The organism is Brevundimonas sp. LjRoot202 (assembly GCF_964253355.1).
In the GTDB taxonomy this organism is placed as follows: Bacteria; Pseudomonadota; Alphaproteobacteria; order Caulobacterales; family Caulobacteraceae; genus Brevundimonas.
In genome coordinates this window covers 320,679-374,975 of sequence record NZ_CAXUQW020000001.1, presented here as the reverse complement: position 1 = coordinate 374,975, position 54,297 = coordinate 320,679, and the positions used below count along the sequence as shown (strand labels likewise).

Below are 54,297 nucleotides of genomic sequence, written 5' to 3'. Positions count from 1 at the left end.
GTCATGCTCTACACGGGCGGCGTGTCGTTCTTCGCCCTGCTGGCGGTGTTCCCCGCGATCGCGATCCTGATCGGCTTCTACAAGGCGGTGCTGTCGATCGGCCAGGTCAGCGAGCAGGCGGCGGCCCTGGCCGACGTCATGCCGCACGCGGCGCGCGCCATCTTCATGACCGAGATCGACCGGCTGGCCCACGCATCGGCGCGGACCGTGTCCGCCCAGAGCGCCTTCGCCCTGATCATCGGCGGATACGCGGCGCATCGGGGATTCAAGGCCCTACTGGCCGGACTTAACCTGATCCATGACGAGACGGAGCCGCACGGCTTCCTCAAGTTCAACCTGCTGGCCTTCTTCGTGGCGCTGTTCGCCTTCGCCCTGTTCACCGTCGTGTCGGGCGCCGTCGTGACCTCGCGGCTGCTGGAGCATGCCGGACCCGGCGCCGCACCCGGCGGCGTCGGCCAGGAGGTGGCGCTGGTCGGCCTCTGGCCGGCCCTCGGGCTGGGGGTGGGGCTGACCATGCTCTACCGCTACGCCATGTCGCACCGGGACCGGGTCGAGTGGTTTCCCGCCATCGTCGGCGGCGTGGTGGCGACGGTGATGTCGACCATCTCGTCCTGGCTGTGCGCCATCTATGTCGAGCAGATCGCCCCGTTGGGCGCGACCTACGGCTCGGTCGGCGCGATCGTCGTGCTGCTGATCTGGCTGTCGTGGAACGTCAACGCCATCTTCTACGGCGGGGCCTTCGCGACCGAGATGGAGATCGTCCAGCGGTCGAGGGGCGCGCCCGAGCTGGAGCCGGCCGATCCGCTGCCGGAGTCCGTGGTCAGTCTGTCGGAGCGACGGGCGTCTCGACGTCGATAGCCAGGACGCCGTCGGTCTCGATGATCGAGATCACCCGGCCGCCGATCCCCGCCATCAGATGCGGCACGTCGATCCGGGCCATCGGATCGGTGGCGAGCAAGGTCAGGCGCGCGCCGGGGGCGGCGTCGCGCATGGCCTTCTGCAGTTTGAGGCTGGGGGTCGGGCAGCGGTGGCCGCGGGCGTCGACGATCATGCGCCGATCCGGTCCAGCAGCAACTCGAGCGCGACGCGGACGCTGTCCGCCCTGACGGCCTCGCGGCCGATGTCGCCGAAACGGCGCTCGACGTGGATCAGGCCGGCGGGACCCGCCGCCGCGAAATGCACCAGTCCGACCGGCTTGTCGGCCGAACCCCCGCCCGGGCCGGCGATTCCGGTCACGGCCACGGAAAGCCGCGCCGGCGAGCGGGCGAGGACGCCTTGCGCCATGGCGCGGGCGACCGGTTCGGAGACCGCGCCATGGCGTTCGATCAGCTCCATCGGCACGCCCAGCAGATCGACCTTAGCGGCGTTGGAGTAGGTGACGAAGCCGCGCTCGACGACCGCCGAGGAGCCCGCGATGGCGGTCAGGGCCCCGGATACCAGGCCGCCGGTGCAACTCTCGGCCGTGGCGATCGTCAGGCCGCGCGATGCGGCGGTCTCCACGACGGCGCGGGCGAGGGTCTCGATATCGTCGGCAAACATCAAACGGGGCCTTCCGAAGCGGCGGCGAGTCGGTCCAGGGTGCGCGAAGCGCCCGGGGCGGCGCCAGCATACGGGGCGGGCATGAGCGACACCACCGGCGACTCTGGCGTCTCCGCCGCACCCGTTCGGCCGGTCGACCGGTTGACCCCGCTGCTGTTCGCGGTGGCCATCTTCACCTCGGCCTCGCTGGTCTTCGTGGTCCAGCCGATGGTGACAAAGCTGGTCCTGCCGATGCTGGGCGGATCGCCGGCGGTGTGGAACACGGCGATGGTGTTCTTCCAGGCCGCGCTGCTGGCCGGGTATCTCTATGCTCACCTGCTGCAGCGGATCGCCTCGATCAAGCTGCAGGTGGCGGTCCACCTGGGACTGCTGCTGCTCGCCGCCCTGTTCCTGCCGCTGCACATCAACGGCTGGCTGGGCGACCCCGATCCGGCGGCGCCCATCGCCTGGCTGCTGGCGACGCTGACCCTGTCTGTCGGCGCCCCGTTCGCGGTGCTGTCGGCGACGGCCCCGCTGCTGCAGGCGTGGTTCGCGCGGGTGCGGGTCGGTTATCCCGACGGCAAGAACCCCTACGTCCTCTACGCCGCCTCCAACCTGGGCAGTTTCCTGGCGCTGCTGTCCTACCCGTTCCTGATCGAGCCGCTGACAAACCTGGCCGGACAGAGGCTGGGCTGGAGCGGCGGATACGCGGCCTTCCTGCTGATGGTGGCGGCGCTGGCGTTCACGGTCTGGCGCCGGCGTCTCGACCGCACCGTCGAACCGGCCCCGCTGGCCGCGACGCCGCCGATCCCGTGGCGCGAGAAAGGCGTCCTCATCCTGCTCGCCGCGGCCCCGTCCAGCCTGATGCTGGGCGTGACGGCCCACCTGTCGACGGACGTGGCGTCGGCGCCCTTCCTGTGGGTCATGCCGCTGGCCCTGTACCTGCTGACGTTCGTCATCGCCTTCCAGACGAGGCCGTGGATTCCCCTGCCGGTGACCCTGGTGCTCCAAGGGGCGCTGGGAGCGCTCTGTGTCGTGGTGGTGGCTTTCCGCACGCTGGACTTCCGGATCGCCTTCGCGGTCCACATCCTGACCTTCTTCCTCACCGCCCTAATGTGCCACCAGACCCTGGCGGCGCGGCGGCCGCCGCCGGACCGGCTGACGGAATTCTACCTGCTGCTGTCGGTCGGCGGCGTGGTCGGGGGAGCGTTCACGGCCCTGCTGGCGCCGGTGATCTTCAACGTGGTCTGGGAATACCCGCTGGTGCTGGTGCTCGTCGGCCTGGCCCGGCCGTGGGGCCACGGCCGGCTGCGCGGCGAGGAGGTCGGGACGCTGGTCGCGGCGGCCGCCGTCACCGGCCTGGCCGCAGGCCTGTCGTGGTGGCTGACGACCGATCTCGAGGCCTGGGGCGCCCTGTGGCGCATGGCGCCCGGCGTGAACCTGACCAGCCTGTGCATGATGCTGCTGGGGCCGGCCGCGATCTGCGCCTTCCTGCTGCGCGACCGGGCTCCGGCGTTCACGGCGGTGCTGCTGATGACCGCCCTGGCCTCCCAGTACGTCTCGCGCGGGTATGACTACAGCTATTCGGAACGCAGCTTCTTCGGCGTCATGCGGGTGGCGAAGATCGTCGATCCGCGGCTGGGCGGCGACGTCCACGTGCTGATGCATGGCACCACCCTGCACGGGGCCCAGGCGCGCGACCCCCGCTTCGACTGCACCCCGTCGCTCTACTATAATCCGCAAACCCCGATCGGGCAGGCGGCGGATATCGTCGAGGCGCGGGGGCCGGCCAATATCGGCGTCGTCGGACAGGGCTCGGGCGGCATGGCGGCCTACAAACGGGCCCAGGACACCATGACCTTCTTCGAGATCGACCCGATGGTCGACCGGATGTCGCGCGATCCCCGCTGGTTCACCTACATCTCGGACTGCGCGGCGGGGGACATCCGAACCGTGCTGGGCGACGCGCGCCTGACCCTGAACCGCGAGCCGGCCGGGTCGTACGACCTGCTGATCATCGACGCCTTCTCGTCGGACGCGGTGCCGACCCACCTGCTGACGATGGAGGCGATCGAGGGCTATCTGCGGCTGCTGAAGCCGGACGGGGTGCTGCTGCTGCACCTGTCGAACCGGAACCTGGAGATCACCCTGCCTGCCGTCGCAGCGGCGCGGGCCCTGGGCAAGCCGAGCCTGCACAACCTCTACCTCGAGGACGGCACGCAGCCCGACATGGCCGTCGCCTCGACCGAGGCCCTGATCATCTCGCCGACCGAGGCGGGCCTGGCCGGCTTCCGCTCGCATCCGGACTGGGCCGTGTCGCCGGAGACGTCGGTGCGGCCCTGGACGGACGACTACGTCAACCTGTTCGGCTCGCTGTGGCGCGCCTTCCGGCCACCGCCCGAGCGGCCGAACTAGAGCGGCAGGTCTATCGTCGCCACGGCCTGGGCGGCGAGGCCTTCGCCGCGGCCGGTGAAGCCCATGGCCTCGGTCGTGGTCGCCTTGACGCTGACGGCGTCGAGCGGGAGCGACAGCAGGGCGGCCAGTCGCTCGCGCATGGCCTGACGGTGCGGCTTCACCTTCGGCCGCTCGCAGATCAGGGTCACGTCGACATTGACCAGCCGGCCGCCGCGGGCGTGCAGCCGCTCGACGGCGTGGATCAGGAAACGGTCGGAGGACGCGCCCTTCCACTGCGGGTCGGTGGGCGGGAAGTGGTCGCCGATGTCCCCGTCACCCATGGCCCCGAGAAGGGCGTCGGTCAGGGCGTGCAGGCCGGCGTCGGCGTCGGAATGGCCGATCAGGGTCTGGTCGTGGGCGATCTCGACGCCGCACAGCCAGACCGAAGCGCCGGGGCCCCAGCGGTGGGCGTCGAAGCCCTGGCCGACACGGGTCTGGCGGGGAAGAAGGGCCTCGGCCATGGCGAAATCCTCCGGATAGGTGAGCTTCATCAGGCGGGGATCGCCCTCGACGAGGCGGACGCGGCCGCCGGCGCGCTGGACCACCGTCGCCTCATCGGTGGCCGACTCGTTCGCGGGCCAGCCGGCGTAGGCGTCCGTAATGGTTCCGAACCGGAAGGCCTGCGGCGTCTGGGCGCGCCACAGGCCGTCGCGCTCGACCGCGCGGTCCATGAGGCCGTCCGACGCCCGGCGCAGGCTGTCGGCGACGGGCAGGGCGGGCAGGGCGCCGTCGGCCTCCGCCAGCGCCTCGAGCGTCCGGCGGATCACGGCGGCGTCCAGCATCGGCCGCGCGGCGTCGTGGACCAGCACCGGCCGCTCGCCCGGACCCCCGAGGACGGAAAGACCGTTGCGCACCGAATCCGCGCGGGCCGCCCCGCCGGTGGCGAGCCGCCATCCCGTCAGGCCGGCCAGGGCGTCCCCGGCCTCGGCCCCAGACCCGGGCGACACCACCACGACCAGATCCTCGGCCCCCGCGGCCAGCAGCGCCTCGACCGACCAGCGGATCACGGGCTTGCCGCCCAGAAGCCGCCACTGCTTGCCGCCGCCGGCGCGGGAGCCGGAACCGGCGGCGACCACAATGGCGGCGAAGGCGGGGAGGGGCGATGTCATTCCGGCCTTCTAATCGCCGCCGTCGTGCTTGACGAGGGCGCGTCAAGCAGCGGTAAGGGGCCGATGGCCACAGGCGTGCAGATTGGCGACGTGTGGACGCCCGGTCGGGTGTTCATGGCGCCCATGACCGGGATCACCGACCTGCCGTTCCGGCGGCTGGCCTCGCGGCTGGGCGCGGCCTATGTCGCCACCGAGATGGTCGCCGCCGCCGAACTGGCCCGGGCGCGGCCCGACGTGGTGCGGCGCGCGGCCGTCGGAGAGGGCCTTCCGCTGACGGTGATCCAGCTGGTCGGGCGCGATCCCGCCGCCATGGCCGAGGGCGCGCGCATGGCCGAGCGGGCCGGAGCCGACATCATCGACCTCAACTTCGGCTGTCCGGCCAAGGAAGTCACGGGCGCGGCGTGCGGCTCGGCCCTGATGCGGACGCCGGACCTGGCCTGCCGGCTGATGGAGGCGGCGGTGACCGCCACCTCCCGCCCGGTCACGGTCAAGATGCGGCTGGGCTGGGACGACGCCAGCCGCAACGCGCCGGAACTGGCCCGGCGGGCCGAGGCCATCGGCGTCCGGGCGATCACGGTGCATGGCCGGACGCGTCAGCAGTTCTACACCGGCGCCGCCGACTGGAGCGCGGTCGGCGAGGTCAAGGCGGCGGTGGGCGTGCCGGTGATCGTCAACGGCGACATCGTCACCGCCGAAGACGCGCGGGCGGCGTTGGCGCAGTCGGGCGCCGACGCCCTGATGCTGGGCCGCGGCGTCTATGGGCGGCCTTGGCTGGCGGCGCATCTGGAGCGGGCGCTGGCCGACGGCACGGTGCTGGAAGAGCCGGGCGCGGCGGAACGGCTGGCCATCGTGATCGAGCATTTGCGGGCCTCGGTCGCCTTCTACGGCCTGCCCCTGGGCCTGAAGATGTTCCGCAAACATCTCGGCTGGTACATCGAACAGGCGCCCTGGCCCACCGATCCGCTGGAACGGCGCGCCGCCAAGGCCCGGTTGTGCCGGCTGGATGCGCCGGAGGAGGTCGAGACGGCGCTGGCCGAGCTGTGGCGGCCGGTGACGCTTTCCGGCAACTCCGCTGTTGATATTGAGCCACAGTTCGCCGAAGCTGGAGCGGCATGACGGACGCGCCCCCTACGGCAACCGGACCCGACGCCGCCCCGCTCCGCGGGCCGGCGCGCTGGTTCGCCGGCTGGTCGGAAGAGCGTCGGCGCACCACCTTCCTGATCGCCTACACCGTGGCCTTCCTGATCACGATCGCGGCGATCTGGCTGGTGGCCGTGGCGCCCGGCGCCAGCGGCGAGGGCGCGCGGGGCATGGCGAGCCAGGCCGTGCTGATCGTCCTGGGCATCAATCTGCTGCTGATCGGCGGACTGGCGATCGTCATCGGGCGACGGGTGTTCTCGCTGTTCCAGCGCCGGACCCACGCCGGGGCCCGGCTGCATCTGCGCTTCGTCACCGTGTTCTCGCTGGTGGCGCTCGTGCCGGCGGTGCTGATCGCCCTCGTGTTCGGGGTGCTGGTCAACCGGGGCGTCGACCAGTGGTTCAGCGGCAATGTTCAATCCGCGGTGCAGAACAGCGCGAAGATCGGTCGCGCCTACGTCCGGGACGTCAGCCTCCAGGTCGAGTCCGACCTCGAGGTCATCGCGGATGAGCTGGCGGCCCCGGAGGCCCGCTCCCGTTTCGCCTACCGGATCCAATTCTCGGAGGTCCTGGCCCAGATGGCCGACCTGTTCGGCTATCCCGCGCTCTATATCGTTGACGGACAGGGGCAGGTATTGGCCCAGGGCGAACTGGCGGGCGCTCCCCCGTATCTCGCTCCCTCGCAGCAGGACATCCAGATGGCCGCGCAGGGAGAGACCGCGCCCATCAACGTAACGGAAAACCCCGACACCATCCGCACGCTCTATCCGCTATCGGGTTATGGCGACGCCTATCTCTATCTGGTGCGCCCGATGCAGCCGGGCCTGATCGCCCAGATGCGCAACGGCGAGGCGGCGATCGTCGCCTACCGCGAGGCGCAGGAGAGCCGGGAACGCATCCAGGTCGCTTTCGCCCTGAGCTATATCGAGACCGCCCTGCTGGTGCTGGTCGGCGCGGTGTGGCTGGGCATGTCGGCGGCGACGGCCATTTCGGCGCCGATCGGCCGGCTGGTCGAGGCGGCGGACCGGGTCGCCGGCGGCGACCTGACAGCGCGGGTCGAGGGCGAGGACGGTCCGGGCGAGATCAAGAACCTGACCGCCGCCTTCAACCGCATGACCGGGGATCTCGAGGCGCAGCAGGCGGCGCTGAGGGCGGCGAGCGAAGAGGCCACGGGCCGGACTCTGTTCATCGAGACCGTGCTGTCGGGCGTCTCCGCCGGAGTCATCGGCGTGGACAAGCGGCGCCGCGTCTCGGCCATCAACGACAGCGCCGTGGAATTGTTGGGCCTCTCCGACGCCCGGATCATCGGCCGGCCGCTGGGCGAGGCGGCGCCGGAGCTGAGCGAACTGGCCGGCCGGGCCGAAGCGCATATCGAGGAAGAGATCGACGTCAGCCGCGATGGCGAGACGCGGCGCCTGCGGGTGCGGATCGAGGGCGGCGTCGGCGGCGAGATGGTGCTGACCTTCGACGACATCACCCGACTGGTGACGGCCCAGCGCAACGCCGCCTGGCGCGACGTGGCCCGTCGCATCGCCCACGAGATCAAGAACCCGCTGACCCCGATCCAGCTGTCGGCCGAGCGGCTGCGGCGGCGCTACCGCAAACAGGTCGGCGACGACGTCGAGGTGTTCGACCGCTGCACCGAGACCATTATCCGCCAGGTTGGCGACATCGGCCGGATGGTGGACGAGTTCTCGTCCTTTGCGCGCATGCCGGCGCCCCGCTTCACCGCCGAGAATCCGGCCGAACTTCTGCGCGAGGCGGTCTTCGCCCAGCGCGTGGCCGCGCCCGATATCGGCGTCGAACTGATCGAACCCCTGCCCAAGGTGGTGCTGCACGCCGACGGACGAATGGTCGGACAGGCCCTGGCCAACATTCTGAAGAACGCCGGCGAGGCGGTGGCGGCGCGGCGGGCGGCCGCCCCGAAGCCGGCGGACGGCAAGCGCCCCGGCGTATCCGCGCGCCTGGAAGTGGCCGACGACATGGCCACCTTCATCATCGAGGACGACGGCGTCGGCCTGCCGGCCCGCGACCGCGACCGGCTGACCGAACCCTATGTGACCACGCGCGAGAAGGGCACCGGCCTGGGCCTGGCCATCGTCAAGCGCATCTGCGAGGAACACGGCGGCGAGCTTAAGCTGGCCGACGCCGAGCAGCTGTCCGGCGCGCGCGTGTGCCTGATCTTCCCCCTGAAATCTCCACTGCAAGCGACCGGCGCGACCGGAGGCAAGGACGCGAAGGCGTCCCGGTCCCGGACTGTTCCGGCCGGCGAATAGCGAGGCGACATGCGATCCACGGGAGCCGATATTCTGGTCGTCGACGACGAGGCGGACATCCGCGAACTGGTCTCCGGCCTGCTCGAGGACGAGGGCCACGCGGTGCGCGTCGCCTCCAACTCGGACGAGGCCCTCGCCGCGATCCGGGCGCGCAAGCCATCTCTGGCCCTTCTGGACATCTGGATGCAGGGCGGGGGCCTGGACGGGCTGGAGCTGCTGGACGTCATCAAGGAGCTGGATCCCGACCTGCCGGTCGTGATGATCTCGGGGCACGGCAACATCGAGACGGCGGTCACGGCCCTGCAGCGTGGGGCCTATGACTTCATCGAGAAGCCGTTCAAGTCCGACCGCCTGGTCGTGGTTGTTCAGCGCGCGCTGGAAGCCTCATCCCTGAAGCGCGAGAACCGGCGGCTGCGGGCCCAGGTCGCGGCCCCGACCGGTTTCATCGGCCGGTCGGCTGCGGCGCAGGCGCTGCGCGGCACCATCGCCAAGGTCGCCCCGGCCAACAGCCGGGTGCTGATCTCCGGCCCGCCGGGCTGCGGCAAGGAACTGGTGGCGCGCCAGATCCACGAGGCCAGCGCGCGGGCCCGCGGCGAGTTCGTGGCCATCGCGGCGGCCGGCATGACGCCGGAGCGTCTCGACCTGGAGCTGTTCGGCGAGGAAGGTCACGACGGCCGTCCGAGCAAGATCGGTGTCTTCGAGCGGGCCCATAACGGCACCCTCTACCTCGACGACGTCGGCGACATGCCGCGTGAGAGCCAGAGCCGCATCCTGCGCGTGCTGGTCGAGCAGCGCTTCCGCCGGGTCGGCGGCGAGCAGGACGTCCAGGTCGACGTCCGGGTGATCACCTCCACCTCGCGCGACCTGAAGCAGGAGATCGCCGAGGGCCGGTTCCGCGAGGACCTGTTCCACCGGCTGAACGTGGTGCCGATCCGCGTGCCCGCCCTGTCCGAACGGCGCGAGGACATCCAGGAACTGGTCGACTATTTCATCGAAACCCTCGCCGTATCGCAGGGGCTGCCGCGGCGGCGGCTGGGCGACGACGCCATCGCCGTGCTGCAGGTCCACCCGTGGCCCGGCAATGTCCGCCAGCTGAGGAACAACGTCGAACGGCTGCTGATCCTGGCGACCGGCGACGTCAACGAACCCATCGGCGCCGAGGCCCTGCCGCAGGAGGCGACCAGCGCAGGGTCGAGCGGCTCGCTGGGGGCCGAGCGGATCATCGCCCTGCCGCTGCGCGAGGCGCGCGAGGTGTTCGAGCGCGAATATCTGGCCGCGCAGATCATGCGCTTCGGCGGCAATATCTCGCGCACCGCCGCCTTCATCGGCATGGAGCGCTCGGCCCTGCACCGCAAGCTGAAGTCGCTGGGCGTGTCGCCCGCGCGCGGGGCTGTCGAGGACGAGGAAGAAGGAGCCCTCGAGGCATGAGCCGCGTCGCCTATGTCAACGGAACCTACCGCCAGCACGCCGATGCGACGGTGCATGTCGAGGACCGCGGTTTCCAGTTCGCCGACGGCGTCTATGAGGTGTGGTCGGTGTTCGAGGGGCGGCTGGCCGACTTCGACGGCCATATGACCCGCCTGCACCGCAGCCTGGACGAACTGCGCATTCCGATCCCGATGACCCGCGAGGCGCTGGGCCGGGTGCTTAAGGAGACGGTGCGCCGCAACCGGGTGCGCGAGGGGCTGGTCTACATCCAGGTGACCCGCGGCACGGCCCGGCGCGACCATCCGTTCCCGCCCGAAGGCACGCCGCCGAGCGTGATCGTCACCGCGCGTTCCCTGCCGCTGTCGAAAGGCAATGCGGCGGCCGACAAGGGCGTCGCCGTCATCACCCAGCCGGACATCCGCTGGGGCCGTTGCGACATCAAGACGGTCGGCCTGCTGCCCAACGTGCTGGCCAAGCAGGCGGCGAAGGAACGCGGCGCGGCCGAAGCGTGGATGGTCGACGAGATGGGGCTGGTCACCGAGGGCTCCTCGACCAACGCCTGGATCGTCGACGAGGACGGCAAGCTGCGCACGCGGGACACCCAGTCAAACATCCTGCACGGCATCACCCGCGCGGCGGTGATGCGGATGGCCGCCGACGAGGGGCTGGCGGTCGAGGAGCGGGCCTTCTCGGTCGACGAGGCCAAGCGGGCGCGGGAGGCCTTCTACACCTCGGCCAGCGGCTTCGTGATGCCGGCGGTGTCGATCGACGGGACCCGGATCGGCGACGGCAAGCCCGGCCCGGTGGCGACGCGGCTGCGCGCCCTGTACCTCGATCAGGCGCGCCGCGACGCCATCTAGGCGTTGCGAGCGCCGCAGGGGCGGTTAAGGTGCGGGGCCGGACGCGCGATCCGGCCCCGACCGCTCCCCCGGCCGGCGCAACAAGCAAGAACAGGCTGAACCTGCCATGTCGCAAGACAAGTCCAAGAACCTTCAGGACACCTTCCTCAACAGCGTCCGCAAGACCAAGACGCCGCTGACCATCTTCCTCGTCAACGGGGTCAAGCTGCAGGGCATCGTGACCTGGTTCGACAACTTCTGTGTGCTGCTGCGCCGCGACGGCCAGTCCCAGCTGGTCTACAAGCACGCCATCTCGACCATCATGCCGTCGGCGCCGGTGCAGCTGTACGAGCCGGAAGCGGACGAGGACTGATCCCTCAGGGATAGCCCCGCGGCTGTCGCATACCTATCTGTCGTCACCGCCCGACTCCCAGAAAGCTGCACGCCCACTTGGCCACCCCACTGATCGACCACGCCGTCCCGCTGATCCGGGCCATCGTCATCCACCCCGACGGTCGCAGCGAGAGCTCGCGGCTGGCCGAGGAGCGTCTCGAGGAGGCCGCCGGCCTCGCCCGGGCGCTCGACCTCGACGTCCGCGCCGAGGAGATCGTACGCGTGCGCAAGCCGACGCCGGCCACCTTGTTCGGCTCGGGCAAGGTCGAGGAGCTGGCCGCGCTGGTCCGCGCCGCCGACGCCGAGGCCGTGGTCGTCGACGACGACCTGTCGCCGGTGCAGCAGCGCAATCTGGAGAAGGCCTGGGACTGCAAGGTCATCGACCGCACCGGCCTGATCCTCGAGATCTTCGGCCGGCGGGCGCGAACCAAGGAAGGCCGGCTTCAGGTCGAGCTGGCGCGGCTGGACTACGAGCGGTCGCGGCTGGTGCGGACCTGGACCCACCTGGAGCGCCAGCGTGGCGGCACCGGTTCAACCGGCGGCCCCGGCGAGACCCAGATCGAGCTCGACCGGCGCCTGATCGCCGACCGGATCGTCAAGCTGAAGACCGAACTGGAGGAGGTCCGCCGCACCCGCGGCCTGCACCGCAAGGCCCGGGCCCGCGTGCCGTTCCCGGCGGTGGCGCTGGTCGGCTACACCAACGCCGGCAAGTCGACCCTGTTCAACCGGCTGACCGGCTCGGACGTGGTCGCCAAGGACCTGCTGTTCGCCACCCTCGACACCACCCAGCGCACCATCCGCCTGCCGCAGGGCCGGCCGGCGATCGTGGCCGACACCGTCGGCTTCATCTCCGACCTGCCGCACGAACTGGTCGAGAGCTTCCGCGCCACCCTGGAGGAGGTCGGCGAGGCCGACCTGATCCTGCACGTACGGGACATTGCGTCGCCGGACAGCGAGGCGCAGCGCAAGGACGTCGAGGCGGTGCTCAAACAGATCGAGACGCCGGAGGGCAAGACCCGCCGGGTGCTGGAGGTCTGGAACAAGATCGACCTGCTGGACGCGGAAGCGCGCGAGGCGGTGCTCGGCCAGGCCGAGCGGCTGCGGGCGCAGGGCAACGCCGTGGCGGTGTCGGCCTGGACCGGGGAGGGGATCGAGGCGTTGCGCGAGACCATCGCGGGGCTGATCGACGACGATCCGGAGACGGAGCTGGTGCTGGACCCGTCGCAGGGCGAGGCGCTGGCGTGGCTGTACGAGAACGGCCGCGTCACGGGGCGCGAGACGGACGGGGAGGGGCGCACGCATGTGGTGGTGCGGCTGCACCCGGCGGCGCTGGGGCGGTTCGAGCGGCAGTTCGGTTAGAGCAGCCACTCAGCCGAAGCCGCGGAGACCTTCAACGCGGGTCTTCTGTCGATCTCTCGCCATGTCCCGTCGGAAGTGTCGAATTCAATCAGCACATATTCGCGTCCGCAGGTCGGCCAACTCGTACACGGCGCTTTGTTGGGTGCAGAATCCCAAGGCGAGTCGGCCCACGCGCGAAGGGCCTCAATAGCTCCAGTGCGGGTTTGAAATCGGCCAATAACCTCGGCGTGGAAATCATCTTCGATCACGAACAAGCATGACGACGCAGTTTCGCTCATCCCCGCTCCGCCGCCTTCGCCGCGTCCCACAGCCCGTCCATCTCCGCGAGGTCCGACTGCTCCGGCGTCCGCCCGTCCTTTGCCAGTTCCGCCTCGATAAACCCGAACCGCCGCACGAATTTCGCATTCGCTCCGCGCAGCGCGTCCTCCGGCTCCACCCCCAGTTTGCGCGCCAGGTTGGCGAGCACGAACAGCAGGTCGCCCATCTCGTCGCGGGCCTTGTCGAGATCGCCGGCGGCGATTTCGGCGCGGAGTTCGGCGACCTCCTCGTCGAGCTTGTCGAAGACCTCGTCGGTCGAGGGCCAGTCGAAGCCGACGCGGGCGGCGCGTTTGGTCAGCTTGGCGGCGCGGGCGAGGGCAGGGAGGCCGACGGGGACGTCGTCGAGAACGCCGTGCTGGGCCCGGGCCACACGCTCGGCGGCCTTGATATCCTCCCAGCGGACCTTCTGGGCGGCGCCGTCGGGCTTGGCCGCCTCGTCGCCGAAGACGTGCGGGTGGCGGCGCTCCAGCTTGTCGGCGATGGCGGCGGCGACGTCGTCAAAGGCGAACAGACCCTGTTCCTCGGCCATGCGGGCATGGAAGACGACCTGGAACAGCAGGTCGCCGAGTTCGGAGCGCAGGTCGTCCATGTCGCCGCGTTCGATCGCGTCGGCGACCTCATAGGCTTCCTCCAGCGTATAGGGGGCGATGGTGGCGAAGGTCTGCTCGACGTCCCACGGACAGCCGCCGACCGGGTCGCGCAGCTTCGCCATGATGGCGTTGAGGCGGTCGATGGGCGTGGTCATGCGGCCTCGCCGTCCCGGGCCTGCAGCGCCAGCCGGATTTCATCGTGCCGGGCAGGAGTGAGGGGATAGCCCTTCAGCACCAGGGCCGCCGCGGCCAGCAGCAGGCCGGGGACGAGGATGAACAGGATCTGCAGCGTCAGCAGCGATGTCTCGCTGTTGCCGTCGGGTCCCGGCAGGGCGCGGAAGCCGACCCATTGCAGGATCAGATAGGGGATCAGAGCCACGACGTGACCGATCTTGGTGGTGGCCGAGAGGATGGAGAACATCAGGCCCGTACGGTCGATTCCCGTGTCCAGCCGCACCTCGTCGCCGGCGTCGGCCATCATCGCACGCAGCAGGAACAGGCCGGCGGCGTAGGGCAGGCCGGCGATGAACATGGCCACGGCGGTCAGGGCGAAATTGCCGCCGGGCACGAGGGTGGCGCCGATGTAGAAGGCCGCGAACACCAGACTGGCCGTCGCCAGCGCCTTGTCCTTGCCGATCTTGGTGGCGAGCCAGGCCCAGAACGGGGCCCCGACCAGTCCGGCCACGAAATAGAACAGCATGAACAGCGACGCCTCGGTGTGGTCGTAGCCCTTGATCTGGCCGAAGAAGAAGAACAGCAGCGAGCCGGTGATGCCCGGCGCGACGCCCAGCAGCAGGTCGGCGAACAGCAACTTGCGCACTGTCTTTTTGCCGAACAGGGACAGGTAGGCGCGCGGCCCGCCATGCGGGGCGGCGCCGGCGTTGACCGGCTCGGGCACGACGAACATCGCCAGGCCGATGGTGACGGGCAGGGCGATGAAGATGGCCCAGCCCATGATGCGCACCCCGTCGGCGTAATCGCCGATGCCGCTCTTCACCACGATGGTCGGCAGGACCAGGATCAGGATCACGCCGATGATGTTGAACACCTGCCACCAGCCGTAGACGCGGCTGCGCTGGTCGTATTGCGGCGCCAGCACCGAGGCCCAGCCGAGCTGGCCCAGCGTGCCGATCGAGAAGCCGAGGTAGAGGACCAGCAGCCAGCCGAACAGATAGGCCGCGCCCGCCCCCGGCTGGACCAGCACGAACATCATCAGCGCCGACAGCATCAGGATGGGCGTCGACAGCGCCATCCACGGGCGATAGCGGCCGAAGCGGGTCTTGGTCCGATCCATGCCCCAGCCGATGAAGGGGTCGAAGACGATATCGATCAACCTGACGGCCATGAACACCGCCGCCACGACGCCGAGCTCCAGCCCGACGAAGGTGGCGTAGAACTCGGGCAGGGTCACAGGCAGGGCGACGCCGAAGGCCGCCAGCGGCAGGCATGGCCCCGAAAAGGCGGCGAGAATGGCGTTGGAGCGGCGCGGGGCGCCGGGAGCCAGGGCGGGCGAGGCGGCGTCGGTCATGGACGGGTCCGGAGCGCGGCGGATGAGTCGCCCGCAGCGTCACCATGCCGACTTTGAGCGTTCCGCGCGAGCGGTCCCGAACCCGCGGAGCCCCAGACGCGAAGGGCCTTGCCGTGGACACAGGGCTGGGGTCACCATCAGGCCATGTCGAAGCGCGTGATCCTGTCCATGCTGGGCGCCCTGCCGATCCTGTTCGCAGCCTTGGCGGCGACGGGCGGGGCGCATGCACAGGCCCGATCCGAGGCTTCCGGGGCCGAGGTCTGCGACGCGGACCAGATCGAATGGGGCGCGCCGGCGCTGGCCAACGCCATCTCCCACTATTCGCTGGAATGGGCCCCGTTCAGCGCCACCGAATGGGGGTGGGAGACCTATCTGCCGCTGATCCAGCAGGAGCTGGGGACCGGTTGCCCGCCCAATTCTCCCCGCTTCGCCCGCGCCCTGGCCGTGTTCCAGGCGGCCCACGGCCTGCCCGCGACCGGCTGGTTCGACCAGGCGACCTTCCAGGTGTTCCGCGGCGTCTGGCAGGAGCGCCGGCCCTTCATCATGGCCCGGGTGCGCAATGAACCGTGCCCCGAGCCGCCGCCGTTGTACCAGCTGGGCTATCTGGTCGAGTCGGAGGAACACGCCGACCGGCTGACCCGGCTGCTGCGCCGGGACGTGCTGGACGCCTACCGGCGCCTGGTCGCGGCGGCCCGCGCCGAGGTCCCGGAGGTGGCGGCGAACCCGGAGCTGCTGCAGATATTCTCGGGCTTTCGCGATCCGGAGGCGGACGCCGCGCGCTGCGCCGCCCAGGGCAATTGCGACGGCCTGCGCCGCGCCGTCTGTTCGCCGCACCGGACCGGGACCGCCGTGGACCTGTATGTTGGCCAGATGGCCGACCTTGGCGTCGACAACACCTCTCCGGCCAGCCGGCTGCACATGACCCGAAGCGCGACCTATCGCTGGCTGGTGCGCAACGCCGGGCGGTTCGGCTTCGTGCCCTATGTCTATGAGCCGTGGCACTGGGAATGGGTCAGCCCGACAGGCGGCTATGCGGCGACGGCGGCGGGCCCGTGATCCGGCCGCTGACGACGGGGGAGACCAAACTCGCCCGTGAAGCGTTCGGCGAGCACCTGCGCTACGACACCGTGCGGATTCTGGGCGCGCCCTGGCCGCTCGTCCGCGCTTTCGTCCCGGGCCGCTGGTTCGGGCGGGACTGGATCGTCTGGCCCCACCGGACCCTGCCGCCCGACATCGCCGCCGCGCCGCTGCGGCTCCAGGCCGTGCTGATCCACGAATTGACCCACATCTGGCAAGCCCAGCAGGGCGTCAACCTGCTGACCGGCAAGCTCAGGGCGGGCGACCGGCCGGCTTCATACGAATACCCGACGGGCATGGACTGCAGCTGGGGCGGGCTGAACATCGAGCAACAGGCCATGGTGGTCGAACACCGGTTCCGGTTGGTCCGCGGCGGCGCGGTCCCGGCTCCGGCCGACTTCTACGACCGCGTCTGTCCGTTTGGCCCGAGGATCAAGCGCTGACTCCCGGGCTTGCCACAGGGTGAAACGATCCCCACTTCAGCTACAGTCATTGTTGCTAATAGATGAGAACCATGTCCCGAACCCCTGATCGTCAACCCGCTGTCTTCTTTGGCCACGGCTCGCCGATGAACGCCCTCGGCGGCCGGTATGCGGACGCCTGGGGCCAGCTGGGCCAGGAGATCGGCAAGCCCAGGGGCGTGGTGATGATCTCAGCCCACTGGGAAACCGGCGGGCTCGCCGTCACCGCGCAGGCCAATCCCGAAACTATCCACGATTTCGGCGGCTTCCCGGACGAACTGCATGCGATGCAGTATCCCGCGCCGGGCTCGCCCGAGCTGGCGGCGCGCGTGTCCGACCTGACCGGGGCCGTACAGACGACGCAATGGGGGCTGGACCACGGGACCTGGTCGGTGCTGGCCCACGTCTGGCCCGAGGCCGACGTGCCGGTGGTGCAGTTGTCGCTGGACCGCCAGCTGGACGCCCGGGGACATTTCGATCTCGCGCGACGGCTGGCGCCGCTGCGGGACGAAGGCGTGGTGATCGCCGGCTCGGGCGATTTCGTGCACAACCTGCGGACCTGGAAGCGGTCGGGTGGCGAACCCTATGGCTGGGCGACCCGGTTCAACGAGGCGGTCAAGGCGGCGCTGGTGCGCGGCGACGACGCGGCCCTGGTCGACTGGGTCGGGCTGGCCGAGGACGCGCAGATGAGCGTGCCGACCGACGAGCATTTCCTGCCGCTGCTGTACGTCGCCGCCCAACGGATGGAGGGCGACGACGTCAGCTTCTTCAACGACGTCATCGAGGGCGGATCGATCTCGATGACGGGCGTGCGGATCGGCTAGGCGCGACGGCGGCCGATCATGTTGTCCAGCGCCCAGGCGCCCGGACCGGCGAAGACCAGGTACAGGAAGACGAAGCAGTACAGCACCGCCAGCTCGCCGCCGTTGTTGATGGGGTAGGGGCTCTGGCCCGCATGGACCATCCAGTAGGCCACGGCCGTGAAGCCGGCCAGGACGAAGGCCGCCGGCCGGGTGAACAGGCCGAGGATGATCAGAATGCCGCCGACCAGTTCGATCGGGCCGGACCAGCCGGCCAGGGTCGACAGGTCGAGGCCGCCACCTTGCCCGCCGGGCGGAAAGCCGAGGAGCTTCTGGGCCCCATGTTGCAGCAGCAACAGACCCGCAACGATGCGCAAAATGCTCAGGGCGCGCGGCGCCCAGGCCGAGAGAGCCGAAGAGTTCAACATGCAGTCCTCCGTCCAGCCGCACCGACCGGTCACCGCGACTCGGCCACAGTGCAACCCCGGGGAGGAGAGTAGACCGTCGTTCCGTGTCCGCAAGCGGACGCTTCAGGCCGCCTTGTCGAGCTCGGCCATCTGCTGGATGGCGACATAGTCGGTCTTGCCGGTGCCGAGCACGGGCACCTCGCCGACGCGCATGATCTTCTTGGGAACCGCCAGTTCCGGCGCGCCGTGGCTGCGGGCCCATTCGGCGAGCCGGGACACGTCGGCGTCCTTGCGGTCGGTGACCAGCACCAGCTTCTCGCCCTTGCGGCTGTCCGGGATCGAGACCACCGCGTGGCGGGCCTCGGGCCAGACGGCGCTGGCCAGACCCTCCACGGCGGTCAGGGAGACCATCTCGCCGCCGATCTTGGCGAACCGCTTGGCCCGCCCGAGGATGCAGACATAGCCCTCGTCGTCGATCGAGACGATGTCGCCGGTGTCGTGCCAGCCGCCCGGCAGGGGCTCGATCTTGAGCGGATCGTCGGGCGACAGGTAGCCCTTCATCACATTGGGGCCGCGCAGGTACAGCCGGCCGCCCTCGTCGATGCCCTCGACAGGGTCCAGCCGCCAGTCGATGCCGGGCAGGATCTGGCCGACGGTGCCGGGTCGGTTGCGGTCGGGATGATTGACGGCGACGACCGGCGCCGCCTCGGTGGCCCCGTAGCCTTCGAGCAGCTTGAGGCCGTGGAAGCGGGTGTTGAACAGGTGGTGCGTCTCGTCGCGAACCCTCTCGGCTCCCGCCACCACGAACTTCAGGGTCGAGAAATCGTTCGCTCCGGCGACGCGGGCGTACTGGTTCAGGAAGGTGTCGGTGGCGAACAGGATCGACGCCTTCACCTGCGGCAGCAGTTCGACGATCTGTTTGGCGTGCAGCGGCGACGGATACTGGAACGCCTTCAATCCCTGCAGCAGCGGCAGCAGCACCCCGCCGGTCAGGCCGAAGCAGTGGAAGGTCGGCAGCGGGTTGAACATGACCCAGTCCGGGTCCAGCGCGATGTGCTGCGCCACCTGCCGGCAGTTCGCCACCAGGTTCCACTGGCTCAGGACCACGCCCTTGGGCGCACCGAAACTGCCCGAGGTGAACAACACCACGCCCGGCGACGAGGGCTCGGTCTTCACCCGGAACCGCTTCGGCATCAGGCCGGCCATCAGGCCGTACAGCTTGTCGGGCAGGCCGATCGAGGCGCGCACGTCGTCCAGCCAGACCACTTCGGCGACCGTCTCGATATGACCGATCAGCTCCTCGAGCTTCGCCTGCTGGATGAAGCGTTTCGCGGTCAGCACCTTGCCGACGCCGGCGGCCTTGATGGCGGCCTTCACATTGCGTTCGCCCGAGGTGAAGTTGAGCATCACCGGCACGCGGCCGTGGGCGTGCAGGCCGTAGAAGGTGACCACCACCCCCATGCTGGACGGCAGCAGGATGGCGACCCGTTCAGACGGTTCGGTCATGGCGGCGATCTTGCGGCCCAGCACAAAGGCGGCGCGGATCAGGCCGGTGTAGGTGAGGGGCTTGCGATCCTGGTCCTCCAGGATCTCCTTGTCGCCGTAGGTGTCGCGGGCCGCGATCAGGGCGTCGAAGATCGTCTCTTCGACGGCCTTGGGGTCCAGGGGTACGCGCAAAGACAGCCTCCGTGGCGCGTTGGCCGCGCCTTGTCCGGCGGCAAACTAGTGCGCGGCGGGGGCGTTGAAAAGATACGTTACCTTGCGTGAGCTTCGTCCCCGCCTTGCCTTCGCCTTGCGGAAGGACGACATAGCGGTTTCGCCACGCCCGGAGCCCGCGACGCCTTGGTCACGCTGATTGACACCCTGACAAAGACGCCGGCTGAACTGCGTCACCCCGAAAAGCAGAACCGGCCCGAGACGGCGGTGCTGAAGAAGCCCGACTGGCTGCGCGTCAAGGCGCCGGGGTCGGGCCAGTACAACGCCACCCGCGCCATCGTGAAGGAGAAGGGTCTCCACACCGTCTGCGAGGAGGCCGCCTGCCCGAACATCGGCGAGTGCTGGAGCCAGAAGCACGCCACCCTGATGATCATGGGCGACACCTGCACGCGGGCCTGCGCCTTCTGCAACGTCAAGACCGGCCTGCCGCAGCCGCTGGACCCGGAAGAGCCGGTGAAGGTCGGGCTGGCGGTGGCGCAGCTGGGTCTGAACCACGTCGTCATCACCAGCGTGGACCGGGACGACGTGTCCGACGGCGGCGCCGCCCATTTCGCCGAGGTGGTGCGCCAGATCCGCCTGCAGGCGCCGAACACCACCATCGAGATCCTGACGCCCGACTTCCTGCGCAAGGACGGGGCGGCCGAGGTGATGATCGACGCCACGCCGGACGTGTTCAACCACAACCTCGAGACCGTGCCGCGGCTGTATCTGAAGATCCGGCCCGGGGCCCGCTACTTCCACAGCCTGCGCCTGCTGCAGATGGTCAAGGAACGCGATCCCAACCAGTTCACCAAGTCCGGCATCATGGTCGGCCTGGGCGAAACCCGCGAAGAGGTCATGCAGGTGATGGACGACATGCGCTCGGCCGGCGTCGACTTCATCACCATCGGCCAGTATCTGCAGCCGACCCGCAAGCACGCGGCGATCGAGCGGTTCGTGACGCCGGAAGAGTTCAAGGCCTATGAGGCGATCGCCCGCGCCAAGGGCTTCCTGATGGTGTCGTCCAGCCCGCTGACCCGCTCGTCGCACCATGCGGGTGAGGACTTCGCCCGTCTGAAGGCGGCCCGCGAGGGGCAGAACCGGCGGTGATCGTGGCCGTGACGGCTCCGCCGCGGTCCAGGTTCACCTTGAGCGGTTTGGTGTTCCCGCTCTCGCTGCCACTGGCCCTGCTGAACGGACTGGCGCTGTTTTTCATGGCGAGTTGGAGTTCTGTTCCCGCACACCACGCCGTGCCGGACGGGCAGGCCTTGCCAACACCGGAAGCTGCGGCGGCGGCCGGGTTGCCGTATTGGGGACTTCTCATCCTCATCGCGATGGCGCTCATGGCGTCTATCGCGGCGGCGTTGGGAGGGCAGCCGCGTCTGGCAAGGCGGTTGGCGGGCGTCCAGTTTATCCCGGTCGCCCTGCTGGCCGGCGCCACAATCGTTTCACCATTTCTCTGAGCCCCCTTTGGCCGTCCACCGCGTGACCAAAATCCTGCCCTACAAGCCGGAGCAGCTGGCGGCGCTGGTCGCCGACGTGCGCGCCTATCCGGAGTTCGTGCCCTGGGTGTCATCGATGCGGGCCTGGGGCGAGCGCGAGGAAGCGCCCGGCGTGACCCTCGTCGACGCCGAGGCCGGGGTCGGCTTCTCGTTCCTCAAGGAGCGGTTCTCGACCTGGGTGCGGCATGACCGCAATGCGCCCAAGGTCGAGGTCGGGCTGCTGCGCGGGCCGTTCCACCATCTGAAGAACCGCTGGGAATTCTTCCCGCATCCGGAAGGCACCCGGGTCGAGTTCTTCATCGACTTCGCCTTCAAGTCGCGGGTTCTGGACATGATGCTGCAAGCCAATTTCGACCGGGCGGTCGGGGCTCTGATGCGCTGTTTCGAGGCCCGGGCGGCGCATCTGTACGGTCCCACGGCGTGAGTTTCGACTTCGACGCCGTGGTGGTCGGCGCCGGGGCGGTGGGGCTGGCCTGCGGCCGGGCGCTGGCGAAGCGGGGCCTGTCGGTGCTGGTGCTCGAGAAGGAGCCTCACATCGGTCAGGGCGTGTCCTCGCGGAACAGCGAGGTGATCCACGGCGGGCTCTACTATCCGACCGGCTCGCTGAAGGCGCGGCTCTGCGTCGAGGGCCGGCGGCGGCTCTACGCCTTCCTCGACAGCCACAAGATCGACTACCGCAAATGCGGCAAGCTGGTTGTGGCCACGGACGAGGCCGAGGTCCCGCGCATCGAGGCCATCTTCCGGCAGGCGACGGCCAACGGGGTCGAGGGGCTGGAGCACCTGACCGGCGAACAGGCGCGGGCGCTGGAGCCCGGACTGAACGCCCACGCCGCCATCCTGTCGCCGGAGAGCGGCGTGTTCGACAGCCACGGCTACATGCTGGCCCTGCAGGGGGACATCGAGGAGGCCGGCGGTTCGGTCGTGGTCTCGACGCCGTTCGAGCGGGCGGAGCCGCTGGCCGGCGGCGGGTTCACTGTCACCGCAGGCGGGGAGGGCGGGGCGACCCTGACGACGAGATTGCTGGTCACCGCGCCGGGGCTCGCCGCGCAGGGCGTCGCCGCACGGATCGACGGCTATGCGGCCGAGCGCATCCCAGCCTCCCATCTGGGGAAGGGCGTCTATTTCCGGCTGAGCGGCAAGGCGCCGTTCGAGCGGCTGATCTACCCGCCGCCGATCCCCGGCGCCCTGGGCACCCACTATCGCAAGGACCTCGGCGGACAGGCGGTGTTCGGGCCGGACCTCGCCTATGTCGAGACCGAGGACTATTCGGTCGACCCGGGCAAGGCGGTGGAGTTCGAAGGCTATATCCGCCGCTTCTGGCCGGGCCTGCCGGAGGGGGCGCTGACGCCCGACTACGCCGGCATCCGCCCCAAGCTGCATGGGCCGGGCGAGCCGCAGCCGGATTTCCAGCTTCGCGGCCGCGACGATCATGGGATCGACGGCCTCGTCGCCCTGTTCGGCATCGAAAGCCCGGGCCTGACCAGTTCGCTCGCCATCGGCGAAGCTGTCGCCGAAATCCTGCACCATGACTGAGATCCTCCGGGACGCGACCTCGGCCGACATTCCGGCCCTGCATCGCCTGATCGAGAGCGCCTATCGCGGCGAGGCCTCGCGGGCCGGCTGGACAACCGAGGCCGACCTTCTGGACGGCCAACGCACCGACCCCGAAGATCTGGCCACCCTCCTGGCCGATCCGGCGCAAACCATGCTGACGGCGTGGCGCGGCGACGAATTGGTCGGCTGCGTCCTGATCGCGGACCGGGGCGAGGGAACGGGCTATTTCGGCATGCTGTCGGTCAGCCCGACCCTGCAGGGCGGTGGTCTGGGCCGGCGCCTGGTCGAGGCCGCCCACGCCGCCATGGCCGAGCGGTTCGGCGCGCGCCGGGTGCGCATTTCGGTGTTTCCGCAGCGGGACGAGTTGATCGGCTGGTACCGACGGCTCGGCTACGGCCTGACCGACGAGACGCTGCCCTTCCCCTACGACGAGCCGCGGTTCGGGATACCGCTGAGGGACGACCTCCATTTCGTGGTCATGGAGCGGGCGCTGGCTTGACCATTCCGGCATCCGGCTGCACTGGCCGGAGATGGAGATCGTCACCGCCCGATTGACGCTGCGTTCGGCCCGCCCGGACGATCTGGAGGCGATGCACGCCGTCCTGTCGGATCCGCGCGCCACCCGCTGGTGGTCCACGCCGCCGCACGACAGCCTTGAGCAGACCGCCGCCTGGCTGGACAGCATGATCGCCAACGGCCCCGACCACCCGGACTTCGTCATCGAGCGCGACGGCGTGGTGATCGGCAAGGCCGGTTTCTGGAAACTGCCCGAGGTCGGCTACATCCTGCATCCGGACCATTGGGGGCAGGGGCTGGCCAGCGAGGCGGTGGCGGCGGCCATCGACCACGTCTTTGCGGGCGGAGACATCGATCCGCTGACCGCCGACGTCGATCCCGACAACGCCGCGTCGATTCGCCTGCTGGAGCGGCTCGGCTTCGTGAGGACCGGCTTCGCCGAGCGAACCTGGAACATCGGCGGGGAGTGGAAGAACAGCTTCTACTACGGACTTTCCCGGGCCGACTGGAGCGCGCGTCTCCAGACTTGAACTCCCCGGCGGGTTCAGGCATAAGCCCGCGCTCACGTGGCGGCTCTTCCGGGGGCCGCCGCAGTTGTTTTCGCGCTTTCCCAGCGCCCGACCCTAGAAGATTGAGACGGACATGGCCGTTCCGAAGCGCAAAGTATCGCCCTCGCGTCGCAACATGCGCCGCGCCCACGACTCGCTGGGCTCCAACCCGCACGTCGAGGACAAGGACACGGGCGAGCTGCGCCGCTCGCACCACATCGACCTGAAGACCGGCACCTACCGCGGCCGCCAGGTCCTGACGCCCAAGGAAGACTAGGTCTTTCGACCGGTCCGGGCCGACGGCCCGAGGAAGCTTTTCACGGCGCGCGAGTAGCCTCGCGCGCCGTTTTCGTGCGTTCTGTCCGGGCAACCCATGCTGGAGAGGTCCCATGAGCCGCCTCGTCGCTTCCGTCGCCGCCCTGTCGCTCGCCGCCTGCGGGGCGCCGCCCGCTGAACCTGAAGCGCCGGCCCGGCCGACCGAGCCCGCTTCGGCCCCCGCTACGCCCGATGCGTCGGGAACGCCGGTCTCCGCCGCGAACAAGCTGACGGCCCAGGGCTACGGCCCCCTGCGCATCGGCATGACCCTGGCCGAGATCGAGGCGGCGATGGGTCCCGACGCCAATCCGGACGCCGTGGGCGGGCCCGAGCCTGAGCGCTGCGACATGTTCCGCCCGGCGCGCGCGCCCGAAGGCCTGCTGGTCATGGTCGTGGACGGCGCCCTGGCCAGCGTCTGGGTGAGCCGGAACGCCGCCGTCGAGACCGACCGGGCGCTGAACGTCGGCGACACGGCGGCCGAGGTGAAGCGGGTCTACGCCGCCGCCGCCGAGGTCATGCCCCACAAATACGCGGAGGCCCCCTCCGAGTACGTCACCGTCTGGTCGACGGCCGATCACCAGAGCCCCGCCGCGCGAGGCCTGAAATACGAGATCGGACCGGACGGCCGGGTCCAGTCGATCGCCGGCGGCGGGCCCAGCATCCAGTACGTCGAAGGCTGCGCCTGAGGGCGAAGACCCGTCGCCGGATGAGAACCTTCCGCCATCTGCTGGCGAACAACCTGGTCGCCAATATCACCAATTTCACGGTGTGGTTCGCCGTGACCTTCTGGGTCTTCCTGGAGACCCGGTCGGTGTTCGCCACCGGGATGATCGCCGGCTTCTACCTCGTGCTGACGGCGGGGCTGGGATTCTGGCTCGGCAGCCTGGTCGACCATCACCGCAAGAAGCGGGTCATGCTCGGCTCGAGCATGGCCTCCTTCGCGCTCTACGGTCTGTCGCTCGCGGCCCACGAGCTGGTCCCGGAGGGGGCGCTCTCCGACGTATCAGGCGCGCCATTGTGGCTGTTCATCGGCTTGGTGATGTCCGGAGTCATCGCCGGCAATGTGCGCAGCATCGCCCTGCCGACGCTGGTGACGCTGCTGATTCCCGAAGACCGGCGCGACAGGGCCAACGGGCTGGTGGGCATGGTGACCGGGATCGGCTTCCTGGCCACCTCGGCGGTCAGCGGCTTTCTCGTGGCCTGGGGCGGGATGCGCTACACCCTGATCTTCGCCCTGATCCTCACCTTGGCGGCCTTCCTGCACCTCCGGTTCGTGCGAGTGGATGAGCCGCGAGCGGAGGTCGTTCCCGGCAAGCCGGCCGAGCCCCGGCGCGTCGATATCGCCGGGACCGTCCGCGTGGTCGGGGCCGTGCCCGGCCTGTTCGCCCTGATCCTGTTCGCCAGCTTCAACAACTTCCTCGGCGGCGTCTTCATGGCCCTGCTGGACGCCTACGGCCTGTCGCTGATGCCGGTGCAGGCGTGGGGCCTGCTGTGGGCCTTCGTCTCGTGCGCCTTCATCCTGAGCGGCATCGTCATCGCCCGGACCGGTCTCGGGCCGAAGCCGCTGCGCACGCTGATGATCGTCAACCTGATTGTCTGGTCGGTGGCCGCCGTCTTCACCGTTCAGTCGTCGATCCCGCTGCTGGCGGCGGGCTGTTTCATCTGGTTGTTCCTCGGCCCCTATGCGGAGGCGGCGGAGCACACCACGCTTCAGAAGGTCGTTCCCTACGAGCGGCAGGGGAGGGTGTTCGGCTTCGCCCAGTCGGTGGAGATGGCCGCCTCGCCGCTGACGGCATTTCTGATCGGCCCCCTGACCCAGTTCTTCTTCATCCCGTTGATGACGACCGGGGCCGGCGCAGACGCGATCGGTGACTGGTTCGGCCGCGGCCCGGAGCGCGGCATCGCCCTGGTCTTCACCCTGGCGGGTGTTCTCGGGGTGGCGATGACGATTCTCGCCTTCAACTCGAAATATTACCGCCAGCTGTCGGCCGCCTACGCCCGCGGGCTCGCGGCGACCCCGGCGCCGGGCTCGGGGTAGCGAGCGGACCCGGCCCGGTGACGCCTTTCCTTGCTAGGGTCTGGCGCCGCGGGCTAAACCCCGGCTTCCGATCCCTTCCCCTGACAGAGCTGTCCCATGACCGACATCGCCGACATCGTCGCCCGCCAGATCCTCGACAGCCGCGGCAATCCGACGGTCGAGGTCGACGTGATCCTGGACGACGGCAGCTTCGGCCGCGCCGCCGTGCCCTCGGGCGCCTCGACCGGCGCGCACGAGGCGGTCGAACTTCGTGACGGCGACAAGGACCTGTGGGGCGGCAAGGGCGTCGGCAAGGCCGTGGACGCGGTCAATGGCGAGATCTTCGACGCCCTCAGCGGCATGGACGCCGAGGACCAGCGCCGCATCGACGAGGCCCTGATCTCGCTGGACGGCACGCCCAACAAGGCCCGCCTCGGCGCCAACGCCATCCTCGGCGTCAGCCTGGCCTGCGCCAAGGCCAGCGCGATCTCGTCGGGCCTGCCGCTGCACCGCTACCTCGGCGGCGTCTCGGCCCGCATCCTGCCGACGCCGATGATGAACATCATCAACGGCGGCGCCCACGCCGACAATCCGATCGACATCCAGGAGTTCATGATCCTGCCGACCGGCGCCGAAAGCTTCTCCGAAGCCCTGCGCATGGGGTCGGAAATCTTCCACGCCCTGCGCAAGCAGCTGAAGGACGCCGGCCACAACACCAATGTCGGCGACGAGGGCGGCTTCGCCCCCAACCTGGCCTCGGCCGAGGAGGCGCTGAGCTTCATCACCAAGGCGGGGCAGGCGGCGGGTTATCTGGCCGGCGAGGACTTCCACCTCGGCCTCGACGTCGCCGCCACCGAGTTCTTCAAGGACGGCAAATACGTCATGGCGGGGGAGGGCAAGACGTTCGAGGCCGACGCCATGGTCGGCTACCTCGCCGACCTGTGCGAGCGCTTCCCGATCGTGTCGATCGAGGACGGCTGCGCCGAGGACGATTTCGACGGCTGGAAGCTGCTGACCGACCGGCTGGGCGACCGCATCCAGATCGTCGGCGACGACCTGTTCGTCACCAACCCGGCCCGCCTGGCCGCCGGCATCGGCGAGGGCCTGGCCAACTCCATCCTCGTGAAGGTCAACCAGATCGGCACCTTGTCCGAGACTCTGGACGCCGTGGATATGGCGCATCGGGCCGGCTACACCGCCGTGATGAGCCACCGTTCAGGCGAAACCGAGGACTCGACGATCGCCGACCTGGCGGTGGCCACCAACTGCGGGCAGATCAAGACCGGCTCGCTGGCCCGTTCGGACCGGACGGCGAAATACAACCAGCTGCTCCGCATCGAGGAGATGCTGGGCGATCAGGGCGCCTACTACGGCGACGGCATGCTGCTGAAATAGGCGCATGCACGAATGGCGGGGTCGGCCGGCTCCGCGGTTCGGTAGCCGGACTTAATTGCGGTTCAAGACCGGCGCCGGACTGCCGCGTTCGCGGCAATTGCGGTCATCTGAGAAACTACAGTCAAGCTACGGTTCGTTAGGCATTTTCGGTCAGGATTCATTGATTACGATTCCACGCTCGGAAGGAGCGTCCGTCGGTGCCCGAACGGCTGAAGCCCTATTTTCCCTCGGCGATGTTGCTGTTGCTGATCGCCTACCTGGGCGTTCAGGCCCTGACCGGCGAGCGGGGGCTGCTGAGCGGCGGCGCGCGCGACGCCATGCTGACGCAACGCGAGGCCCAACTGGCCGGCATTCTCGAGCAGCGTCGCGATCTCGAGATTCGGGCCCGCTACCTGCAAGCCGACAGCCTGTCACGCGATCTGCTGGAGGAGCGCGCCCGGGCCGTGCTCGGTTTCGCCGACCCGCGCGACTACGTCATCCGGGTCTCGTCGCCCGCTTCGGATGCGACCGAAACGCCCACGGCGTGAACTTTCGTTACAGCTTGGCCGGCCCGCTTTGCCTTTCGGGAACGAAGGCTGCTAAAGCCCCTTTCCGTAACGACAAGAGGCCCTGCATCCTGCCATTTGGCGAGGGCCCAGCCGGGAGATGACGGATGGCGAAAGCCCCCGCCGCCAAAGCTGATTCCAGCAAGGCGACAAAGTTGCCCAATACGCCCCAGGCCTCGAAGGAGGACCTGCTGCGCTTCTATCGCGAGATGGTGCTGATCCGCCGTTTCGAGGAGCGCGCAGGCCAGCTGTACGGCATGGGCCTGATCGGCGGCTTCTGCCACCTGTACATCGGCCAGGAAGCCGTGGCCGTGGGCGTTCAGGAGAGCGTCAAACAAGGCCACGACAAGATCATCACCGGCTACCGAGACCACGGCCACATGCTGGCCGCCGGCATGGACCCGAAAGAGGTCATGGCCGAGCTGACCGGCCGCATCGGCGGCTCGTCCAAGGGCAAGGGCGGGTCGATGCACATGTTCGACACCGCCACCGGCTTCTACGGCGGCCACGGCATCGTCGGGGCGCAGGTCGCGCTCGGCACCGGCCTGGCCTTCGCCGGCAAATATCGCGGCGATGACTCGGTCGCGTTCGTCTATTTCGGCGATGGTGCGGCCAACCAGGGCCAGGTCTACGAGAGCTTCAACATGGCCCAGCTGTGGAAGCTGCCGGCCATCTACATCATCGAGAACAACCAGTACGCCATGGGCACGAGCATCGAGCGCTCGTCGTCCACGACCGACCTGAGCCAGCGCGGCGCCAGCTTCGGCATCCCCGGCGAACAGGTCGACGGCATGGACGTGCTGGCCGTGCGCGACGCCGTGGCGCGCGCCGTGAAGCGGGCGAGGGAAGGGGGCGGCCCCTTCATCCTCGAGGTGAAGACCTACCGCTATCGTGGCCACTCCATGAGCGATCCGGCCAAGTACCGCACCAAGGAGGAGGTCGACGAGGTCAAGAAGACGCGCGACCCGATCGACCATATCAAGACCCTGCTGGCCGCCGCCAAGGCGACCGAGGACGAGCTCAAGGCCATCGACAACGAGGTGAAGACCATCGTCGCTGAGGCCGTCCAGTTCGCCCAGGAAAGCCCGGAGCCGGACCCGTCCGAGCTCTACACCGACGTCTACGTGGAGGCCTGACCGTGACCGACATTCTCATGCCGGCGCTGTCGCCCACGATGGAAGAGGGCACGCTGACCAAATGGCACATCAAGGCGGGTGACACCGTCTCCGCCGGCCAGGTCATCGCCGAGATCGAAACCGACAAGGCCACGATGGAAGTCGAGGCCGTCGACGAGGGCGAGGTGCTGGAAATTCTCGTGGCCGAGGGCTCCGAGAACGTGAAGGTCAATACGCCGATCGCCCGTCTGGCGGGCGAGGACGGCGCCGCCGCTCCGGCCCCGAAGGCTGAGGCGCCGGCGGCCGAGGCTCCCAAGGCCGAAGCAGCGCCGGCCCAGTCCGACGCCTCAGGCGAGCCCGAGAAGAAGGACGCCACCGCCGCCGGGCCGAAGGTCGAGCTCCGCGACCCCGAGATCCCCGCCGACGCCAAACTGGTCAAGACGACCATTCGCGACGCCCTGCGCGACGCCATGGCCGAGGAAATGCGCCGCGACGACAAGGTCTTCCTGATCGGCGAGGAAGTCGCCCAGTACCAGGGTGCCTACAAGGTCAGCCGCGAACTGCTGCAGGAGTTCGGCGACCAGCGCGTCGTCGACACCCCGATCACCGAGCACGGCTTCGCCGGCCTCGGCGTCGGCGCGGCCATGGCCGGGCTGAAGCCGATCGTCGAGTTCATGACCTTCAACTTCGCCATGCAGGCCATCGACCACATCATCAACTCGGCGGCCAAGACCCTGTACATGTCCGGCGGCCAGATCCGCGCCGGCATCGTCTTCCGCGGCCCCAACGGCGCCGCTTCGCGGGTTGGAGCCCAGCACAGCCAGGACTATTCCGCCTGGTACGCCCAGGTGCCCGGCCTGAAAGTCATCGCGCCGTACGACGCCGCCGACGCCAAGGGGCTGATGAAGTCGGCCATCCGCGATCCCAACCCCGTCGTTTTCCTCGAGCACGAGATGATGTACGGGCTGGAGTTCGACGTTCCGGAGGTCGAGGACTATCTGGTCCCGATCGGCAAGGCCAAGGTCCGCCGCGAGGGCGCTGACGTCACCATCACCGCCCACAGCCGCATGGTCGGCTTCGCCCTGCAGGCCGCCGAACAGCTGGCCGGGGAGGGGATCTCCTGCGAAGTGGTCGACCTGCGTACCCTGCGCCCGCTCGACCACGAGACCATCGTCGAGAGCGTCAAGAAGACCAGCCGTCTGGTCTCGGCCGAGGAAGGCTGGGGGCCTATGGGCGTCGGCGCCGAGGTCGTGGCGCGGGTCATCGAGCACGCCTTCGACTACCTCGACGCGCCGCCGTTGCGGGTCCACCAGGAAGACGTGCCGCTGCCCTACGCGGCCAACCTCGAGGCCCTGTCGCTGCCCGGCGTCGACAAGATCGTCGCCGCCGTCAAGAAGGTGATGGCATGAGCGAGCGCGAGGAATTCCAGCTGAAGACGCCGGACAGCGTCGCGGCCGATCCCGACGCCGTCGAGATCACCCGCATGTGGTGGTCGAAGGGCGAACCGGTCATGTCGATCAAGCCGGCCTTCAACGATCCCAAACAATACGGCCAGCTGCTGGCGATCGCGGCGAAACACATGGCCCACGGCTATGCGGTGCGGCACGGCCACGACGAGCGACAGGCCTACCACCTCATCCTTCAGGGCCTCAGCGAGGTCATCAAGGCCGACAATGTCCAGACCGTCGCCGAGGCGACGGCCGGCGCGGGAGGGCATGCCTGATGACCGATATCCTGATGCCCGCCCTGTCGCCCACCATGGAGGAGGGCGTGCTGACCAAATGGCACGTCAAGGTCGGCGACGTGGTCAAGGCCGGCGACGTCATCGCCGAGATCGAGACCGACAAGGCGACCATGGAGGTCGAAGCCGTCGACGAGGGCGAAGTGCTGGAGATTCTCGTGGCCGAAGGCTCCGAGGGCGTGAAGGTCAATACGCCGATCGCCCGGCTGAAGGACGAGGGCGGCGCGGCCGCCCCGGCTCCGAAGGCCGAGGCCGAGGTCGCCAGGGCTGAACCCGCGAAAGCCGAATCCGCGCCTGCTCCGGCCGAGCCCGCGAAAGCCGCGCCGGCTCCGAAGACCGAGGGCGAACGGATCTTCGCCTCGCCGCTGGCCCGGCGCATCGCCGCCCAGAACGGCGTCGACCTGAAATCCATCAAGGGCACCGGCCCGCACGGCCGCATCGTCCGGCGCGATGTCGAGGCCGCCGGGAAGGGCGGCGCCAGGCCCGCCGCGACCGGCGCCGCCACCGCCGGCATCGAACCCCGCAAGGTCCAGTCGCTGGCCCAGATGGGCATCCCGGACGGAAGCTACGACCTGATCCCGCTGGACGGGATGAAGAAGGCCATCGCCCGGCGCATGGTCGACTCCATCCAGAACGTGCCGCATTTCCCGCTCTACATCGACTGCGAGATCGACGCCCTGCTCGCCGCCCGCGCACGGGTCAACGCCCTGCTCGAGAAGTCCGGGGTCAAGGTCTCGGTCAACGACTTCGTCATCAAGGCCGCCGCCATGGCCCTGAAGGCCGTGCCGGAAGCCAACGCCAGCTATTCGCCCGAGGGCATCGCCATGCACCACAACGCCGACGTGGCGATGGCGGTGGCGATCGAGGGCGGCCTGATCACCCCGATCATCTTCAAGGCCGAGACCAAGTCGCTGTCGCAGATCGCCACCGAGTCCAAGGACCTGGCCAAGCGCGCCCGCGACCGCAAGCTGAAGCCCGAGGAATTCCAGGGCGGCACCTTCTCGGTGTCCAACCTGGGCATGTTCGGCATCAAGGCCTTCGCCTCGATCATCAACGAACCCCAGGGCGCGATCATGAGCGTGGGGGCAGGGGAGCAGCGGCCGGTCGTGAAGGACGGGCAACTGGCCGTGGCCACCGTCATGACCGTGACCCTGACCTGCGATCACCGCGTCGTGGACGGGGCGACGGGCGCGCGCTTCCTGCAGGCGTTCAAGCCCCTGATCGAAGATCCCGTGACGATGCTGGCGTAGGGAAGACACCGTGGCTGAATTCGACCTCATCGTCATCGGCTCGGGCCCCGGCGGCTATGTCGCCGCCATCCGGGCTTCGCAGCTGGGCCTGAAGACGGCCATCGTCGAGCGCGAGGCGCTGGGCGGCATCTGCCTGAACTGGGGCTGCATCCCGACCAAGGCGCTGCTCAAGTCGGGCGAGAAGTACGAGAGCCTGTCGCATCTGAAGGACTACGGCCTCTCGGCCGAGAAGGTCGGTTTCGACTTCGACGCCATCATCCAGCGCTCGCGCGGGGTGGCCGCCCAGATGAACAAGGGCGTCGCCTTCCTGATGAAGAAGCACAAGGTTGAGGTGATCGAGGGAACGGCGAAGCTGGAGAAGGGCAAGGACGCGCCGAAGGTCGTCATCGCCCTGAAGGCCGGCGGCTCCCGCACGGTCGAGGCCAAAAACGTCATGCTGGCCGTGGGCGCCCGCGCCAAGGCTATTCCGCAGATCGGCCTGGAAGCCGACGGCGACCGCATCTGGGCCTATCGCGAGGCCATGGCGCCGAAGAAAATGCCCGCCTCGATCGTGGTCATCGGTTCGGGCGCGATCGGTGTTGAATTCGGCAGCTTCTACAGAGCCTTGGGCGTTGAAGTTACTGTTGTGGAAGCGGTCGACCGGATCATGCCGGTCGAGGACGAAGAAGTCTCCAAGGCCGCGCAGAAGGCCTTCGAGAAGCGCGGCATGAAGTTCCGCACCGGCTGCAAGGTCACCAAGGTGTCGAAGGGCGGCAAGGGCGTGCAGGTCGCCATCGAGGCGGGCGGCAAGGCCGAGACGCTGGAGGCCGAGGTCTGCATCTCGGCGGTCGGCATCACCGCCAACACCGACGGCATCGGCCTTGAGGCGCTGGGCGTGGCCATGGACCGCGGCCACATCACCATCGACGGCCACTGCCAGACCAACGTGAAGGGCCTGTACGCCATCGGCGACTGCGCCGGCGCGCCCTGGCTGGCGCACAAGGCCTCGCACGAGGGCATCCACGCCGCAGAGCACATCGCCGCCTTCAAGACGCCCAACGTGAACTCGCCGATCGCCGGCTGCACCTACGCCCAGCCGCAGGTCGCCTCGGTCGGGATCACGGAGCAGGGGGCCCGCGAGGCGAAACGCGAAGTCAGGATCGGCCGTTTCCCGTTCCGGGTGAACGGCAAGGCCGTGGCCGCCGGCGAGGTCGAGGGCTTCGTGAAGACCATCTTCGATGCGAAGACGGGCGCCCTGATCGGGGCCCATATGATCGGCGCGGAAGTCACCGAAATGATCCAGGGCTACGTCACCGCCATCACCATGGAGGCGACGGAAGAGGACATTCACGGCATCGTCTATCCGCACCCGACCATGTCCGAGGCCATGCACGAGGCCGCGCTGGACGCCTATCAGCGGGTGCTGCACCTGTGACCGTCACGGTCCAGTATGCCATCCGACGGGATGAGCTGTGGACCTGGTACTGGACTGCCTGGAAACGCAGGCTCTGGATCTACCATGTCGCGATCGTCGCCATGGCTATCCTGACATTCGCCCAACTGGGCGTCGGCGGATCACTGGCGCCAGCGATCGTCGCGGGAAGCGCGGTCGGACTGATGCTCGTCGGCGTGATGATCGTGTATCCTCAAATAAGATACCGACCTGAGGCGCGGACCCTGACATTCGATGAGACGGGCCTGTCGTATCAACGCGGCAAGAAGGCAGGGCGCATGCCGTGGAGCAGGATACGCTCATTGACCGGAAACGGTGACGCCATCGTCGTCATGGACCGGGGTCAAAACGCGTTCATCATTCCCGGGCGGGCCTTCAGAGACGCGGGCGAGCGCGGAGAGGCGCTGGTGAAAATCGCAGCGCTTCATCAGGGCGCGACCTAACGCTTCTTGCCGAGTTCGGCGGCGATGTCCTTGACCATGCGGCCGGCCTTGCGATGTGCGGCGGTGATCTGGTCGCGGGTCACGCCCCAGCGCTTCATCCAGTATTCCACGGCCTGACGCTCCGACAGATCGAGCCGGTCCTTGTCAATGAAGCCGCGCTTGTCCTTCAGGCCCGCCATGGTCGCTCCTTGTGTGAGGGGGTGGGTAGCGCGATAGGGGGCGAATTGCGAGGCCCGGACTGCCGATCCGTTTTGCGCCTAAGATATATTATGCGAAATGATATCTGCTACACGACATGCAATACGCCTCTTAGCCATTTGAATTACCGTCTCTCACGGTCCTGCAGCCGGGCCGCCAGGCTGGACGTGTCCCAGCGCGCGCCGCCCATGGCCTGCACTTCGGAATAGAACTGGTCGACCAGCGCAGTCAGCGCCAGGTGGGCGCCGTTGGCGCGGGCCTCGTCGAGGACCAGGCCGAGATCCTTGCGCATCCAGTCGACGGCGAAGCCGAAGTCGAACTGGCCGGCCGCCGCGGTTTTCCAGCGGTTGTCCATCTGCCAGGACTGCGCCGCGCCCTTGGACACGGCGTCATAGACCGCGTCGGTGTCCAAGCCGGCGGTCTGGGCGAAATGCACCGCCTCGGCCAGACCCTGGACCACCCCGGCGATGGCGATCTGGTTGACCATCTTGGTCAGCTGGCCGGAGCCCGACGGGCCCATGTGCCTGACGGCCTTCGCGTAATGCATGAGGACCGGCTCGATCCGCGCCAGCGCCGCTGCGTCGCCGCCGGCCATGACGCTGAGCTGGCCGTTCTCGGCCCCGGCCTGACCGCCGGACACGGGCGCGTCGATGAACAGGACGCCCCGCCCCGCCGCCAGCGCGGCCATTTCGCGGGCGACCCTGGCCGAGGCCGTGGTGTGATCGACGATGATCGCGCCGGCCGTCAGCGCCGGCAGCGCCGCCGTTACGACCTCGCGGACGTCGTCGTCGTTCCCGACACAGAGGATGAACAGCTGCGCGCCCGCCGCCGCCTCGGGGACGGTCGCGGCGAAGCGGCCGTTTGTGGCCCCGGCCCATGCCCGCGCCTTCCCGGGCGAGCGGTTGAAGCCGGCGACGTCATGGCCCGCCTGCACGAGGTGGCCCGCCATCGGCGCGCCCATCACGCCCAGGCCCGCGAAGCCGATCTTCATGTCCTGATCCTTACGTCTGCGGTTCGGTCGCGGTCCCGTAGCGGCCGCGGTAGTAGGTCAGGGCGTCGCCCGGCCGGGTCTCGAAGCCCTGCACTTCGCCGACGATGGTCAGGTGATCGCCCATGACGATGCGTTCGCGCGCCGTGCAGTCGAGCCGCGTCAGGGCGTTCTTCAGGCGCGGCGGCTCCGGGCTGGAGCTGTCGAACTCGTCCGACGACAGCCGGCAAACGCCCCAGGCGAAGCGGTCCGACATCTCGCGGTCCTCGACCGGCAGCATATGAACCGCGAACCGGTCGGCCCTGGCGAAGGCGTCATGCCGCCAGGAAGCGCGGTCGAGACACCACAGGATCAGCGGCGGCCGGAGCGAGACCGAGGTGAAGGAGTTGACCGTGATCCCGAACGGACCCTCGTCGGTGTGGGCGGTCACCACGCAGACGCCGGTCGCAAAGCCGCCGAGGGCCCGCCGGAAGGCGGTGACGTCGAAATCGGTATCGATCGGCTGGCTCACGTCCGAGGACTAGGCGACGGCTCCCGCGTGAGCAAGCCGGGAACAGCCGCATACGGCTTCTTAACGCGCCACGCCGATGCTGTGACTAACGAACAGCCTTAAGGCCCCTGCTCCATGTCCATGAGCGATCGCCCGATCCTCATCAAGAAGGTCAAGAAGGTCACCGCCGGCGGCCACCATGGCGGCGCCTGGAAGGTGGCCTATGCGGACTTCGTGACGGCGATGATGGCCTTCTTCCTGCTGATGTGGCTGATCAACACGACCGATCCGGAACAGAAGCAGGGCATCGCCGAATATTTCGCTCCGGCCAGCGTGTCCCAGACCACGTCGGGTTCCGGCGGTCTGCTCGGCGGAACCGCGCTGGGCGAGGACGGCTCGAAGGGCGCGGGCTCGCAATCGGTCATCAGCCAGCTGGCCCCCGAGGCCCCGCCCGACGCGCCGCCGGACGCCGGCCAGAGCCCCAGCCTCGCCGCCGCCAGCGAGGCGGCCCTGCGCGACGAGATCGCCCGGCGCGAGGCCGCCGAGTTCTCCTCCGCCGCCGAATCCCTGCGCCAGGCCATGCAGTCGATGCCGGAACTGGCCGAGCTGTCGAAACAGCTGATCATCGACCAGACACCCGAAGGCCTGCGCATCCAGCTGGTCGACCAGGAAGGCCGGTCGATGTTCGAGAACAACTCGGCCCGGCCCAATCCGCGCGCGCAGCTGCTGCTGCGGGCGATCTCGAAGGTCATCACCCAACTGCCGAACCGCATCTCGGTGACGGGCCACACCTCGGCCGCCCCCGGTTCGAACCGGGCCACCAGCCCCAACGACTGGCCGCTGTCGGCCGCGCGGGCCAACGCCTCGCGCCAGATCCTGCAGGCCGCCGGCGTCGACGGCGACCGGGTCTACCAGGTCTCGGGCAAGGCGGGGTCGGATCCGCTCTATCCCGACGATCCCACCCTGGCGGGCAACCGCCGGATCGCCATCGTGCTGTTGCGCGAGGCTCCGGTGCTGCCGACGGACACCAGCCTGTGACCGCCCGCCCGCCGCTCAGGCGCCGGGCGAAGGGACTTGTCGCGACGCGCGACACGGGGCCAAATCGGCCGATGTCGCAACGGGCGCCAAACTGTCGTCGGAATTGGGTGGGGAGCTATATCCCGTGACCCAGTTCGTACCCCAGCGCCAGCTTCGCTTCTACATGACCTCGGTGGCCCCCTGCCCCTATCTGCCGGGCCAGACCGAACGGAAGGTGTTCGCCAACCTGCCCTTCAGCGAAGGCGCCCACGTCAACGACGAACTGACCCAGGCGGGGTTCCGGCGCAGCCAGAACATCGCCTACCGCCCTGCCTGCGAGGGTTGCGACGCCTGCGTTTCGGTGCGGCTGCCGGTGCCCGAGTTCAGCTTCTCGCGGTCCGAGCGCAAGGTGCTGAGGCGCAACGACGACCTGACCCGCGATCTGGTCGAGGCCGAGGCCACCATGGAGCAGTTCGACCTGCTGCGCCGCTACCTGCACGGACGTCACCCGGGTGGCGGCATGAGCACCATGGGCTGGCTCGACTATGTGGCCATGGTCGAGGACACGGCGGTGAGGACGCACCTGATCGAATATCGGCTGCCCTCCCCGGACGGCGGGCCGGGCGATCTGGTCGGTGTCTGCCTGACCGACCTGCTCTCCGACGGGCTGTCGATGGTCTACAGCTTCTTCGATCCGGCGCTGGAGGCGCGCAGTCTGGGACGGTTCGCGATCCTCGACCACGTCCGGCAGGCGGCGATGGTGGAGCTGCCGTTCGTCTACCTGGGCTACTGGGTCCGGGGTTCGAAGAAGATGGACTACAAGGCCGGGTTCCGGCCGCTGGAGCAGCTGACCCGGCTGGGCTGGGAGCGCCTGCCCTAACCGGCCGTCGGCACCGAGGTTTCGTACGCGGACGCCGCCTCCCCGCCCGACCACACGCCCGGATCATGGCCGCCGCCGAACTTCACCAGGGCGTCGATGCGTTTCTGGATCGGCGGGTGGGTGGCGAACAGCCCCTCGAGGCCGCGACCGTCAGGCTGGTTGTCGAGGAACAGTTGCTGCACCTCGTCCGGCCCGCGCACGCTGGAGCGCCCCTCGATCTTGCGCAGCGCCGAGATCATGGCGTCGGGATTCTTGGTCAGCTCGACCGCGCCGGCGTCGGCGACGAACTCGCGGGTCCGCGACAGCATCATGCGGATGATGATGGCCAGGGCGAAGCCGATCGCCGCGAACGCGAGGCCGATCAGGATCAGCGGCAGGGCGTTCTTGTTGTCGCGCCGCCCGCCGCGCCCGGAGTAGATGAGGCCCCGGAACACCAGTTCGGCGATGACGCTGATGATGCCCGCGAAGATCGAGGCGATCACCATGGTCCGCACGTCCTTGTTGATGACGTGGGTCAGTTCGTGGGCCAGCACCGCCTCAAGCTCGTCGCGGGTCAGGGTGTTGACCAGGCCGCGGGTGACGGTGACGCTGTAGCGGCCCTCATGCAGTCCGGTGGCGAAGGCGTTGAGACTGTCGCTCTCGATCATGCGCAGCGCCGGCGTGCGCAGGCCGCGCGAGATGGCCAGGTTCTCCAGCAGGTTATAGAGCCCCGGCTCAGTGCGCCGCTCGACCTTGCGGGCGCCGGTCATGACGTCGATCAGGGCCTGATTGCCGAAATAGGCGATGGCGAACCAGACGGCGGCGATGACCAGGGCCGTCGGCACGGTCCAGCCCAGCCACGACGCGGCCAGGGCCATGTCGTCGCCGAGCCCGCGGCCGGTCCCCGGCAGGAAGCCGAACCCCATCAGGATCAGCTGCACCCCGTAGAGGATGCCGATCATCAGCACCGGGAAGGCCGCCAGCAGCAGGATCGACCGCGTGTTGTTCGCCCAGATGTGGGTCTGGAGCCCGACGGCGCCCATGGATCAGGCCTGGAAATTCACCGTCGGCGGCGCCGCGCTCATCGCGGCCCGGTCGGCCTCGCCCAGATCGAAGAACGGCTTGTCGGCGGCGAAGCCGACCATGCCGGCGAACAGCACGGTCGGGAACTGGCGGCGCACGGCGTTGAACTCGCTGACGGCGTTGTTGAAGAAGCGGCGCGCGGCGGCGAGCTTGTTCTCGATGTCCGACAGTTCGGATTGAAGCTGCTGGAAATTGGTGTTGGCCTTGAGGTCCGGATAGGCCTCGGCGACGGCGAACAACCGGCCCAGGGTGGCGGTCAGCATGTTCTCGGCCTGGACCTTGTCGTTGACCGAGGTGGCGCCGGCGGCGGCGGCGCGGGCGGCGGTGACGGCGTCCAGGGTGCCGCGCTCGTGCGTGGCGTAGCCCTTCACCGTTTCGACGAGGTTGGGGATAAGATCCTGCCGCTGCTTCAGTTGCACGTCGATGTCGGCGAACGACTGATCCGCCCGCTGGTCCAGGGCGACCAGCTTGTTGTAGCCGCCGACGACGACGAACAGCACGACGGCGACGATGACGGCGATGACGATCAGGGTCGTGAGCATATCGATCTCCAGTCCCGGCCGAGCTCTGGCCACGCCTGAATATGAGGCCGATAACGGGCGGCCGATAGTGAAATCGGCGTCACCATAAATCCGGGGCCCGCAGCAGCGGAGCCGGCCCCTCCGGACCTAGTATTCGTGGCTCTCCGCCGGCCGCTCCTCCAGATGGCCGTCCTTCAACGCGAAGACGCGGTCCATGTGGCCCGCCAGCTCCATGTTGTGCGTGGCGATCAGGGCGGCGACGCCGGTCTTCTTGACCAGGTCGTGCAGGGCCTCGAACACCGTCTGGCTGGTGGCGGGGTCGAGGTTGCCGGTCGGCTCGTCCGCCAGCAGCAGGCGCGGGCGGTTGGCGAGGGCGCGGGCGACGGCGACGCGCTGCTGCTCGCCGCCGGACATCTGGGCCGGCTGGTGGGTCAGGCGCTCGCCGAGGCCGAGGGCGGTCAGCACCTCCTCGGCGCGGCCGCGGGCCTCGGCCTGGCTGACGCCGGCGATGCGCAGCGGCAGGGCGACGTTGTCGCGGGCGTCGAACTCGGCCAGCAGGTGGTGGAACTGGTAGACGAAGCCGATGCTGGCGAGGCGGATATGGGTGCGGGCGCGCTCGGGCAGGTCGCCGACGTCCCGGCCGTCGACGCGGATCTCGCCAGAGGTCGGCCGTTCGAGCAGGCCGGCGGCGTGCAGCAGGGACGATTTGCCGGAGCCGGACGGGCCGATCAGGCCGACGACCTCGCCGGGCATGACATCGAGGTCGACGCCCTTGAGTACGGTCAGGGGACCGGCGGCGGACTCATAGGTGCGGGTCACGCCGCGGACGGAGAGGACGGGAGTCCCCTGCCCTTCGCCGGAGGCTTTGCGGGGGGCCTTACTCATAGCGAAGGGCCTCCACGGGATCCATTTTGGCGGCGCGCCACGACGGCAGCAGGCTGGCCACGCAGGACATGAACACCGACCACAGGGTGACCCAGAGGACGTCGAGCGGATCGACCTCGGCCGGGATCGCGTCGAGCATGTAGACGTCGGCGTCGAACAGCCGGACCTGGAACAGGCCTTCGAGGAAATGCTGGATGGCCCCGATGTTGAGGCAGAACAGCAGGCCCAGGACGAGGCCGGTGACCGTGCCCGCCACGCCGATGGCGGCGCCGGCGATGAAGAAGATGCGCAGCATCGACGACTGGCTGGCCCCGACGGTGCGCAGGATGGCGATGTCGCGGGTCTTGTTCTTCACCAGCATGACGATGCCGGAGATGATGTTGAGCGCGGCGATGGCCACGACGAGGCCGAGGATGATGCTCATCGCCACCCGCTCGACCTTGAGCGCGCCCCAGAAGGCGGCCAGCCGGTCGCGCCAGTCGCTGACGATGGCGCCGGGGCCCGCCGCCTCGCGCACGGGGAGCAGCAGATCGCCGACGCGGTCGGGCTCGGCGACCTTCAGCTCGATGACGTCCCAGAGACCTTCCTTGGCGAAGAACAGCTGGGCCTGCTCAAGGGGCATGAAGATGAAGATGCGGTCGAAGTCCGCGGTGCCCGAGCTGAAGGTGCCGCCGACGCGGTAGGTCTTCTCCAGCCCGCCCAGATTGCCGAAGGCGCTGTCGGCGCCGGTCGGCGAATAGAGGGTGATCGGGTCGCCGACGCTCAGGCCGAGGCCATCGGCCAGAGCCTTGCCGATCAGGACGTTGTCGCCGCCCCATGCGCCCTGACCGAAGGTCCGCTTCGCCTCGTCGGACAGGCTGTCGTTGACATAGGCCATGGAGCCGAGGTCGCCGGGGCGGATGCCCCGGACCATGGCGCCCGTGGTCTGGCCAGCGGCGCGGACGATGCTCTGGTTCTCGGTCAAGGGAGTGACGCTGACCACGCCGGGGACGCCGGCGATGCGCGTGACAGCGGCGTCGCGGGCGGGGTCGTTGAGGACCTGGCCCTGGACGTACATGTGGCCGTTGAAGGACAGCATCCGGTCGAGCAGTTCGTTCCTGAACCCGGCCATGATGCTCATGACCACGATCAGGGCCATCACCGCCAGGGCGATGGCGACGTAGGAGATGATGGCGATCAGGGCGATGCCGCCCTCGCGCCGCCTGGCCCGCAGATAGCGCAGGGCCAGGCCGAACTCCCAGGCCGAGAACGGACCGGCCGGCTTGACCGGCTTCATCGCCGCCGCGTCGTCCGTCATGCCGTCAGCCTCGCCATCGCCTCGTCCAGGGGCACGGAGATCTTCTCGCCCGTGGCGCGGCGCTTGAGTTCGACGAGGCCGTCGGCGAGGCCCTTGGGCCCGATGGTCAGCTGCCACGGCACGCCGATCAGATCGGCAGTCGCGAACTTGCCGCCGGGGCGCTCGTCGGTGTCGTCGTAGAGCACGTCCTTGCCGGCGGCCTGGAGCCGGGCGACGGCGTCCTCGCAGGCGGCGGAGACGGCTTCGTCGCCGGCGCGCAGGTTGATGACAACGACGTCGAACGGGGCGACGGCGTCGGGCCAGATGATGCCCCCGGCGTCGTGGCTGGCCTCGATGATGGCGCCCAGCAGGCGGGAGACGCCGACGCCGTAGCTGCCCATGTGAACCGGCGCGTCCTTGCCGTCTGGGCCGGCGACGTGGGCCTTCATCGGCACGGAGTATTTGGTGCCGAAGTAGAAGATGTGGCCGACCTCGATGCCGCGGGCGGAGAGACGGTCGGCCTCGGGCGTCTCGCTCTCGAAGCGCGCGGCGTCGTGCATTTCCTCGGTCGCCGCATACAACGACGTTCGACGATCAACGATTGATTGAAGGTCGTTCCAGTCGACGTCGGCGCCGGGGGCGGGCATCTCGACCAGCTTGCGGTCGCAGAAGACGGCGCTCTCGCCGGTGTCGGCGAGGACGATGAACTCGTGGCTGAGGTCGCCGCCGATCGGCCCGGTGTCGGCGCGCATCGGAACGGCCTTCAGGCCCATGCGGGCGAAGGTGTTGAGGTAGGCCACGAACATGCGGTTGTAGGCCTTGCGGGCCGAGGCCTCGTCGATGTCGAAGCTGTAGGCGTCCTTCATCAGGAACTCGCGGCCGCGCATCACGCCGAAGCGGGGGCGGCGCTCGTCGCGGAACTTCCACTGTATGTGGAAGAGGTTGAGCGGCAGCGCCTTGTAGCTCTTCACGAAGCCCCGGAAGATGTCGGTGATCATCTCCTCGTTGGTGGGCCCGTAGAGCAGTTCGCGCTCGTGTCGGTCGGTGATGCGCAGCATCTCGGGGCCGTAGGCGTCGTAGCGGCCCGACTCGCGCCACAGGTCGGCGAGCTGCAGGGTCGGCATAAGCAGCTCGACGGCCCCTGCCCGCTCCTGCTCCTCGCGCACGATCTGCTCGATCTTGTTCAGCACCCGCAGGCCCAGCGGCAGCCAGGCGTAGATGCCGGCGGCCTCCTGCTTGATCAGGCCGGCGCGCAGCATCAGCTGGTGCGAGACGATCTGGGCGTCCGAGGGCGCCTCTTTCAGAGTGGGGAGGAAGTAGCGCGACAGGCGCATGGGCGGAATCCGGCGAACAGAGGTGGAGCACCGCTTTAGCCGGGACGACGGGGCGAAAGCTAGGCGGTCGTGGCCAAACGCGCGGATTGGCTCACGGATGCGGCAGGCCGATGCCGTAGCGGGCGGCGAGATACGGGATGATGGCGTGGTCCTGCAGGAAGCGGCGGCCGGTGGTCTCGCTGGTTTTCGCCTCCGGCCAGTCGAAGTCGCCGTCGAGCACGAGGATGGGGCAGGACTGGTGCTCCTCGCCGACCAGGTCGATCACCGGCGGGCGAGGCCGCGGGAAGGCGAGGCGCGTGATCTCCAGCTGGTTCTTGAGCGCCGGGTAGAAGGCCAGCACGCCCTCGACGAAGGCGCCGGCCGGGCAGAACCACGGGCCGCCGACATCGTCGGTCCAGTCCGGATCGATCAGGAACAGGCGGTCGGTCATGGCGTCAGCCTCCGGGCGGAGAGAGGTCGGGCAGCGGCATCCAGCCGATATAGACGAGCGCCATGACCACCAACCAGACGATCAGGGCGACCCAGCTGGTGGTGAGGAATTTGCGCTTCAGCTGCGGCTGGACCGGCGCGCCCCACTGACCGCCGTCGGTCGGGCGCTCCTGATCGGCCTGGTTCATGCCCAGCGGCAAGATGGCGAAGAGGACGACCCACCAGCAGACGATGTAGATCGCCAGCATGGTGATGGGGCCGATCGGCATATCCATCAGTGGGCTCCGTCTTTCGGGGTTTCCATCAGTTCGACCAGCACGCCGCCCATGTCCTTCGGGTGCACGAAGAGGATCGGCGTGCCGTGGGCGCCGATGCGCGGCTCGCCCGTGCCGAGGATTGTGGCGCCCTTCGCCCTGAGCGCGTCGCGGGCGGCGAGGATGTCCTCGACCTCGAAACAGACGTGGTGCTGGCCACCCTTCGGGTTCTTGGCCAGAAAGCCGTGGATCGGCGAATCGTCGCCGAGCGGCTCGATCAGTTCGATCTGGGCGTTGGGCAGGTCGACGAAGCAGACGCGCACGCCCTGCGCCGGCAGGTCAAAGGGGGCGTGGGCCCGGGTGGCGCCGAGCAGGTCGCGGTACATCGCGACGCTGGCGTCGATGGACGGGGTGGCTACGCCGACGTGGTTGAGTCTTCCGATCATGAGATGGACTTAGCCGGTCTGCGGGCGCGGGAGAAGGCGAGCCATGGTCGCGGCGCACCGCCATTTCGACGCGGTCCGCCATTGCCTTGCCTCCTTCCATGAGGGAGGCTTTCGTCGTGGCGTCCGCGACCGGTGTGCGGCATGAGCGACTCCTGAGGTCTTGCTGAAAAAATGGCGCCTGGCAGCTTCCGCTTCGAAGGCTTCTCCCTTGATGTCCGCGACCGCCAACTCAGGCGCGACGGCGCGACGGTGGAGTTGAACGGCCGTTATCTCGATGCGCTGGCCCTGCTGGTGCGCGAGCAAGGCCGGCTGGTCTCGAAGGACCGCTTCCTTGAGGAGGTCTGGCGCGGCGTTCCCGTCACCGACGAGGCCCTCACCCAATGCATCAAGACGCTGCGGCGCCAGCTCGGGGACGACGCCGGCCGGCCGCGTTTTATCGAGACGGTTCCCAAGCACGGCTACCGCTTTATCGCTCCGGTCGAGTTGAATGACGTCGAGCCGAGGGCCCATGCTTCGCCGCCGGCGACCGCTGCGCAAGCCGCCCGGACCTATTCCTGGCCGCAGTTCGGCCTGCAGGGCGGGGCGGGAATGGTCGGAGGCGGCGTCGCGGGCGTTTTCATCGGCCTGTTCTATGGGTTCGGCGCCGCCCCGGAGCCCTTGCAGGCCGGCATGGGCGCGGCGTCGGTGCTGCTCGTCCTGGTCTGCCTCAGCGTCGTCCTCGGGCTGATCGCGGGCGGCGGGGTCGGCTTCGGCATCGCGGCGGCGGGGTTCGCGCCCGGCCGGCCGTGGCTGTGGAGCATCGCCGGCGGCGCCTTTGGAGGTCTGCTCACCGGCGCCTTCGGCAAGCTGATCGGCCTCGACGCCTTCAACCTGCTGTTCGGCCAGTCTCCGGGCGCCATCACCGGGGCGGCCGAGGGCGCGTTGCTCGGGGGCGCGCTGGGGCTGGGGGCGTGGCTGGCCCGTTGTTTCCCCGGCCCGCCGCGGCTGACGCCCAGCTTCGCGGCCGGCGGTTTGGCCGGGGCCGCCGCCGGGATGATCGTTCCACTGCTCGGCGGACGGCTGATGGGCGGCAGCCTCGATCTGCTGGCCCGCCGCTTTCCGGAATCCCGCCTGAGCCTGGACCAGATCGGCGCCGTGTTCGGCGAAACCGGCCTCGGGCCTGTCAGCCAGATCGTCACGGGCGGGATCGAAGGCCTGCTGTTCGGCGGCTGCGTGGTGGGCGCGATGATGCTGGCGCGGCGAGCGATCACCGGATCCGCCCCAAGATAAAGGGCTGGCGGCCCACCGGCCGCCAGCCCTTCAACAGTCGTCGTCCCTGCCCCCCGTTCGGGAGGAGGAAGGGTTCAGGCGCCGCCGGTCATCGAGGCGACTTCGGTGGCGAAGTCCGGGCCCTCGACCTTCTCGACGCCTTCGCCCAGCGCCAGGCGGACGAAGCCGGCCAGGTGCAGGCCGGGCGCGCCCAGTTCCTTGCCCGTGTCGGCGACCAGCTGTTCGATGGTCACGTCCGGGTTCATCACGAACGGCTGCTTGGTCAGCACCACGTCCTTCTGGAATTTGGCGATCTGACCCGAGACGATCTTCTCGATCATGTTCTCGGGGCGGCCTTCTTCCTTGGCCTTCTCGGTCAGGACTTCGCGTTCCTTCTCGATGGCGGCCGGGTCCAGATCGTCCGTGTTCAGCGACAGCGGGGCGGTCGCGGCGACGTGCATGGCGATCTTGCGGCCCAGTTCACGCAGGGCGGCCTTGTCGCCGCCGCCGTGCAGGGCGACCAGCACGCCGATGCGGCCGAGGCCCGGCGACACCGCGTTGTGGACGTAGGACGCGACGACGCCCTCGTCGACCGACAGGCGGGCGGCGCGGCGCAGCTGCATGTTCTCGCCGATGGTGGCGATCATCTGGGTCACTTCGTCCTGGACCGTCTTGCCGTTCTCCAGCTCGGCGCCGTGCAGGCCCTCGATGGTGGCGTGTTCCAGGCCCAGCTGGGCGAACGACTTGGCGGCGTTCTGGAACAGGTCGTTGCGGGCGACGAAGTCGGTCTCGGCGTTGAACTCGATGGCGGCGCCGACTTCACCGGCTCCGACTTCCTTCGAGGCGACGGCCACCAGGCCCTCGGCGGCGACGCGGTCGGCCTTCTTGGCGGCCTTGGACAGGCCCTTGGCGCGCAGCCAGTCGATGGCGGCGTTGATGTCGCCGTCGGTTTCCTGAAGGGCCTTCTTGCAGTCCATCATGCCGACGCCGGACTTGGCGCGCAGTTCCATCACGAGGGCGGCGGTGATCTCGGCCATGGGGTGTTCTCCTTGGAGTATGCGTATGCGGAACGGCCGGACCCTGTTCCGGGTCCGGCCGCATATTCAGGTCGCCGTCGAGGAAGGCGGAGGTCGGTTAGACCTGGGCCGGCTCGGTTTCGACGGCGTCGTTGGCTTCCGAAGTCGCTTCCTTGGCGGCTTCGTCGGCGACCGGGGGCTCTTCCGCGGCGGGGGCCTCGGCGGCGGCGATCATTTCCTCGGCGACGGCTTCCGTGCCGGCCGGGGCGGCGTCTTCAGCCTTGGCCTTGGGAGCCTTGGCTTCGCGCAGCATCGGCTCGTCCGGATTGACGGCGGCGCCCAGGTCCACGCCCGACGAAGCGGCGCCGGCAGCGAGGCCGTCGAGGACGGCGTCGGCGATCAGATCGCAATAGGTCTGGATGGCGCGGGCGGCGTCGTCGTTGCCCGGGATCGGATAGGTGATGCCGTCCGGATCCGAGTTGGTGTCGAGGATGGCGATGATCGGAATGTTCAGCTTGCGGGCTTCAAGGATGGCGATGGCCTCCTTGTTGGTGTCGATCACGAACATGATGTCGGGGATGCCGCCCATGTCCTTGATGCCGCCCAGCGACAGCTCGAGCTTGTCCTTCTCGCGCTGCAGGTTGAGCAGCTCTTTCTTGACCCGGCCTTCGCCGCCGCCTTCCAGCAGGCCTTCCAGCTCGCGCAGGCGGGCGATCGAGCCCGACACGGTGCGCCAGTTGGTCAGGGTGCCGCCGAGCCAGCGGTTGTTCATGTAGTACTGGGCGCAGCGCTGGGCGGCCTCGGCGACCGGATCGGCGGCCTGGCGCTTGGTGCCGACGAACAGCACGCGACCGCCCTTGGCGGCGACTTCGCGCACCGCGACCAGGGCCTGGTGCAGCAGCGGGATCGTCTGCGACAGGTCGATGATGTGGATGTTCGAGCGCGAGCCGAAGATGTAGCGGTCCATCTTCGGGTTCCAGCGGTGCGTCTGGTGGCCGAAGTGGGCGCCGGCCTCGAGCAGCGAACGCATGGAGAATTCAGGCAGAGCCATGAGGGGTAGTTCCTTTATCCGATAGACGTTGCGCGGGCGATTAAAGGACCATCTGGTCCCTCGGAACGGAGCGGACAGGGATGTCTCCCCTGAACGCGCCTCGTCCGCGTGCGAAGTGCGGGCGGCTTCTAGGCGGGATAGGGGGAAAAGGCAAGCGGCGCGGCTCCGACCTCGCCATGTTCGCGTAACGGCGCTATTGTGAAGCCCGGGAGGGACTTCACCATGAGCATCCGGAACCGGGCCTTCGTGGCCGGCGTGGTCGCGGCCGCGGCCGTAGCGGGCGTGGCCACGTCGCAGCAGCAACCGCCGTCTCCGGTCGCCGCCACCCAGACATCCCTGCCCCGGACCCGGGCGGACAACGCCGCCCTGGCCCAGGCGCGGCAGGACCCGGTCTCGGCCCGGCTGCGGGGAGCCCTGAACCAGAACAAGGGCCTGACCGGCCTGCTGCAGCAGGTCGACGCCTCGCCCGTGCCGGTGCTGGCGCCGGCCGAAATGGGCCTGCTCGACACGGCCGAGTTCACCACCCGCGACCGGGTCTACATGCTGACCATCCAGCGCGGCGAGCAGATCATCGAGATCTACGGCAGCGTGAAGGCCTATCAGTCGCCGCTGGCCGCCCCGGCGGCCCAAGCCGCGGCCACGACGGCGCCGCGAGGCCCGCGCATGGCCGCCGCCCGGGTTCCCGACGCCGCCGGCCGCGCGCTGGCGCAGGCGCGGGCGCGGGGCCTGACCAACATCCGCACCGAACGGACCGAGTATGGCGTCGACGTGACCTTCAACCGGTTCGGGGCCGCCTATAACGTCAGCTTCCTGTGCGAGGGCGCGCCGAACTGCACCGAGGCCGACGCCGTCGCCTTCGCCGCCGGGCTTCAGCTGATCGGCGGAGGCGCGTCGTGAGGCGGCTGGCCGTCGCCGGCCTGCTCCTGACGCTGACGGCCTGCGCGCCGGGCGGGTGCCAGCAGACGGGCGCGCCGGAGACCGCCGATCCCGGGCCGGTGGAGGAGCCCCTGCCCGGCGATCCCGATCCGGCGCCGGAGCCCGAGCCCCCGGTTCCCGAGCCGGTCTCGTGGCCGCATGAGCCGGGCGGCGCCCTGTATCCAGGCTCAGGCTCGGGAGCGACCGACGCCACCCTGTGGGCGGCCGGGATGCGCTTTCCGATCGAGGCCGGCCCGGCCTACGCCAACTCGCAGGTCTACGGCTACGGCGGCTACCTGGCGCCCGGACCCGGGGGCCAGTGCGACGCGCGCAACTACGCCTATCCGTGGCGCGACAATTTCTGCGAGACCCGCTCGTGGACCAACGGCATGTGCCCGGCCGGCAAGGGCCACCAGGGCCAGGACATCCGCCCGGCCACCTGCGAGAAGAAGGTCCACTGGGCGGTGGCGGCGGAGAGCGGGCGGGTCACCTCGATCGGCAGCTACACGGTCACCCTGCTGGGCGATTCCGGACGCATCTACCGCTATCTGCATCTCGACATGGCCGGGGTGCGCGCCCTGTTCCCCGACGCCGCCTCGCGCAACGTCACGCGGGGCCAGCATCTGGGCAAGGTCTCCTCGGACTTCGGCGGCAACGCCACCACCATCCACCTGCATTTCGAGATCAAGGCGCCCGTGGCCTCGGGCGGCGGGGCGACGGTGATGTTCGTGCCGACCTATTCCAGCCTGGTCGACAGCTATGCGCGGCTGCTCAGCGTGACGACCTGAGAGGGCGCGTCCCGCGCGGCTCGCTAACCGAGCGGGACGGCCAGCGTCGCCTTGTGACGCTTCTTGACGAAGCTGGTCTCGAACCGGCGCACGATCGGTTGCTCGAGGAGCGCCAGGGTGAAGGCGTTGAAGACGTCCATGTTGGCGGCCACGACCAGCAGGACGATGTCGAAGGTCCCGGCCACATCGAGACACAGCTGGACCTGGGGATGGGCGACCAGACGCTGGCGCAGCAGATTGCCTTCGTGAGCGACGTGTCGCTCCAGCTGGACATGGATCACCGCCGTCAGCGGATGACCCGCCGCCGCGTCGGACAGGACCGCGGTCTCGGCGACGATCGCCCCTTCCGCCCGAAGGCGCCGGACGCGGCGTGCGACCGCTGAGGACGAGCGGCCGACCTGCCCGGCCAGCCGATCCGCCGTCTGCAGGTTGTCCTGCTGCAGACAGACGAGGAGCGCCCGGTCCAGATGATCCATTTGCGCATTCCCCGCGACCGGCCCGCCATTTTGCCAAAATCTGGCAAGCCGGGGTGCATGAATGCCCGAATTGCCCGTCGCTTCCAAGCCATATTGGGTGATCAAACAAGGGGTTTCCATTATGCGTTTCGCCGTTCTGCTGGCCTCCCTCGCGCTCTCGGCGGCCGGTCTGCCCGCCCACGCCCAAAGCCAGGCTCCCGGCTCGCCCGCCGCCGCCCGCACCGTCGACGCCGCGGCGGTCGTGGCCGAGGTCCGTCGGGTGATCGGCGAACGCTATGTTCTGCCCGAGCGCCGCCCCGCCCTGGACGCGGTGCTGGCCGAGGGCCTGGCCTCGGGTCGCTACGCCGTCACCGACGGCGCGGTCCTGGCCGATCGACTCAACGCCGATCTCGAGAGGGTCGGACAGGACCGTCACCTGAGTTTCAGCTTCGATCCGCGTGAGGCCGCGGTGATCGCGGCCGGATCGGTCGAGGAGCCGGGTGAAAACCCCGCCTTCGAACGGCTGATCCGCCGGGCCAACCACGGCGTCACCGACCTGCGCCTGCTGCCGGGCAATGTGCGGCTGATGACCTATGACGGCTTTCACTGGATCGGGGCCGAGAGCGCCGCGGCGCTCGACACCGCCATGCGTTTCCTGGCGGGCGGCGACGCGGTGATCATCGACCTGCGCGGCAACGGCGGCGGCGACCCCAAGGCGGTGCAGTATGTCATCAGCCGCTTCCTGCCCGCCGGGACGCCGCTGACCACTTTCTACATGAACGGGTCGGCCGAGCCCGACGACTTCTCGACCCTGGAGACCCCGCCCGAGCAGCGGATGATCGGCAAGCCGCTCTACATCCTGACCAGCGGCGACACCGGGTCGGCCGCCGAAGAGTTCACCGGCCACGTCGCCGGATATCACCTCGGCGAGATCGTCGGCGCGAACACAGCCGGGGCGGCGTTCCGCAACGACATCGTCACCGTCGGCGACCAGTTCGTGCTGAGCGTCTCGGTCGGCCGCCCCGTGCTGGCCTCCACCGGCAAGGACTGGGAGGCGGTCGGCCACGCGCCGACGGTCGAGACCGAGATCCCCGCCGCCCTCGATGTCGCCCACGCCGCCGCGCTGCGGAGGCTGGCTCCCGACGCGCCCGCCGAAGAACGACCCGTGCTGGAGGCCGTGGCCGAAGCGATGGAAGCCCGCGCGCTTCAACCCGCCCCCGAACTCGACCTGGCGGCCTACGCCGGCGTCTATGGGGAGCGCACCCTCACCACGGATGGCGTGCGGCTGTCCTCCCGGCGGGGCGACGGGCCGTCGTTCCCGTTGATCGCCCTGGGGGGCAACCGCTTCGCCGTCGAATCCGCCCCGGCCATGCTGATGGTGTTCGAGGCGACCGGCGGGGCCGTCCAGGCCATGACGGTCGAGTACGTCGGCGGCCCCGTCCAGCCGCGGATCGAGCGATCGGCCCCCGCCCGCTGACCCTCAGGTCCCGCGCGGCTTGGCGCGAGTCGTGGGCTCGGCCTTCGTCGGGTCCTCGGGCCACGGATGGCGCGGGTAGCGGCCGCGCATGTCGGCGCGGACGGCGGACCAGCTCCCGGCCCAGAAACCCGGTAAATCCTTCGTCACCTGCACCGGACGACGGGCGGGCGACAGCAGGCTGAGGGTCAGGGGGACGCGGCCGCCGCCGACGGTCGGGTGGGCGGTGACGCCGAACAGCTCCTGCACGCGGATGTCGACGCGGGGCCCGCCCTCGGCGGCGTAGTCGATGGCGGCGGAGCCGAGCGGCGTGTGGAGGCGGGCGGGCGCGAGATCGTCAAGCGCGCGCTGCCGGTCCCACGGGATCAGGGCGCGCAGTCCCTGTTCCAGCGCGCTGTCGGAGATGGCTTCCAGCGACTGGACCCCGTCGAGCAGCGGCCACAGCCAGGTCTCGCGTTCCGCGGCGAGCCCTTCGTCGGACACATCGGGCCAGTCGTCGTCGAGCGTGCGCAAGAAGGCGAGCCGGGCGCGCAGGGCCGAGGCGCGGTCGCCCCAGCTCAGGGCCTTGAGACCGCCGCGCTCGACCTCGGCCTTGAGGGCGGCGACGATCTGGCTCCGGTCCGGCGTTCCGACGATCTTCTCGTCGACGACGATGGCGCCGATGCGGCGGATGCGCTTCAGGACCATGCGGCCGGAGGGTTCGCGAACCAGCCGGTCCTCGGTCTCGAGCCTGTGCTCCAACGCGGACGGGTCGAGCGGCGCCGCCAGGCGGATACGGTCGCGGGCGTCGCCGCCGCCCAATTCCGCCACCGCCAGCCACGGCTCGCCGGCCAGCGTCTCCGTCGGATCGAGGAAGGCGCCGCGTCCGGACGCCAGCAGGACTTCGCCCGGCTTGCCGCGGGCCTTCGCCACCCGCTCGGGAAAGGCTTCGGCCAGCAGGGCGCCGGGATCAACGTCGCCGCCCTGCCCGCCCCCGGCGCTGCGCGCCCAGCGTTCGGCCAGCTTCAGCGCGTCGCGGGTCCGCTGCGACCGGTCGCGCTCCAGCCCGCGCAGGCGCTCGCGCAGGTCGGGGTCGTTTCCGCCGAGCCCTGGCTCGGAGAGGACGGCGGCGATGCGCCCGCCCAGGGCCGCGTCATCCGCGTCGCTCGCCGCCGCGACCATGTGGGCCAGACGGGGCGGCAGGGCGATGCGCGTCAGGCGCCGGCCGTGGTCGGTGAGGCCACCCGCCTCGTCGAGCGCGTCCAGCCGCTGCAACACCTTGCGGGCCTCGGCGAAGGCGCCGGCCGGCGGCTGGTCCAGCAGGGCGAGCCCTCCGGTCGACCGCGCGCCCCAGCGGGCGAGGTCGAGGGCGAAGGCGGTCAGGTCGGCCTCGAGGATTTCGGGGCGCTGGTGCGGGACGAGGCCGCGGGTCTGTTCCTCGTCCCACAGCCGGTAGCAGACCCCCGGCTCTGTTCGGCCCGCCCGGCCGCGCCGCTGTTCGGCGGAGGAGCGGCTGACCCGGACGGTGGCCAGCCGGGTCAGGCCGCTCGCGGGCTCGAAGCGGGGCACGCGGGACAGGCCGCCGTCGATCACCACCCGCACGCCCTCGATGGTCAGACTGGTTTCCGCGACCGACGTGGCGAGCACGATCTTCCGGCGGCCGGGCGACGGCGGCTCGATGGCGCGGTCCTGCACCGCCTTGTCGAGCGCGCCGTAGAGCGGCACGACGTCCACGGCCGGATCGCGCAGGCGCTCGGCCAGCCGCTGGCCGACGCGATGGATCTCGCCCTGCCCTGGCAGGAAGGCCAGCACCGATCCCGTCTCCTCGCCCAGCGCCAGCGTCACGGCCCGGGCCATGGCGTCCTCGAAACGTTCGGCGGGGTTGCGGCCGAGGTAGCGGGTCTCGACCGGGAACATGCGGCCCTCGGCCTCGATCACCGGGGCCGCCTCTCCCGCCGGATTGGCGAGGAGATTGGAGACGCCGGCGATGTCGAGCGTCGCCGACATGACCAGCAGACGCAGGTCCTCGCGCAGCAGCCCCTGCGCCTCGCGGGCGAGCGCCAGGCCGAGGTCGGCGTCGAGACTGCGCTCGTGGAACTCGTCGAACAGCACCGCGCCGACGCCGTCCAGACCGGGGTCGTCGAGAATCATCCGGGTGAAGACGCCCTCGGTGATCACCTCGATCCGTGTCCCCGGGCCGATCCGGCTCTGCAGCCGGGTGCGGTAGCCGACCGTCTCGCCGGTGGTCTCCCCCAGGGTCGTCGCCATCCGCTCGGCCGCCGCGCGCGCCGCCAGCCGTCGCGGCTCCAGCACCAGAACCTTGCCGTCCCGGAGCCATGGCTGGTCGAGCAGCGCCAGCGGCACGACCGTGGTCTTGCCCGCGCCCGGCGGGGCCGCGAGCACGACGGCGTTGGCCCCGGCGAGCGAGGCCTTCAGCGGCTGGAGGACGGCGTGGATCGGCAGCATGTTCCTGCGCTCTAGCCGCAACGGCCCGGGTCACGAAAGCGTCGTCGGGACTTCATCGTTTGGAAACCGCGTTGCCAGCGCGGTTCCGCGCCGCTAGCGTCCGCGCCGAAACAGCAACAAGCTGTGAAAAGTCGGAGGGGAATCCATGTGGCGCGTTAAGTCACTCGACGCAATTCTGGCCACGGCCGAGAGAAAGTCGCTTCATCGCTCGCTGGGGCCGGTCCAACTGACGCTGCTGGGCGTCGGCGCGATCATCGGCACCGGCATCTTCGTCCTGACCGCCGCCGCCGCCCAGAAGGCCGGCCCGGGCATGATGTGGAGCTTCGTGATCGCCGGCGCCGTCTGCGCCGTGGCGGCGCTTTGCTACTCGGAACTGGCCTCGATGGCCCCGGTATCGGGCTCGGCCTACACCTACACCTACGCCGTGATGGGCGAACTGCTGGCCTGGATGGTCGGCTGGGCGCTGATCCTTGAGTACGCCGTGGCCGCCTCGGCCGTTTCGGTGGGCTGGTCCGGCTATGTGCTGGGCCTGATCGAGAACGCCATGGGCTTCGACTGGCCAGACCTATTCCAGGCCGGGCCGGCGTGGAGCATGAACGGCTTCATCCCGACGCCTGACTTCTCGGTCGGCATCGTCAATGTTCCGGCCATCATCGTGGCCCTGGGCGTGACCATGCTGCTGATGATCGGCACCACGGAAAGCGCCCGCGTCAACGCCGTGCTGGTGGCCATCAAGGTCGCCGCCCTGACCGCCTTCGTCGTCCTGACCCTGCCGGTGATCCAGGCCTCGAACTTCCAGCCGTTCGCGCCCAACGGCCTGTTCGGCGAGTCCTCGGGCATGGGCATCATCGGCGCGGCGGCGTCGATCTTCTTCGCCTACGTCGGCTTCGACGCCGTTTCGACGGCGGCGGAAGAGACCAAGAACCCGCAGCGCAACGTGCCGATCGGCCTGATCGGCTCGCTGGCCATCTGCACCATCTTCTATCTGCTGGTCGCGGTCGGCGCGGTCGGCGCCCTGGGCGCCCAGCCGGTGCTCGGCGCCGCCGGCGAAGCCGTCCAGCCGGGCTCGCCGGGCTTCATCGCCGCCTGCGCCCTCGCCGAAAACGCCAACCAGCTGGTCTGCTCGAACGAGGCCCTCGCCCACGTTCTGCGCGAGATCAACTACCCGGCAGTCGGCAACGCCCTGGGCACCGCCGCCATGCTGGCCCTGCCCTCGGTCATCCTGATGATGATCTACGGCCAGACCCGCATCTTCTTCGTGATGGCGCGCGATGGCCTGCTGCCGGAGGGCCTGGCCAAGGTCCACCCGAAGTGGAAGACGCCCTATATCGTCACCGCCTTCACCGGCATCGCCGTGGCCATC

57 protein-coding genes (2 of these 57 running past the window's edge) are annotated in these 54,297 nt (G+C 69.3%); 35 read left to right on the top strand and 22 right to left on the bottom strand.

Annotated features, from left to right (window positions below; genetic code table 11):
* Window positions 1–858, top strand: partial view of a YihY/virulence factor BrkB family protein gene (locus tag ACSQ1L_RS02095; protein ID WP_435991471.1) — the 3' portion only. The gene continues 102 nt to the left of window position 1, outside the view; 858 of the gene's 960 nt are visible here — the last part of the coding sequence; the start codon falls outside the window, past its left edge; its stop codon occupies window positions 856–858.
* On the opposite strand, the gene ACSQ1L_RS02090 is transcribed toward ACSQ1L_RS02095, so the two are convergent.
* Window positions 821–1,051 (bottom strand): sulfurtransferase TusA family protein, encoded by a 231-nt coding sequence (locus ACSQ1L_RS02090; RefSeq protein ID WP_435991469.1) that lies wholly within the window; start codon window positions 1,049–1,051, stop codon window positions 821–823. The genes ACSQ1L_RS02095 and ACSQ1L_RS02090 overlap by 38 nt on opposite strands.
* Window positions 1,048–1,539: a CinA family protein gene (locus ACSQ1L_RS02085; protein ID WP_435991468.1), complete on the bottom strand. Its 492-nt coding sequence runs from the start codon at window positions 1,537–1,539 to the stop codon at window positions 1,048–1,050. Before ACSQ1L_RS02085 ends, ACSQ1L_RS02090 begins: the two co-directional genes overlap by 4 nt.
* Before the next feature lie 81 nt (window positions 1,540–1,620).
* On the opposite strand from ACSQ1L_RS02085, the gene ACSQ1L_RS02080 reads away from it, so the two are divergent.
* On the top strand, window positions 1,621–3,933 hold the full coding sequence (locus ACSQ1L_RS02080) for a spermidine synthase (RefSeq protein WP_435991466.1): 2,313 nt from the start codon (window positions 1,621–1,623) through the stop codon (window positions 3,931–3,933).
* Here ACSQ1L_RS02080 and ACSQ1L_RS02075 read toward each other — a convergent pair.
* The gene (locus ACSQ1L_RS02075) at window positions 3,930–5,081 is read right to left on the bottom strand and encodes a bifunctional 2-C-methyl-D-erythritol 4-phosphate cytidylyltransferase/2-C-methyl-D-erythritol 2,4-cyclodiphosphate synthase (RefSeq protein ID WP_435991464.1); all 1,152 of its coding nucleotides are present in this window, start codon (window positions 5,079–5,081) and stop codon (window positions 3,930–3,932) included. The genes ACSQ1L_RS02080 and ACSQ1L_RS02075 overlap by 4 nt on opposite strands.
* Before the next feature lie 63 nt (window positions 5,082–5,144).
* On the opposite strand from ACSQ1L_RS02075, the gene dusB reads away from it, so the two are divergent.
* The 6 genes from dusB to hflX all read left to right on the top strand — a co-directional run bounded on the left by dusB (window position 5,145) and on the right by hflX (window position 12,513).
* Window positions 5,145–6,197: a tRNA dihydrouridine synthase DusB gene (dusB, locus tag ACSQ1L_RS02070; RefSeq protein WP_435991462.1), complete on the top strand. Its 1,053-nt coding sequence runs from the start codon at window positions 5,145–5,147 to the stop codon at window positions 6,195–6,197.
* Window positions 6,194–8,494 (top strand): ATP-binding protein, encoded by a 2,301-nt coding sequence (locus ACSQ1L_RS02065; protein ID WP_435991460.1) that lies wholly within the window; start codon window positions 6,194–6,196, stop codon window positions 8,492–8,494. The genes dusB and ACSQ1L_RS02065 overlap by 4 nt, the downstream gene beginning before the upstream one ends.
* Window positions 8,495–8,503: 9 nt before the next feature.
* Complete coding sequence (gene ntrX / locus ACSQ1L_RS02060) at window positions 8,504–9,922, top strand: nitrogen assimilation response regulator NtrX (protein WP_435991458.1); 1,419 nt, start codon at window positions 8,504–8,506, stop codon at window positions 9,920–9,922.
* Window positions 9,919–10,782 (top strand): D-amino-acid transaminase, encoded by an 864-nt coding sequence (locus tag ACSQ1L_RS02055; RefSeq protein ID WP_435991456.1) that lies wholly within the window; start codon window positions 9,919–9,921, stop codon window positions 10,780–10,782. Before ntrX ends, ACSQ1L_RS02055 begins: the two co-directional genes overlap by 4 nt.
* Window positions 10,783–10,888: 106 nt before the next feature.
* On the top strand, window positions 10,889–11,134 hold the full coding sequence (gene hfq, locus ACSQ1L_RS02050; protein ID WP_055830158.1) for an RNA chaperone Hfq: 246 nt from the start codon (window positions 10,889–10,891) through the stop codon (window positions 11,132–11,134).
* A gap of 77 nt (window positions 11,135–11,211) precedes the next feature.
* The gene (gene hflX / locus ACSQ1L_RS02045; RefSeq protein ID WP_435991455.1) at window positions 11,212–12,513 is read left to right on the top strand and encodes a GTPase HflX; all 1,302 of its coding nucleotides are present in this window, start codon (window positions 11,212–11,214) and stop codon (window positions 12,511–12,513) included.
* Between the two features lie 274 nt (window positions 12,514–12,787).
* On the opposite strand, the gene mazG is transcribed toward hflX, so the two are convergent.
* Together mazG and ACSQ1L_RS02035 are read right to left on the bottom strand one after the other, a co-directional pair.
* Entirely contained in the window at window positions 12,788–13,576 is a 789-nt protein-coding gene (mazG, locus tag ACSQ1L_RS02040; RefSeq protein ID WP_435991453.1) for a nucleoside triphosphate pyrophosphohydrolase, read from the bottom strand.
* Window positions 13,573–14,949: an MFS transporter gene (locus ACSQ1L_RS02035; RefSeq protein WP_435991451.1), complete on the bottom strand. Its 1,377-nt coding sequence runs from the start codon at window positions 14,947–14,949 to the stop codon at window positions 13,573–13,575. Before ACSQ1L_RS02035 ends, mazG begins: the two co-directional genes overlap by 4 nt.
* A gap of 144 nt (window positions 14,950–15,093) precedes the next feature.
* Here ACSQ1L_RS02035 and ACSQ1L_RS02030 point away from each other — a divergent pair, with 144 nt between their 5' ends.
* The 3 genes from ACSQ1L_RS02030 to ygiD all read left to right on the top strand — a co-directional run bounded on the left by ACSQ1L_RS02030 (window position 15,094) and on the right by ygiD (window position 17,311).
* A complete protein-coding gene (locus ACSQ1L_RS02030) occupies window positions 15,094–16,005 on the top strand; it encodes a D-alanyl-D-alanine carboxypeptidase family protein (RefSeq protein WP_435991449.1) in 912 nt (303 codons plus the stop codon).
* A complete protein-coding gene (locus tag ACSQ1L_RS02025) occupies window positions 16,002–16,469 on the top strand; it encodes a hypothetical protein (RefSeq protein ID WP_435991447.1) in 468 nt (155 codons plus the stop codon). The genes ACSQ1L_RS02030 and ACSQ1L_RS02025 overlap by 4 nt, the downstream gene beginning before the upstream one ends.
* 71 nt (window positions 16,470–16,540) lie before the next feature.
* Window positions 16,541–17,311, top strand: a complete 771-nt coding sequence (gene ygiD / locus ACSQ1L_RS02020; RefSeq protein ID WP_435991445.1) for a 4,5-DOPA dioxygenase extradiol — start codon at window positions 16,541–16,543, stop codon at window positions 17,309–17,311.
* Here ygiD and ACSQ1L_RS02015 read toward each other — a convergent pair.
* Window positions 17,308–17,715: a DoxX family protein gene (locus ACSQ1L_RS02015; protein WP_435991443.1), complete on the bottom strand. Its 408-nt coding sequence runs from the start codon at window positions 17,713–17,715 to the stop codon at window positions 17,308–17,310. The two genes, ygiD and ACSQ1L_RS02015, sit on opposite strands and share 4 nt — an antisense overlap.
* Window positions 17,716–17,817: 102 nt before the next feature.
* On the bottom strand, window positions 17,818–19,371 hold the full coding sequence (locus ACSQ1L_RS02010; protein WP_435991442.1) for an AMP-binding protein: 1,554 nt from the start codon (window positions 19,369–19,371) through the stop codon (window positions 17,818–17,820).
* 165 nt (window positions 19,372–19,536) lie between these two features.
* Here ACSQ1L_RS02010 and lipA point away from each other — a divergent pair, with 165 nt between their 5' ends.
* From lipA to ACSQ1L_RS01925, 17 genes are all read left to right on the top strand, one after another.
* Complete coding sequence (lipA, locus tag ACSQ1L_RS02005) at window positions 19,537–20,499, top strand: lipoyl synthase (RefSeq protein ID WP_435991440.1); 963 nt, start codon at window positions 19,537–19,539, stop codon at window positions 20,497–20,499.
* Window positions 20,496–20,852 carry a hypothetical protein gene (locus tag ACSQ1L_RS02000; RefSeq protein WP_435991438.1) on the top strand — a complete coding sequence of 119 codons (357 nt, stop codon included), beginning with the start codon at window positions 20,496–20,498 and terminating at the stop codon, window positions 20,850–20,852. The genes lipA and ACSQ1L_RS02000 overlap by 4 nt, the downstream gene beginning before the upstream one ends.
* A gap of 7 nt (window positions 20,853–20,859) precedes the next feature.
* Window positions 20,860–21,315: a type II toxin-antitoxin system RatA family toxin gene (locus tag ACSQ1L_RS01995; protein WP_435991436.1), complete on the top strand. Its 456-nt coding sequence runs from the start codon at window positions 20,860–20,862 to the stop codon at window positions 21,313–21,315.
* Entirely contained in the window at window positions 21,312–22,424 is a 1,113-nt protein-coding gene (locus tag ACSQ1L_RS01990; RefSeq protein ID WP_435991434.1) for an NAD(P)/FAD-dependent oxidoreductase, read from the top strand. The genes ACSQ1L_RS01995 and ACSQ1L_RS01990 overlap by 4 nt, the downstream gene beginning before the upstream one ends.
* The gene (locus tag ACSQ1L_RS01985; protein ID WP_435991432.1) at window positions 22,417–22,944 is read left to right on the top strand and encodes a GNAT family N-acetyltransferase; all 528 of its coding nucleotides are present in this window, start codon (window positions 22,417–22,419) and stop codon (window positions 22,942–22,944) included. Before ACSQ1L_RS01990 ends, ACSQ1L_RS01985 begins: the two co-directional genes overlap by 8 nt.
* Window positions 22,945–22,975: 31 nt before the next feature.
* Window positions 22,976–23,491 (top strand): GNAT family N-acetyltransferase, encoded by a 516-nt coding sequence (locus ACSQ1L_RS01980; protein ID WP_435991430.1) that lies wholly within the window; start codon window positions 22,976–22,978, stop codon window positions 23,489–23,491.
* A 112-nt stretch (window positions 23,492–23,603) separates the two neighbouring features.
* Complete coding sequence (gene rpmF, locus ACSQ1L_RS01975) at window positions 23,604–23,786, top strand: 50S ribosomal protein L32 (RefSeq protein WP_123286562.1); 183 nt, start codon at window positions 23,604–23,606, stop codon at window positions 23,784–23,786.
* A 112-nt stretch (window positions 23,787–23,898) separates the two neighbouring features.
* Window positions 23,899–24,510, top strand: a complete 612-nt coding sequence (locus tag ACSQ1L_RS01970; RefSeq protein ID WP_435991428.1) for a hypothetical protein — start codon at window positions 23,899–23,901, stop codon at window positions 24,508–24,510.
* A gap of 20 nt (window positions 24,511–24,530) precedes the next feature.
* Complete coding sequence (locus ACSQ1L_RS01965) at window positions 24,531–25,862, top strand: MFS transporter (protein ID WP_435991426.1); 1,332 nt, start codon at window positions 24,531–24,533, stop codon at window positions 25,860–25,862.
* Window positions 25,863–25,958: 96 nt separating this feature from the next.
* Entirely contained in the window at window positions 25,959–27,236 is a 1,278-nt protein-coding gene (eno, locus tag ACSQ1L_RS01960) for a phosphopyruvate hydratase (protein WP_435991424.1), read from the top strand.
* 197 nt (window positions 27,237–27,433) lie between these two features.
* Window positions 27,434–27,763: an FtsB family cell division protein gene (locus ACSQ1L_RS01955; protein ID WP_435991422.1), complete on the top strand. Its 330-nt coding sequence runs from the start codon at window positions 27,434–27,436 to the stop codon at window positions 27,761–27,763.
* A 125-nt stretch (window positions 27,764–27,888) separates the two neighbouring features.
* Window positions 27,889–28,917, top strand: coding sequence for a pyruvate dehydrogenase (acetyl-transferring) E1 component subunit alpha (pdhA, locus tag ACSQ1L_RS01950; protein ID WP_435991421.1), 1,029 nt, complete (start codon window positions 27,889–27,891; stop codon window positions 28,915–28,917).
* 2 nt (window positions 28,918–28,919) lie between these two features.
* Window positions 28,920–30,305, top strand: a complete 1,386-nt coding sequence (locus ACSQ1L_RS01945) for a pyruvate dehydrogenase complex E1 component subunit beta (protein WP_435991419.1) — start codon at window positions 28,920–28,922, stop codon at window positions 30,303–30,305.
* A complete protein-coding gene (locus tag ACSQ1L_RS01940; RefSeq protein ID WP_435991417.1) occupies window positions 30,302–30,619 on the top strand; it encodes a DUF5076 domain-containing protein in 318 nt (105 codons plus the stop codon). Before ACSQ1L_RS01945 ends, ACSQ1L_RS01940 begins: the two co-directional genes overlap by 4 nt.
* On the top strand, window positions 30,619–31,887 hold the full coding sequence (locus tag ACSQ1L_RS01935) for a pyruvate dehydrogenase complex dihydrolipoamide acetyltransferase (RefSeq protein WP_435991415.1): 1,269 nt from the start codon (window positions 30,619–30,621) through the stop codon (window positions 31,885–31,887). Before ACSQ1L_RS01940 ends, ACSQ1L_RS01935 begins: the two co-directional genes overlap by 1 nt.
* Window positions 31,888–31,897: 10 nt before the next feature.
* Window positions 31,898–33,301 (top strand): dihydrolipoyl dehydrogenase, encoded by a 1,404-nt coding sequence (gene lpdA / locus ACSQ1L_RS01930; protein WP_435991413.1) that lies wholly within the window; start codon window positions 31,898–31,900, stop codon window positions 33,299–33,301.
* Window positions 33,298–33,762: a YcxB family protein gene (locus tag ACSQ1L_RS01925; RefSeq protein WP_435991411.1), complete on the top strand. Its 465-nt coding sequence runs from the start codon at window positions 33,298–33,300 to the stop codon at window positions 33,760–33,762. Before lpdA ends, ACSQ1L_RS01925 begins: the two co-directional genes overlap by 4 nt.
* Here ACSQ1L_RS01925 and ACSQ1L_RS01920 read toward each other — a convergent pair.
* From ACSQ1L_RS01920 to ACSQ1L_RS01910, 3 genes are all read right to left on the bottom strand, one after another.
* Window positions 33,759–33,941, bottom strand: a complete 183-nt coding sequence (locus ACSQ1L_RS01920) for a DUF3606 domain-containing protein (RefSeq protein WP_013269402.1) — start codon at window positions 33,939–33,941, stop codon at window positions 33,759–33,761. The two genes, ACSQ1L_RS01925 and ACSQ1L_RS01920, sit on opposite strands and share 4 nt — an antisense overlap.
* A 143-nt stretch (window positions 33,942–34,084) precedes the next feature.
* Window positions 34,085–34,951: an NAD(P)-dependent oxidoreductase gene (locus ACSQ1L_RS01915; protein ID WP_435991409.1), complete on the bottom strand. Its 867-nt coding sequence runs from the start codon at window positions 34,949–34,951 to the stop codon at window positions 34,085–34,087.
* Window positions 34,952–34,961: 10 nt separating this feature from the next.
* Window positions 34,962–35,459 carry a flavin reductase family protein gene (locus tag ACSQ1L_RS01910; protein ID WP_435991407.1) on the bottom strand — a complete coding sequence of 166 codons (498 nt, stop codon included), beginning with the start codon at window positions 35,457–35,459 and terminating at the stop codon, window positions 34,962–34,964.
* 114 nt (window positions 35,460–35,573) lie between these two features.
* Between ACSQ1L_RS01910 and ACSQ1L_RS01905 the strand changes: the two genes are divergently transcribed.
* Window positions 35,574–36,476 carry a flagellar motor protein MotB gene (locus ACSQ1L_RS01905; protein ID WP_435991405.1) on the top strand — a complete coding sequence of 301 codons (903 nt, stop codon included), beginning with the start codon at window positions 35,574–35,576 and terminating at the stop codon, window positions 36,474–36,476.
* 124 nt (window positions 36,477–36,600) lie between these two features.
* A complete protein-coding gene (locus tag ACSQ1L_RS01900) occupies window positions 36,601–37,335 on the top strand; it encodes an arginyltransferase (protein ID WP_435991404.1) in 735 nt (244 codons plus the stop codon).
* Here ACSQ1L_RS01900 and ACSQ1L_RS01895 read toward each other — a convergent pair.
* From ACSQ1L_RS01895 to mce, 8 genes are all read right to left on the bottom strand, one after another.
* Window positions 37,332–38,357 (bottom strand): M48 family metallopeptidase, encoded by a 1,026-nt coding sequence (locus tag ACSQ1L_RS01895; protein ID WP_435991402.1) that lies wholly within the window; start codon window positions 38,355–38,357, stop codon window positions 37,332–37,334. The two genes, ACSQ1L_RS01900 and ACSQ1L_RS01895, sit on opposite strands and share 4 nt — an antisense overlap.
* 3 nt (window positions 38,358–38,360) lie before the next feature.
* Window positions 38,361–38,939 (bottom strand): LemA family protein, encoded by a 579-nt coding sequence (locus ACSQ1L_RS01890; RefSeq protein WP_435991400.1) that lies wholly within the window; start codon window positions 38,937–38,939, stop codon window positions 38,361–38,363.
* A gap of 126 nt (window positions 38,940–39,065) precedes the next feature.
* Complete coding sequence (locus ACSQ1L_RS01885; RefSeq protein WP_435991398.1) at window positions 39,066–39,803, bottom strand: ABC transporter ATP-binding protein; 738 nt, start codon at window positions 39,801–39,803, stop codon at window positions 39,066–39,068.
* Window positions 39,796–41,100: a lipoprotein-releasing ABC transporter permease subunit gene (locus ACSQ1L_RS01880; RefSeq protein ID WP_435991396.1), complete on the bottom strand. Its 1,305-nt coding sequence runs from the start codon at window positions 41,098–41,100 to the stop codon at window positions 39,796–39,798. Before ACSQ1L_RS01880 ends, ACSQ1L_RS01885 begins: the two co-directional genes overlap by 8 nt.
* The gene (proS, locus tag ACSQ1L_RS01875) at window positions 41,097–42,413 is read right to left on the bottom strand and encodes a proline--tRNA ligase (protein ID WP_435991394.1); all 1,317 of its coding nucleotides are present in this window, start codon (window positions 42,411–42,413) and stop codon (window positions 41,097–41,099) included. Before proS ends, ACSQ1L_RS01880 begins: the two co-directional genes overlap by 4 nt.
* 91 nt (window positions 42,414–42,504) lie before the next feature.
* A complete protein-coding gene (locus ACSQ1L_RS01870) occupies window positions 42,505–42,843 on the bottom strand; it encodes a DUF3088 family protein (RefSeq protein WP_435991392.1) in 339 nt (112 codons plus the stop codon).
* 4 nt (window positions 42,844–42,847) lie between these two features.
* Window positions 42,848–43,117 (bottom strand): DUF1467 family protein, encoded by a 270-nt coding sequence (locus ACSQ1L_RS01865; protein ID WP_435991390.1) that lies wholly within the window; start codon window positions 43,115–43,117, stop codon window positions 42,848–42,850.
* Window positions 43,117–43,542 (bottom strand): methylmalonyl-CoA epimerase, encoded by a 426-nt coding sequence (gene mce / locus ACSQ1L_RS01860; RefSeq protein WP_435991389.1) that lies wholly within the window; start codon window positions 43,540–43,542, stop codon window positions 43,117–43,119. Before mce ends, ACSQ1L_RS01865 begins: the two co-directional genes overlap by 1 nt.
* A gap of 171 nt (window positions 43,543–43,713) precedes the next feature.
* Between mce and ACSQ1L_RS01855 the strand changes: the two genes are divergently transcribed.
* Window positions 43,714–44,811 carry a winged helix-turn-helix domain-containing protein gene (locus ACSQ1L_RS01855; protein ID WP_435991387.1) on the top strand — a complete coding sequence of 366 codons (1,098 nt, stop codon included), beginning with the start codon at window positions 43,714–43,716 and terminating at the stop codon, window positions 44,809–44,811.
* A gap of 74 nt (window positions 44,812–44,885) precedes the next feature.
* On the opposite strand, the gene tsf is transcribed toward ACSQ1L_RS01855, so the two are convergent.
* Together tsf and rpsB are read right to left on the bottom strand one after the other, a co-directional pair.
* Window positions 44,886–45,827 carry a translation elongation factor Ts gene (gene tsf / locus ACSQ1L_RS01850; protein ID WP_435991385.1) on the bottom strand — a complete coding sequence of 314 codons (942 nt, stop codon included), beginning with the start codon at window positions 45,825–45,827 and terminating at the stop codon, window positions 44,886–44,888.
* 97 nt (window positions 45,828–45,924) lie between these two features.
* Window positions 45,925–46,857 (bottom strand): 30S ribosomal protein S2, encoded by a 933-nt coding sequence (gene rpsB, locus ACSQ1L_RS01845; RefSeq protein ID WP_435991383.1) that lies wholly within the window; start codon window positions 46,855–46,857, stop codon window positions 45,925–45,927.
* A 222-nt stretch (window positions 46,858–47,079) separates the two neighbouring features.
* On the opposite strand from rpsB, the gene ACSQ1L_RS01840 reads away from it, so the two are divergent.
* Both ACSQ1L_RS01840 and ACSQ1L_RS01835 read left to right on the top strand, forming a co-directional pair.
* Entirely contained in the window at window positions 47,080–47,754 is a 675-nt protein-coding gene (locus ACSQ1L_RS01840; RefSeq protein ID WP_435991381.1) for a hypothetical protein, read from the top strand.
* Window positions 47,751–48,560, top strand: coding sequence for a M23 family metallopeptidase (locus tag ACSQ1L_RS01835; protein WP_435991380.1), 810 nt, complete (start codon window positions 47,751–47,753; stop codon window positions 48,558–48,560). The genes ACSQ1L_RS01840 and ACSQ1L_RS01835 overlap by 4 nt, the downstream gene beginning before the upstream one ends.
* Before the next feature lie 23 nt (window positions 48,561–48,583).
* On the opposite strand, the gene ACSQ1L_RS01830 is transcribed toward ACSQ1L_RS01835, so the two are convergent.
* The gene (locus ACSQ1L_RS01830) at window positions 48,584–49,036 is read right to left on the bottom strand and encodes an Lrp/AsnC family transcriptional regulator (protein ID WP_435991378.1); all 453 of its coding nucleotides are present in this window, start codon (window positions 49,034–49,036) and stop codon (window positions 48,584–48,586) included.
* A 121-nt stretch (window positions 49,037–49,157) separates the two neighbouring features.
* On the opposite strand from ACSQ1L_RS01830, the gene ACSQ1L_RS01825 reads away from it, so the two are divergent.
* A complete protein-coding gene (locus ACSQ1L_RS01825; protein ID WP_435991377.1) occupies window positions 49,158–50,492 on the top strand; it encodes a S41 family peptidase in 1,335 nt (444 codons plus the stop codon).
* A gap of 3 nt (window positions 50,493–50,495) precedes the next feature.
* Here ACSQ1L_RS01825 and hrpB read toward each other — a convergent pair whose 3' ends face one another.
* Entirely contained in the window at window positions 50,496–52,934 is a 2,439-nt protein-coding gene (gene hrpB, locus ACSQ1L_RS01820; RefSeq protein WP_435991375.1) for an ATP-dependent helicase HrpB, read from the bottom strand.
* Between the two features lie 145 nt (window positions 52,935–53,079).
* On the opposite strand from hrpB, the gene ACSQ1L_RS01815 reads away from it, so the two are divergent.
* Window positions 53,080–54,297, top strand: the 5' portion of a protein-coding gene (locus ACSQ1L_RS01815; protein WP_435991373.1) for an amino acid permease. Its footprint extends 387 nt past the window's final position; the window shows 1,218 of its 1,605 coding nt (coding positions 1–1,218); its start codon is at window positions 53,080–53,082; its stop codon lies beyond the right edge, outside the window.

What these genes read in the sequence shown, in the direction of transcription:
- ACSQ1L_RS02090 (WP_435991469.1), bottom strand. Translation starts at nt 1,051, where the DNA reads ATGATCGTCGACGCCCGCGGCCACCGCTGCCCGACCCCCAGCCTCAAA.
- ACSQ1L_RS02085 (WP_435991468.1), bottom strand. Translation starts at nt 1,539, where the DNA reads ATGTTTGCCGACGATATCGAGACCCTCGCCCGCGCCGTCGTGGAGACC.
- ACSQ1L_RS02080 (WP_435991466.1), top strand. Translation starts at nt 1,621, where the DNA reads ATGAGCGACACCACCGGCGACTCTGGCGTCTCCGCCGCACCCGTTCGG.
- ACSQ1L_RS02075 (WP_435991464.1), bottom strand. Translation starts at nt 5,081, where the DNA reads ATGACATCGCCCCTCCCCGCCTTCGCCGCCATTGTGGTCGCCGCCGGT.
- dusB (WP_435991462.1), top strand. Translation starts at nt 5,145, where the DNA reads ATGGCCACAGGCGTGCAGATTGGCGACGTGTGGACGCCCGGTCGGGTG.
- ACSQ1L_RS02065 (WP_435991460.1), top strand. Translation starts at nt 6,194, where the DNA reads ATGACGGACGCGCCCCCTACGGCAACCGGACCCGACGCCGCCCCGCTC.
- ntrX (WP_435991458.1), top strand. Translation starts at nt 8,504, where the DNA reads ATGCGATCCACGGGAGCCGATATTCTGGTCGTCGACGACGAGGCGGAC.
- ACSQ1L_RS02055 (WP_435991456.1), top strand. Translation starts at nt 9,919, where the DNA reads ATGAGCCGCGTCGCCTATGTCAACGGAACCTACCGCCAGCACGCCGAT.
- hfq (WP_055830158.1), top strand. Translation starts at nt 10,889, where the DNA reads ATGTCGCAAGACAAGTCCAAGAACCTTCAGGACACCTTCCTCAACAGC.
- mazG (WP_435991453.1), bottom strand. Translation starts at nt 13,576, where the DNA reads ATGACCACGCCCATCGACCGCCTCAACGCCATCATGGCGAAGCTGCGC.
- ACSQ1L_RS02035 (WP_435991451.1), bottom strand. Translation starts at nt 14,949, where the DNA reads ATGACCGACGCCGCCTCGCCCGCCCTGGCTCCCGGCGCCCCGCGCCGC.
- ACSQ1L_RS02030 (WP_435991449.1), top strand. Translation starts at nt 15,094, where the DNA reads ATGTCGAAGCGCGTGATCCTGTCCATGCTGGGCGCCCTGCCGATCCTG.
- ygiD (WP_435991445.1), top strand. Translation starts at nt 16,541, where the DNA reads ATGTCCCGAACCCCTGATCGTCAACCCGCTGTCTTCTTTGGCCACGGC.
- ACSQ1L_RS02015 (WP_435991443.1), bottom strand. Translation starts at nt 17,715, where the DNA reads ATGTTGAACTCTTCGGCTCTCTCGGCCTGGGCGCCGCGCGCCCTGAGC.
- ACSQ1L_RS01985 (WP_435991432.1), top strand. Translation starts at nt 22,417, where the DNA reads ATGACTGAGATCCTCCGGGACGCGACCTCGGCCGACATTCCGGCCCTG.
- ACSQ1L_RS01980 (WP_435991430.1), top strand. Translation starts at nt 22,976, where the DNA reads ATGGAGATCGTCACCGCCCGATTGACGCTGCGTTCGGCCCGCCCGGAC.
- rpmF (WP_123286562.1), top strand. Translation starts at nt 23,604, where the DNA reads ATGGCCGTTCCGAAGCGCAAAGTATCGCCCTCGCGTCGCAACATGCGC.
- ACSQ1L_RS01970 (WP_435991428.1), top strand. Translation starts at nt 23,899, where the DNA reads ATGAGCCGCCTCGTCGCTTCCGTCGCCGCCCTGTCGCTCGCCGCCTGC.
- ACSQ1L_RS01965 (WP_435991426.1), top strand. Translation starts at nt 24,531, where the DNA reads ATGAGAACCTTCCGCCATCTGCTGGCGAACAACCTGGTCGCCAATATC.
- eno (WP_435991424.1), top strand. Translation starts at nt 25,959, where the DNA reads ATGACCGACATCGCCGACATCGTCGCCCGCCAGATCCTCGACAGCCGC.
- pdhA (WP_435991421.1), top strand. Translation starts at nt 27,889, where the DNA reads ATGGCGAAAGCCCCCGCCGCCAAAGCTGATTCCAGCAAGGCGACAAAG.
- ACSQ1L_RS01940 (WP_435991417.1), top strand. Translation starts at nt 30,302, where the DNA reads ATGAGCGAGCGCGAGGAATTCCAGCTGAAGACGCCGGACAGCGTCGCG.
- ACSQ1L_RS01935 (WP_435991415.1), top strand. Translation starts at nt 30,619, where the DNA reads ATGACCGATATCCTGATGCCCGCCCTGTCGCCCACCATGGAGGAGGGC.
- ACSQ1L_RS01920 (WP_013269402.1), bottom strand. Translation starts at nt 33,941, where the DNA reads ATGGCGGGCCTGAAGGACAAGCGCGGCTTCATTGACAAGGACCGGCTC.
- ACSQ1L_RS01915 (WP_435991409.1), bottom strand. Translation starts at nt 34,951, where the DNA reads ATGAAGATCGGCTTCGCGGGCCTGGGCGTGATGGGCGCGCCGATGGCG.
- ACSQ1L_RS01905 (WP_435991405.1), top strand. Translation starts at nt 35,574, where the DNA reads ATGTCCATGAGCGATCGCCCGATCCTCATCAAGAAGGTCAAGAAGGTC.
- ACSQ1L_RS01895 (WP_435991402.1), bottom strand. Translation starts at nt 38,357, where the DNA reads ATGGGCGCCGTCGGGCTCCAGACCCACATCTGGGCGAACAACACGCGG.
- ACSQ1L_RS01890 (WP_435991400.1), bottom strand. Translation starts at nt 38,939, where the DNA reads ATGCTCACGACCCTGATCGTCATCGCCGTCATCGTCGCCGTCGTGCTG.
- ACSQ1L_RS01885 (WP_435991398.1), bottom strand. Translation starts at nt 39,803, where the DNA reads ATGAGTAAGGCCCCCCGCAAAGCCTCCGGCGAAGGGCAGGGGACTCCC.
- ACSQ1L_RS01880 (WP_435991396.1), bottom strand. Translation starts at nt 41,100, where the DNA reads ATGACGGACGACGCGGCGGCGATGAAGCCGGTCAAGCCGGCCGGTCCG.
- proS (WP_435991394.1), bottom strand. Translation starts at nt 42,413, where the DNA reads ATGCGCCTGTCGCGCTACTTCCTCCCCACTCTGAAAGAGGCGCCCTCG.
- ACSQ1L_RS01870 (WP_435991392.1), bottom strand. Translation starts at nt 42,843, where the DNA reads ATGACCGACCGCCTGTTCCTGATCGATCCGGACTGGACCGACGATGTC.
- ACSQ1L_RS01865 (WP_435991390.1), bottom strand. Translation starts at nt 43,117, where the DNA reads ATGGATATGCCGATCGGCCCCATCACCATGCTGGCGATCTACATCGTC.
- mce (WP_435991389.1), bottom strand. Translation starts at nt 43,542, where the DNA reads ATGATCGGAAGACTCAACCACGTCGGCGTAGCCACCCCGTCCATCGAC.
- ACSQ1L_RS01855 (WP_435991387.1), top strand. Translation starts at nt 43,714, where the DNA reads ATGGCGCCTGGCAGCTTCCGCTTCGAAGGCTTCTCCCTTGATGTCCGC.
- tsf (WP_435991385.1), bottom strand. Translation starts at nt 45,827, where the DNA reads ATGGCCGAGATCACCGCCGCCCTCGTGATGGAACTGCGCGCCAAGTCC.
- rpsB (WP_435991383.1), bottom strand. Translation starts at nt 46,857, where the DNA reads ATGGCTCTGCCTGAATTCTCCATGCGTTCGCTGCTCGAGGCCGGCGCC.
- ACSQ1L_RS01840 (WP_435991381.1), top strand. Translation starts at nt 47,080, where the DNA reads ATGAGCATCCGGAACCGGGCCTTCGTGGCCGGCGTGGTCGCGGCCGCG.
- ACSQ1L_RS01830 (WP_435991378.1), bottom strand. Translation starts at nt 49,036, where the DNA reads ATGGATCATCTGGACCGGGCGCTCCTCGTCTGTCTGCAGCAGGACAAC.
- ACSQ1L_RS01825 (WP_435991377.1), top strand. Translation starts at nt 49,158, where the DNA reads ATGCGTTTCGCCGTTCTGCTGGCCTCCCTCGCGCTCTCGGCGGCCGGT.
- hrpB (WP_435991375.1), bottom strand. Translation starts at nt 52,934, where the DNA reads ATGCTGCCGATCCACGCCGTCCTCCAGCCGCTGAAGGCCTCGCTCGCC.